Genomic DNA, 56,145 nt, shown 5'->3' on the forward strand with positions numbered 1-56,145 from the left:
GTCACCGCCACATAGGCGAGCCGGCGCTCCTCGCGCTCGCCGTGCGCCTTCCACGCCGCGTCGAAGTCCCGGATCGTGCCGGTGAACGCCGGCAGCTCGGCCGCGTCGCCGCGCAACGGGAACGGCAGCACGCCCAGGCCCTGCAGCCACGCGTCGGCCTTGCCCGCCGGGTCGGGGAACAGCCCGTCGTTGAGCCCGGCGACGGCGACGACGTCCCATTCCAGACCCTTGGCACTGTGCACGGTCACCAGCTGCACCGCGTTGTCCGCGACCTGGGCCGGGCCCTGTTCGAGGCCGCGTTCCTCCCGGGCCGCCGCGTCCAGGTAGCTGAGGAACGCGCCCAGCCCGGTGCCCCTCGACTCGGCGGCGAACCGGGCCGCGACGTCGCCGAACTCGGCCAGGTGCACCATGCCGTCGGTGGCCGGGCGGGTGATCACCTCGACGTCGAGGCCGAGGGTGGTGATGACGTCGGCGACGAGGTCGGGGAGGGCGCGGTCGAGGTGGGAGCGGAGGGTGCGGAGTTCGAGGGCGAAGCGGGTGAGGCGGCGGTGGCCTTCCTGGGAGAAGGCGGGGACGCGGGGGTCTTCGGCGGCCTCGGCCTGGTCGGGCTCGGGCTCGGACCCCGGCCCCGACTCCGGATCAGACTCCGGTTCCGGTGTGTCCGCCAGGCTGTCCAACGCCTCGATGATCGACGAGTCCTCCCCCAGGTCCCGCGACCACCGGTACAACCGCATGACGTCGCGCGGCCCGATCCGCCACCGCGGCCCCGTCAGCAGCCGCAGCAGCGCCCCGCCGGCCGTCGGATCGGCCAACACCCGCAGCGTGCTGAGCACCTCCACGACCTCGGGGGTGTCGAGCAACCCGCCCAGCCCGACCACCTCGACCGGCAGCCCCCGGGCCCGCAGCGCCGCTTCGATCCGGGCCATCTGGGACCGCTTCCGCACCAGCACGGCGGCGGTCGGCTGCGCGTCGGCCTCCCAGTAGCTGCGCAGCGAACGGTCCAGGCGGTCGGCGATCCAGGCGGCCTCGTCGTCGGCGGTCAGGTGCAGGGCGCAGTGCACCGCCGGCCGGCCGTGGTCGGGGCGCCCGGCCCGGAGCACCGCCTTGCTCTCCAGCCCCGCCGACAGCGCGTTGGCCGCCGTCAGGATGCCCGGCTGGTTGCGCCAACTGACGCTCAACTCCCGACGGGTACCGCCGAAGCTGTCCAAGAATCTCTCCAGGCTCCCCGCGCTGGCCCCCCGCCAGCCGTAGATCGCCTGGGCCGGGTCCCCGACGGCCGTCACCGGGTACCCGTCGCCGAACAGCGCCTGGAGCAGCACGAACTGCCCGTGACTCGTGTCCTGGTACTCGTCGAGCAGCACCACCCGGTACCGGGCCCGCTCCGCCGCCCGCACCTCCGGATGGTCCCGCGCGATCAGCGCCGACCGGCTCAACTGGTCGCCGAACGCCATCACCTCGGCGGCCTCCAACCGGTCCTGGTACGCCCGGATCAGCGGCACCAGCTGGGCGCGCGCCCGCTGGGTCGCCTCGGCCGTCTTCCCCTTCAACGGGGCCAGCCCCGCCTGGAACTCCCCCAGGTCCTCGGGCGTGCGCAACTGCCCGGCCAGGTCCCCGGCGAGCTGGAGCACCGCCTCGGTCACCGCGCCCGGGCTCTTGTCGATCGCGGACATGTCCCCGTCGTACCCGCGGACCACCGCGTCGGCGAACCGCCAGCGCTCGGCCTCGGTGATCAGCCGGGTGCTCGGCTCGTAGCCGCCGCGCAGCCCGTGCTCGGCATGGATCCGCCCCGCGTACGCGTCGTAGGTGGAGATCGTCGGCTCGCCCGCGAACATGTCGCTCGGCCCGAGCCGGGTCTCCAACTGGCCCAGCCGGCGGCGGATCCGCACCCCCAGTTCGCCGGCCGCCTTCCGGGTGAAGGTCAGGCCGAGGACCTGCTCGGGGCGGACCAGCTCGTTCGCGATCAGCCACAGCACCCGGGCGGCCATCGTCTCCGTCTTGCCCGAGCCGGCCCCTGCGACCACGAGCATCGGCTCCAGCGGCGCGCTGATGATCGCGGCCTGCTGCTCGGTCGGGGGCGGCTGGCGGAGCAGGTCGGCCAGCGCCTGCGGGGTGAACCTCACTCCGTCACCCCCTTCACGTGCATCGGGCAGCACACCCGGACCGGACACTGTCGACACTTCTCGTTCACGATCGCGAGCACCGTCGCGCCGCCGACCACCCGGCCGGCCGCCGTGACCAGGTCCGCGCCCCAGCCGGGGTCGGCGGCCTCCGACAGCGGGGTCTGGCGCTGCTCCGGGTCGTTCTTCAACCGCAGCCGGACCAGGGCCGCGCCGCCCGACACCTCCCCCTCGGGGAACGCGCCGGCCTCCACCGCCGCCTGGTACGTCGCCAGCTGCTTGCTCGTCTCCGCGTCCTCGGAGGCAGACCCGGTCTTGAAGTCGTACACCACGAGCCGGCCGTCGTCGTCGCGCTCCAGCCGGTCGACCCGGCCGACCAGCTCCACGTCGTCGCCGAAGTCGATCCGGAACGCCTGCTCGACGCCGATCAGCCGGGGCGCGCGGCCCTCCGTCCAGCTCAGCAGCTTGTCGATCATGCCCTCGACGTCCTGCCACTGCCGGCGCGAGTACCACTTGGCGCCGGTGTCGATCTGGGCGAACCGCCGGCGTACCTCGTCGAAGATCTCCGCCCGGGTGATCCCGTCGCGCGCCGACAGTTCCGCCGCGTAGTGCACCAGGGTGCCGATCGAACCGGCCGCGCTCACCGCGTCGCCGCCGTGCCGGCTGAGCAGCCAGCGCAGCCCGCAGGTCAGGGCGGTCTCCACAGTAGAGGGTGACACCCGGACCCGCTCCCCGGGCAGCGCCATCGGCCGCGCGTCGGACAGGTCCCGCAGCCCCCACCAGTCGTCGGGGTGCGCGCCGGGCACGCCCGCGTCGGCCAGCGCGGCGAGCTGGCGGGCCGCGTCCTCCTCGGGCAGCCGGCGGCGCAGGTCCGCCACCAGACCGGGCAGCGTGAGGGCCCTCGGCACCGGCGTGTACTCGACCGGCACCTGCTCCGGCTGCTCCGACCGGACCCGCAGCTCGTCCAGGAACCGGCTCGGCTGCTCCTCCTTGCCCGCGACGGCCGTGGCGATCAGCAGCTTGCGGGCCCGGGTCGCCGCGACGTAGAACAGCCGGCGCTCCTCGTCCAGCAGGGCCACCACGCTCGGCTCCCGGTCGGCGACCACGTCCACCAGCAGTTCCGAGCCGAGCAGGGAACCACGGGGCTTCAGGTTGGGCCAGACGCCCTCCTGGACCCCGGCGACCGCGACCACGTCCCACTCCAGGCCCTTGGCCGAGTGCGCGGTGAGCACCCGCACGGCGGCGCCCCGGTCGGCGGTCGGCGCGAGGGAGTCGCCGGGCAGTTCCTGGCCGAGCACGTGGTCGACGAACAGGTGCGCCCCGGCACCCGGCAACCGGTCCACGAACCGGCCGGCGGCCTCGAACAGCGCGACCACGGCGTCGAGGTCCCGGTCGGCGGCCGCCCCGCGTTCACCCCCGCCGAGCGCGGCGCGTTCCCAGCGCTCGGCGAGCCCCGAGGCACTCCACACCGCCCACAGAGCTTCCTCCGCATTGGGTACGACGACCGGCGGCGCCGGGGACTCGCGCGCGTCGCCCGGTTCCGGATCACCAGGCCCGGCCGTATCGGATGCGGCACCGCGAGGGCCCGCCGGAGCGCGTTCGGCGGCCCGCGCTCCGGCGACAGCCGGTTCGACCGCTGCGGGCGGCGTGATCGCGGGGAGCGGGCCGCCCGCCTGGCGGGCCGCCGTGAGCAGCGCGTTGAGCCGGCGCGCGGGGGCGGCCCACGCGTCGTCGGGCGGGTCCTCGATCAGCTCGGCGAGCGACTGCGGCACGGGCATCGGCTCGGGCACCCGTCCGCCTTCGGCCCCGGACTCAGGGTCGGGCTCGGGCACGGATTCGGACTGGTCGGCCGGCTCCTCCTCGGGCCAGGGCTCGTCGCCGGGCCACGGCTCGTCTCCGGGCCAGGCGTCGGACGCCGGATCCGGTGCGGGCCGGGCACCTCGGCTGGTGTCCGGCCAGTGCCGGATGCCGGGGCGGACACCGTTCCCGACCACGGGGCCAACGCTCCCGGTCCCGGCCTCGGGCTCGCCCTGATCCGACCCGCTCCCGGGCCGCGACCCGTCCGGGTCAGCCCCGGGCCACGCGCCGTCCGGCTCGCCCCCGGGCCAGGCATCGTCCGGCTCGCCCCCGGGCCAGTCGTCGGACGGTTCCTCGGCGGGCCAGCTGTCCTCGTACCCGTCGACGGTTGTCGCCTGTGATCCGACCTCGCGCCGGGGGGCCGGGATGTGCGGGGCCGGTTCCGGGCGGCGGGCCGACAGCAGGGCCAGGCCCTGGCGGAGGCGCCGCTCGGCCAGCGGATCCGCCCCGCCCAGCGGCGAGTGCAGCAACGCCACCGCCGTGTCCTCGTCCAGCCGCTCCGGATTCGCGGCGCAGTCCAGCAGCGTCAGCAGCGCGCGCACCACCGGCTGCGCGGGCAGCGGCAGATCCGCGGCGGCGGTCTCGACGGGCACACCGGCCATCGTCATCGCCCGGCGCAGCGGCCCGAGCGCGGCGGCCGTCGAGCGCACGATGACCGCCATCCGCGACCACGGCACCTTGTCCAGCAGGTGCGCGGCCCGCAGCCGGTACGCGACGTAGCTGGCCTCCTCGCTCGCCGAGTGCAGCAGCGCCACCTCGTACCCGCCGACGCCCTTCGCGCTGACGAACCGGTGCCGCACCGCGCCCCGCAGCCGCCGACCGACCCGCTGCGTGGCGTCCAGCAGGGTGCCGCCGGTCCGCCAGTTGGTGCCGAGGGTGACCGTGTCGGGGGCGAACTCGCGCAACCCGGCCGGGTCGGCGCCCCGGAACGTGAACGTCACCGAGTCGGGGTCGGCGAACCCGACCGGCCGGTCGGTGACCAGGTGCAGGAGCTGGAGCTGGGCGGGGTCGAGGTCCTGGGCGTCGTCGACGTAGACGTGCCGGAGCCGGGCGCGCTCGGTCGCCAGCAGGTCGGGGTCCTCGCGCAGCTCGGCGATCGCGGACCGGATCAGCTCCGCCGGGTCGTACCCCCCGGGATCGCGCAACAGCCGCACGTCGATGTACTCGTCCAGGAACCGCGCCGCCGACACCCAGTCCGGCCGGCCGTGCGCGCGACCCCAGTCGGCCAACTGCCGCGAGGACACCCCGCGCTCGACGGCCCGGAGCAGCAGGTCCCGCAGTTCCGTCGCGAAGCCCCGGGTCAGCAGCGCCGGACGCAACCCGGCCGGCCAGTCGTCCCGGCCGTCCTCCAGCGCGCCGCGCAGCAGCTCCCGGATGATCAGGTCCTGCTCGGGGCCGGTGATCAGCTTCGGGGTCGGGTCGCCCCGGCGGGCGGCGGCGAGGCGGAGCAGGGAGAACGCGTACCCGTGCGGGGTGCGGACCAGGGGTTCGGTCACGCCGGGGCTGCGCGCCGCGACCCCGTCGCGCAGGCCGGTGGCGGCGTGCCGGTTGAACGCCCAGACGAGTACCCGATCGGGCTCGGCCCCCTCGGCGATCCGGGCCGCGACGGCCGCCAGCAACGTGGTGGTCTTCCCCGTGCCGGGCGCGCCCACGACCAGCAGCGGCCCCCGGTGCGCGACCACGGCGGCCTGCGCGGGGTCGAGGACCGGTGCGGTATGCGTTGCCGCAGGTCGCCGCACCAGTCGATAGGTCACGGGCTCAATTCCACCATGCCGGCCCCCGACCGGACGCAGGGGCGGCCACGCGGCCCGCCAACCCGTCGAGGCCAACTTTTTCCGACAAACCGACTACTCTCGCTCTGTGGAAGCCTCTCATCGAGCCGCTGTCGCCGCCGGTCATCCCGCCACCGCCGAGGTCGGCGCGCTGATCCTCGCGGCCGGCGGGAGCGCTGCCGACGCGGCGGTCGCCGCGGTCCTGGCCAGCTGCGTCGGCGAGACGATCCTCACCGGCCTGGGCGGCGGCGGCTTCGGCACCTACTACGACGCGGCCACCGGCGAGGTCACCTGCCTGGACTTCTTCGTCGCCGTCCCCGGCCTGGGCGCGCACGCCGAACCCGCCCCGATGAGCCCGATCAGCGTCAACTTCGGCGGCGTCCCCATCCCCTACTCGGCCGGCGCGTCCAGCGTCGCCGTCCCCGGGGTGCCGGCCGGCTGCGGCGAACTGCACCGCCGGTTCGGCCGCCTCGACTGGGCCGACGTGGTCGCCCCCGCCGTCGAGCTCGCCCGCACCGGCGTGCCGCTCCCGCACGCCCAGGCCCTGTCCCTGATCTCCATCGCCCCGGCCATGCTCCCCGGCGACGGCGCGGCCATCTACGCCCCCTCCGGCCGGCTCCTGACCGGCGGCGAGACCCTCTACCACCCCGGCCTATCCACGGCCCTGGCCCAGCTCGCCGAGGAGGGCCCGGCCCTGTTCTACACCGGGCAGATCGGCAAACTGATCGTGGACCTGGTCGCGGCCGGCGGCGGGGTGCTCACGGAACTCGACCTGGCCTCCTACCGGGTCCTGGAGGTCCCCGTCGCCTCCGCCACGTTCGCCGGCCGCACCGTCCGGGCCCGCGACGACCTGAACCGCACCATCGCCACCCTCGGCGCGCTGACCGGCACCGACCCGGTGAGCGTCGCCCGCGCCCTGGAGGAGCCCGGCCCGCCCACCAACGGCAACACCACCAACGTGTCCGTCGTGGACGCCGACGGCAACGCGTGCGTGGTCACCACCACCCTCGGGATCGGCTCGGGGGTGTGGCTGCCGGGGCTCGGCGTGCACCTCAACTCGATGCTCGGCGAGGGCGAACTCCTCACCCCCGGCCTGCCCGCCGGCGGCCGGATGGCGAGCATGATGTGCCCGCTGGTCGTCACCGACGCCGACGGTCTCGTGCTGGCGGCCGGCTCGGCGGGCGCCTCCCGGATCCGGACGGCCCTGGTGCACACCCTCATCGGGGTACTGGTGGACGGCATCGACCTCGCCGACGCCATCGCCCGGCCCCGGATCCACCCGGCGGCCGGCATCCTGCACGCCGAGGCCGGGGTGCCCGACGAGGCCCTGCGCGCCCTGACCGCCGCCGGATACCAGCTCCGGCTGTGGGACAGCATCGACCACTACTTCGGCGGGGTGAGCGCGGCCGGGCGGGGGGCGGCGGCGGGGGATCCGCGCCGGGGCGGCCGGGGAATGCTCCTCTAGCCGCCGAGCCTCCGGACACGCGGTGCGACGCGGGTCCGCCTGGTCGGCCGGCTCCCGGACATCGGCCGGGCTCGCCGGCACCAGGCTCGGTGTCCCCACGCTGCCCGGGCAGGTGGGTCAGCCCCCGCTCTCCGGATACCACGCGTACCGCGCCATGTTCACCTTGTCCGTGCGGAACAGCACGCCCTCGGCCATCAGCCGCTGCATCTGCTTCTGCTCGTGGTGCGGCACCAGGCGACCGTTGGCGGCCACCACCCGGTGCCACGCGACGGGCGCGCCGTGCACGGCCATCACCTGTCCGACGATCCGCGCGGAGCCGAGCCCGAGATAGTCGGCGATCGCCCCGTAGGACATCACCTTGCCCTCGGGAATCGTCTCCACCACAGCCAGAACCGCCTCGACAACATCCACACCCACAAGCCTAATCGGGGTACTACGAACGTTGCGCGCCAAGGTGTTCCAGGAACGCCTCGGCGGAGTCGAGGATCAGCCCCCGCTCCCCGCGCCCCCGACCCACCTCGATGGCCCGCTCGCCGGCCTGCCACTCAGCAGCCCAGAACCACTCCTGGTCCGTCGGCACGGCATCGGCGGGGCCGGGTCCGGTCGTCATTCCAGCAGTGTGCCCGACCGGCTGCGGCTCAGAGGAGCGCGATGTCGTCGCGGTGGATCAGGGCTCGGTCGTAGCCCGGGTCGAGGTCGCGGGTCGAGCGGCCCAGCAGCGGCGGCAACTCGATCGAGTCGTAGTTGACGAGGCCCCGGGCCACGGCCCGCCCCGCCGGATCGAGCAGGTCCACCGGCTCGCCGGCCGTGAACGTCCCGTCCACCGCCGTCACCCCCGCCGCCAGCAGCGAGGCCCGGCGGTCCACGACGGCGGCGACCGCGCCCGCGTCCAGGTGCAGGCGGCCGTGCGGGGTGGTGGCGTGCGCGAGCCAGAACAGCCGGGACGTGGGGCGGCGGCCGAGGCGGTGGAACAGGGTGCCGACCTCCTCGCCGGCGAGCGCGGCCCCGGCGTGCGGCGCGCCGGTCAGGACGACGGGGATGCCCGAGGTGGTCGCGATCCGGGCCGCCTCGATCTTGGTGACCATGCCGCCGGTGCCCAGCCCGGCGGTGCCGGCGCCGCCGATGGAGATGTCCGCGAGATCCTCGGGGCCCCGGACGTCGGAGATCCGGGCGGACCCGGGCCGTCCGGGCGGGCCGGTGTACAGGGCGTCCACGTCGGACAGGAGCACCAGCAGGTCGGCGTGTACGAGCGACGCGACCAGGGCCGCCAGCCGGTCGTTGTCCCCGAACCGGATCTCGTCGGTGGCGACCGTGTCGTTCTCGTTGACGACGGGCAGCGCGCCGAGGCCGAGCAGGGTGGTCAGCGTCTGGTGCGCGTTGCGGTAGTGCACGCGGCGGACCAAGTCGTCGACGGTGAGGAGTACCTGGCCGACCCGGATGCCGTACCGGGCGAAGGACTGGGTGTAGCGGTTGACCAGCAGGCCCTGTCCGACGCTGGCGGCGGCCTGCTGGCTGGCGAGGTCGCGTGGCCGGCGGGCGAAGCCGAGCGGGGCCAGGCCGGCGGCGATGGCACCCGAGGAGACGAGGACGACCTCGACCCCGGCGGCCTGCCGCGCGGCGAGCACGTCGACGAGCGCGTCCACCCGGGCCGGGTCGAGTCCACCGGCTGCCGTGGTGAGCGAGGACGATCCGATCTTGACGACGACGCGTCGGGCTCCGGTCACGGTTTCACGCACGACACCCATTCTTGTGGATCGGCAGGTGACGACCCGCACTGGGCCGGTCACGCCACGCGGACGCGCAAGCCACTTCCCGTCACGGGCCTCCGCACCGACGCCCATCAGGCCCTGCCGCCCCGCCGGCCACTTCCAGGCCGCGCCTCCCCGCCGACACGTCGGGCGTGCGGTCGGGCCGGCGAACCCTGGACCGGGACACCTCCCGACCGGTACCCGTCGGATCTGGTCCTGATCTGTGGACCCGGTGCGCGCCCGGCCTGGCCCCCGGCCCCCACCTACTAGGCTCGGAGCATGGCAAAAGACGTGCGTACCGCCGCCCTCGACGCCCGTGGGGCGGCCGACACCCTGGCGGTCACGACCCGGGCCGCCAAGGACGCCGCGCTGGTGGCGATGGCCGACGCGCTGGTGGCCCGTACCCCCGAGATCCTGAAAGCCAATGACGAGGACGTGGCCCGGGGCCGCGCGGCCGGGTTCTCCGAGGCGCTGATCGACCGGCTGGCGCTCACCGACGCGCGGGTCGAGGCGATCGCCGCCGGCCTGCGCCAGGTCGCGGGCCTGCCCGACCCGGTGGGCGAGGTGGTCCGGGGCTCGACCCTGCCGAACGGGCTGGAACTCCGCCAGGTCCGGGTGCCGTTCGGCGTCGTCGGCATCATCTACGAGGCCCGGCCGAACGTGACCGTGGACGCGGCCGGCCTGTGCCTGAAGTCGGGCAACGCGGCCCTGCTGCGCGGTTCGTCCTCGGCCCGGTCGTCGAACGCCGCCCTGGTCGAGGTGCTGCGCGACGCCCTGACCGCGCGCAACCTGCCGGCGGACGCGATCCAGCTGCTGGACGCGGAGTCCCGGGAGTCGGTGCACGAGCTGATGCGCGCCCGGGGCCTGGTGGACGTGCTGATCCCGCGCGGCGGGGCGGACCTGATCCGCACGGTCGTGGAGGGTTCCACGGTGCCGGTGATCGAGACCGGGGTGGGCAACTGCCACATCTACGTGGACGCCGACGCGGACCTGGACATGGCGCTGCGGATCCTGCTGAACGCGAAGACCCAGCGGCCGAGCGTGTGCAACGCGGCGGAGTCGCTGCTGGTGCACGCGGCGGTGGCGGAGGAGTTCCTGGCGAAGGCGCTGCCGGCACTCCGGGAGGCGGGGGTGACCGTGCACGCGGATCCGGCCGTGTTCGCCGGGGCGGTGCCGGCGACGGAGGAGGACTTCGGGGCGGAGTACCTGTCGCTGGATCTGTCCGCCGCCGTGGTGGGGTCGCTGGACGAGGCCGTGCGGCACATCCGCAGGTACGGCACCGGCCACTCCGAGGCCATCGTCACCGGGTCCCAGGCGGCGGCCCGGGCGTTCACTGCGCGGGTGGACGCCGCCGCGGTGCTGGTGAACGCGTCGACCCGGTTCACGGACGGCGAGGAGTTCGGATTCGGGGCGGAGATCGGGATCTCGACGCAGAAGCTGCACGCCCGGGGGCCGATGGGGCTGCCGGAGCTGACGTCGACGAAGTACGTGGTGACGGGCGAGGGGCACGTGCGCTAGACGCGCCCCCGGGCCCCGCGTGGGCTCACACCGAGCTCACACCGAGCGGAACGGCCCCGCTGGGCTGGAAAGGGGAGGCCGCCCGGACGCGGCCTCCCCCACCCGCTAGAACTGCAACGACCAGATATCGATCTTCCCGACATCGGAACTGGCGATGTCCTGCACCCGGAGCTTCCACACCCCGTTCGCGGTGGCCGGCACCGTCGCCGAGTACGACTTCAGCACGTTGTCCGCACTGTCGCTGTTCGGGAAGTCCTCCAGCACGACGACCGTCCCGTCGGGCTTGACCAGGCTGACGACGAGGTCGCCCCGGTAGGTGTGCTTGATGTCCACGTTGACCGTGACCGTGGTCTTGCCTGTCACCCCGGTCACCGTGATCGGGCTCTCGACGGTGGCGTTGTCGACGATGGTGACGTCGGTGCCGTTCTCGAACTTCGGGCCGGGCGGGTTGGTGGTGCCGCAGTACTGCTGCTCCTTGCCGATGGCGCGCTGCGGGCAGTCGGCGTACTCGACGAGCTTCAGCACGGCCTCCTTGTTCCGGGAGGTCTGCGCGGCGATCACCTCGTCGGGCGGGTAGAAGCCGTAGCTGCCGCCGTACATCTCGAAGGTGTAGGCGAAGATCTTCTGGTTGCCCCACAGCCAGTCGAGGATGTCGCCGTCGGTGATGTAGTCCTCGGCGGACTGTTCGGGCAGGTAGTTGTTGGTGGAGGCCATCTGCTGGCCCATGGTCTTGAAGGTGTTGAAGTCGTCGGCGGTCATCCCGGTCGGCGTGTCGGCCGTGGTGTACCCGAACGGCCACAGCACCAGCTCGCCGTACGTGTGGAAGTCGATGCCGACCTTGATCTGCTGCTTGCCGCCGACCCGGCGACTGAGCACCCAGTCGGACACCTTCTTGGTCTCCGGCGAGGAGAACGGCGCGGTGCCCCGGTAGGTCTCGCTGGACGTGCTGGTCGACGAGCCGTTGCAGCAGCCCCAGTTGTAGGACCAGTTCCGGTTCATGTCGGTGCCGACGTTGGAGGAGCCGGAGTTGGGCTGCCGGTTCTTCCGCCAGGACCGGTAGGAGCCGGACGCGACGTCGTACTCGCCGCCGTCGGGGTTCATGTCCGGGATGACCCAGATCTCGCGGCTGTTGACGAGGTTCGTGATCCGCGCGTCGGTGCCGTAGTTGTCGATGAACAGGTGCAGCAGGTACACCGACATCTCGACGGTCAGGTGCTCGCGGGCGTGCTGGTGCGCGTCGAACAGCACCTCGGGCTCGTCCTCGTCGGTGGCGACGTTGTCGGAGATCTTGATGAGCATCAGGTCCCGGCCCTCGTAGGAGGTCCCCAGGCTGAGCTTCTTGGCGATCGCCGGCTTGGAGGCGACGAGGTTGTTCACCTCGGTCGTGAGCTCGGCGTAGTTGTGGTATCCCGAGTCGGCCGGCGGGAAGTCGCGCAGGGCCGCCGCGCCCCGGTCGGTCGGCGGGGTCACCTTCTGGGCCGTGTAGCCCAGCTTGAGGATCTGCCGGAGCTCGGTGGGGGTGGCGGTGACGTTGACCCGGCCGTTCTCGACGTTGTCGATCGAGGCGCCGGTGGCGGCCACGGCGTTCACGCTGGCCCGGGACGCGGGGCCGGTCAGGACGTACTCGGCGGAGGACTCGGTCGGGTCGTGGCGGGGGTCTGCGGTCGCGGGACCGGACAGGGCCAGCCCGAGTAACGCGACGACGCCGACGGTCAACCACCGCCGGCGTCCGAAGCGAACTGTCATGGATCCTCCAGGAGGGGTGGAGCCCCTCGAAAGGGGCTCTGGTGGTGACAGCCACTCAAACAACCCCGGAAGATCACATCAATATAATGTTATCTATGTGTAATTCACGGGTCAGTAGGTCGGCAGGGACGGGTCGACGGTGTTGATCCAGGCGAGCACGCCGCCCTGGACGTGCACCGAGTCCTTGAACCCGGCCGCCTTCAACGCCGCGAGCGCCTCCGCCGAGCGCACCCCCGACTTACAGTGCAGGATGATCTGCCGGTCCTGCGGGAGGCTCGCCAGCGCGGAGCCGTTGAGGATCTCGCCCTTCGGGATGAGGACGCTGCCGGGGATGCTGACGATCTCGTACTCCGCCGGCTCGCGCACGTCCACCAGCAGGAAGTCCTTGCCCGCGTCCCGCAGTTCCTTGAGCTCCAGGGCCGTGATCGTGGAGCCGTCGGCGGCCTCGGCGGCCTCGGCGGACACCGCGCCGCAGAAGTCGTCGTAGTCGATCAGGCCGGTGACCGTCGGGTTCTCGCCGCACAGCGCGCAGTTGGGGTCCTTGCGGACCTTCACCTGGCGGTAGCTCATCTCCAGCGCGTCGTAGACCATCAGGCGGCCGACCAGCGGCTCGCCGATGCCCGTGAGCAGCTTGATCGCCTCGGTGACCTGGATCGAGCCGATGCTGGCGCACAGCACGCCGAGCACGCCGCCCTCGGCGCAGGACGGGACCATGCCGGGCGGCGGGGGCTCCGGGTACAGGCAGCGGTAGCAGGGGCCGTGCTCGGCCCAGAAGACGCTGGCCTGGCCGTCGAAGCGGTAGATCGAGCCCCACACGTACGGCTTGCCGAGCAGGACGGCGGCGTCGTTGACCAGGTAGCGGGTCGCGAAGTTGTCCGTGCCGTCGACGATCAGGTCGTACTGGCCGAAGATCTCGAACACGTTGTCGTTGTCGAGGGCCACGTTGTGGATGACCACGTTCACGAGCGGGTTGATCTCGCGGATGCTGTTCGCCGCGGACTCCGCCTTCGGCCGGCCGATGTCGGACTGGCCGTGGATGATCTGCCGCTGGAGGTTGGACTCGTCGACGGTGTCGAACTCGACGATGCCGAGGGTGCCGACGCCGGCCGCCGCCAGGTACATCAGCGCGGGCGAGCCGAGGCCACCGGCCCCGACGCACAGGACCTTGGCGTTCTTGAGGCGCTTCTGGCCGTCCATCGCCACGTCGGGGATGATCAGGTGCCGGCTGTACCGACGGACCTCGTCGACGGTGAGCTCCGCCGCGGGTTCGACGAGTGGGGGCAGTGACACAGCGGTGCCTTTCGGTCGCGGTTCGCGAGGATCAGGGGCCGGGGCGGGCGGCCAACTGCCATTGTGCCCCGCCACGCGACCCTTCTGCGGTGACCCGACCCACAACCCCTAGTTTTCGGGTACGTACGACCCGGCCGGCCCCGTCAGCCGCTTCCCGTCGACGTACGGCCAGGCGTTGGCGGTGCAGCCGTACAGCCCCAGGTTCTGCTGGACCATGACCGGCGCGGCACCCCCCGGGGCCGGACAGCGCTCGTGTCCGTTTCCGAACTGGTGGCCGACCTCGTGGTTCACGGCGAACTCCCGGTACGCGCCGAGCGGGGCGCCGTAGTCGGGCACCCCGGTCAGCCAGCGACTCAGGTTGATGATCACCCTGTTGCTCTTCAGCCGGCAGGAGAGGAACTGCTTGGCCTGGATGCCGTCCTCACGGCAGAGGGTGTCGGTGGTGGCCTCCGTGGCCAGGTACACCGTGAACTCCCCGCCGGTCGGCACCCGTTGCAGCCGCAGGTCGCCGGAGCCGGTCCAGCCGCGCGGGTCGCCGAGCACCCGGTCGACCTCGGCCGCGAACGCCTCGACGTCCTGGCCGGAGCCGTTCTCGACCCCCACCCGGTACTGCCGGATCTGGCCGGCCCGGCCGAGCACCGCCCCGGGGCTGGCGGCGAAGGAGAACACCCCGGTGGCGGACCGGGGGAACGGTGAGGGGGTGGGGACGGGGGTGGCTGCCACGGTGGCGGTGGGCGCGGCGGCCGGCGGCGCGGACGTGGCCGGCGCGCGCGGCTCCATCACCGGCTCCGGTCGCGGCACCGGCGCGGCCCGGGTCTCGGCGGGCACCCCGGCGGGCAGGCTCAGCCCCCGGACGAAATCGACGGTGACCAGCAGCCCGGCGAGCAGCAACAGGCAGATCAGGGCCGTGCGCTGCCGGCGGCGCAGCATCTCCCGGCGCGGGTCGGGACGGTCCCCGGCGGGCTCCGTGTCCGTGCTCAGGCTGGCCCTCGGCATGGCCTCACCATGACATTCGGGGCAACCCGACCATCGATGACACGCCGAACGGCCCGGCGAACCGGGCCGTTCGGGGCAAAACCTATCCGGCGGTGAACCCGACCGTGCGGGTCACAATCTCGGCGATCTCCACATAGGCGAGCTTGTCGACCGGGACGATCACCAGGCGGCCCTTCTCGTCGACCAGGCTCAGGATCTTGGACTCGGAGTTCAGAGCCTCGATCACGGCCGCCTCGACCTCGGCCGGCGACTGGGCACTCTCCACGACGAGCTCGCGCGGGGCGAACTGCACGCCGATCTTGACCTCCACGTACCCTCCTCTATGAACTTTCGCTGCCTGCGAGCGGGAAGTGCGAGATACCGCGCCAGGCCAGGGTCGCCATCAGAGCGACGGCCTCCTCCTTGGGCACCTGCTGGCCGCTCGCCAGCCAGTACCGCGCGGCGATCTCCGCGGCACCCGTCAGGCCGACCGCGAGCAGTTCGGCCCGCTCCCGGCTGATCGAGGTGTCCTTGGTGATCGTCTGGGTGATGGCGGCGATGCTGCCCTGCTCGACCCGGTCGACCCGCTCGCGCACGGCGGGGTCGTTGCGCAGGTCGGACTCGAACACCAGGCGGTACGCCTCGCCGTTGCCGTCCACGAAGTCGAAGTAGGCCTGCATCGCGGCCTCGACCCGGAGCTTGTTGTCGGACAGCTCGCCCATGGCGTCCTGGAGCTTGCGCACGAGCGCGTCGCAGTGCACGTCGAGCAGCGCGAGGTAGAGCTCCAGTTTGCCGGGAAAGTGTTGGTACAGCACTGGTTTCGACACGCCGGCGCGCTCAGCGATGTCATCCATCGCGGCCGCGTGGTAACCCTGAGCTACGAAGACCTCCTGGGCCGCGGCGAGGAGCTGCTTGCGCCGCGCGGACCTGGGCAGTCGTACCGGGCGCCCGGTGGTCTGCGCGCCGCTGGTGGGAGCCGCAGCCATTGGTCACCTCCGTCAAGCCGGCGTCATTGGTACCGGCACCCGTTGAGCGTATCCCGTGATCAGCCATGGATCTGAGGCACACTCTCCGTGTGAAGCGCGCACGGATGGTCCCCGAGCAGAGTCTGTCCCCCGAAACCGGCCCCTGGCCAGCGTGGCCCGGCCGCGAGGTGACCCTCGACGGCACGGTCACCCACGTCCGCGACACGCCGGGGACCAGCGCGGACACGGAGCCCGCGCTCTACGTCCACGGCCTCGGCGGTTCCGGACAGAACTGGACGGACCTGGCCGGACTGCTCTCCGGACGGCTCGACGGCCAGGCGATCGACCTGCCCGGTTTCGGCCTCAGCGAGCCCGCCAAGCGGTACGGCGTGTCGGCCTTCGCCGCCCGGGTGATCCGCTGGATCGAGGACTCCGACCGGGGCCCGGTGCACCTGTTCGGCAACTCCCTCGGCGGTGCCGTGTCGGTCCGGGTGGCCGCGAACCGGCCCGACCTGGTCCGCACCCTGACCCTGATCTCCCCGGCCATGCCGTTCATGGACCCGCGCTGGTCGGCGCACTCGAAGCTGCTCCCGATGCTGCTGCTCCCGAACGTCGAGCGGATCGCGACGAAGCGGATCCAGGCCATGGCCCCGGCCGACATCACCCGCGCCGCGCTCGAACTCTGCTACGCCGACCCGACCCGGATCACCGACGACGTGTTCCAGCGCTACACCGACGAGGCCGCCATCCGGGTCGCCCAGCCCTGGTACGCGGAGGCCTGGGTCCGCACCTTCCGCGACCTGGTCGGCAACTTCGTCCGCGCGTACCTGCCCGGCAGCGGCTCGCTGTGGAACATGGCCGCGCACGTCAAGGCCCCGACCCTGGTGATCGCGGGCAACCAGGACCGGCTGGTGGACGTGCGGGTCGCGCCCAAGGTGGCGACCACGATCCCCGACAGCCGGCTGCTGATCCTCGACCAGGTCGGGCACGTCGCACAGCTCGAGGCGCCCCGCAGCGTGGCCCGGGCGGTGCTCGGCCTGCTGGAGGAATTATCGTGACCGGGTGAAGCTTCTGCACTCGGGCAAGGTCCGCGACGTCTACGAGGACGGCGACGAGATCATCCTGGTCGCCACCGACCGGATCTCGATCTACGACGTCATCCTCCCCACCCCCATCCCGGACAAGGGCGCGCTGCTCACGGCGCTGAGCCTGTGGTGGTTCGACGAGCTGGCCGACGTGCTGCCGAACCACGTCGTGTCCTCGACCGACGTGCCGGCCGAGTTCGCCGGGCGGGCCATCCGGTGCCGCAAGCTGAAGATGGTGCCCGTCGAGTGCATCGCCCGCGGGTACCTGGTCGGGATGGGCCTGGAGGAGTACCGCAAATCGGGCACGGTGTCCGGCATCGCGCTCCCCGAGGGGCTCGTCGAGGGCTCGAAGCTGCCCGAGCCGATCTTCACCCCGACGACGAAGGCCGCGATCGGCGAGCACGACGAGTTCATGACCTTCGACGAGGTGGTGCGGGAGGTCGGTTCGGCGACGGCCCAGGAGCTGCGCAGAATCACCCTCGACGTGTACCGGCGGGGCGCCGACCTCGCGGCCGAGCGCGGCATCCTGATCGCCGACACCAAGATCGAGCTCGGCTGGGCCCCGGACGGCACCCTGGTGCTCGCCGACGAGGTGCTCACCTCCGACTCGTCCCGGTACTGGCCCGCCGACTCCTGGCAGCCGGGCGGCCCGCAGAAGTCGTTCGACAAGCAGTACCTGCGCGAGTGGTCCGGCTCGCTGGACTGGGACCGCACGGCCCCCGGCCCGGAGATCCCGGCCGACGTGGTCGAGGGCATCCGCAGCCGCTACATCGAGGTCTACGAGCGCCTCACCGGCAAGACCTGGGGGTAGGCCCGCCGAGAGCGGCGATGCGCGCGTTGTCGGGGCCCCGCATACAACACCGGTATGCGGAACCCCCGCCGCCTTCGCCTCCCCACTCTCAGTGGGCCTCGGGCGTCAGAGCAAAACTGATCAAGATCGAATTGGCGACGGGGCGACACGGGCATCCGGGCCGGGCGACGCGCCCGGCGTACCCATCGAAATGATCTAGGTGTTGAGGCCGACCACGGCCATCCGCGCCGTGTGCGCCGCCGTCAGCCGCTTGAACAGGGCGTTGACGGCGGCGAGGTCCCCGGAGCCCTGCACGACCAGCTCGGTCAGCGCGTCCTGCTCCGACGCCACCCGCTGGGCCTGCGACAACGCCTCGCCGACGAGCCGCCGGGCCCACAGCGCCAGCCGGCTGGCCACCTTCGGGTCGGCGTCGACGGCGGCGCGGATCTCGCCCGCGATGAAGTCCGCGTGCCGGGTGTCGTGCAGCACGTCCAGGATCAGCTCCCGGTCCGGACTGCCCAGGAAACCGGCGATCTCCCGGTAGAAATCGTCGGCGATCGAGTCCCCGACATAGGCCTTGACCAGGCCTTCCAGCCAGTCGCGCGGCTCGGTCTGGTCATGGTAGTCATCGATGGCCGCCACGAACGGCGCCATCGCGGCCACCGGGTCGACCCCGAGGGCGGTCAGCCGGTCGACGAGCCGGCGGTAGTTGGCGATCTCCGCGCCGGCCATCTCCGACAGCGCGGCGCGCCGGGCGTGGTCCGGGGCGAGCCGGGCGTCCTCGGCCATCCGGTCGAAGGCGCTCAACTCCCCGTACGCGAGAACGGCGAGCAGGTCGGTCACGGCAAGGGAGGACTCAGACACGACCGCAGGCTACCTTTTTCGCGCCGGAAATCCCGTGTTTCGGTGAGATGAGCCACAGGTGAGCCTGTCGGAAACGTCACGCAGTGAATTGGTCACGGCGCGTCGAGCGATAAACAGTTACCATGGCTGTTAATAGCAGGAGCGCTCTGGCCACTCGAGGCCCCGCACCTGCACCGATCCGCCACTGGCGCCGCGGCGCGCAGGCCGACGACCCGCTCTGCTGAGGTCGCACGAAGCCCGCGTCACGTCGCGACACGCTCTCCGCGCCCGTGGCCACCTGAGAGGGACACCACACTGCTTCCCGCACAGCACGACCCCAGTGAAGAAATCACCGTAGAACCACTGATTCCGATCGCCGTCGACACGCAGGCCCCGACGTTCGCCGAGCTCGGCGTCCGCGCCGAGACCGTCGAGTCGCTCGCCGCTGTCGGCATCACGCGCGCCTTCGCGATCCAGGAGTACGCGCTCCCGATCGCCATGCGCGGCGGCGACGTGATCGGCCAGGCCCCCACCGGCACCGGTAAGACCCTCGGCTTCGGGATCCCGATCCTGGAACGCACGCTCTCCGAGAGCGAGGGTGCCGACGGCGCGCCGCAGGCCCTGATCGTCGTCCCCACCCGTGAGCTCAACGTCCAGGTCGCCCGTGACCTGGCCGCCGCCGGCAAGGTGCGCGGCATCCGCGTCCTCGCCGTCTACGGCGGCGTGGCGTACGAGCCGCAGGTCGACGCGCTGACCAAGGGTGTCGACATCGTCGTCGGCACGCCCGGCCGGCTCATGGACCTCGCCAAGCAGAAGAAGCTCAACCTGGGCAAGGTCCGCACGCTCGTCCTCGACGAGGCGGACCGGATGCTCGACCTGGGCTTCCTGGAGGACGTCACCAAGATCCTGGCCATGTTGCCGGAGCAGCGGCAGACCATGCTGTTCTCCGCCACCATGCCGGACCCGATCGTGGCCCTGTCCCGCCGGTTCCTCAAGAACCCCGTGACCATCCACGCCGGGCACAACGACAACAGTGCGCCGAACCCGCTGACCAAGCAGTTCGTCTACCGCACGCACCCGATGAACAAGGCCGAGGTCGTCGCCCGCATCCTGCAGGCGAAGGACCGGGGCCTGACGATGATCTTCTGCCGGACCAAGCGGGCCACCCAGAACCTCTCCGAGGACCTGGACTTCCGCGGCTTCGCGGCCGGCGCCGTGCACGGCGACCTGGGCCAGGGCGCCCGGGAGCGTGCCCTGCGCGCGTTCCGGGCCGGCAAGGTCGACGTGCTGGTCGCCACCGACGTCGCCGCCCGCGGCATCGACGTCACGGCGGTCACCCATGTGATCAACTACGACTGCCCCGAGGACCAGGAAACGTACGTGCACCGGATCGGCCGCACCGGCCGCGCCGGGGCGACCGGTGTCGCCGTCACGTTCGTCGACTGGGAGGACGCTCCGCGCTGGAGCCTCATCGACAAGAACCTGCACCTCGACCAGCCGAACCCGCCGGAGACGTACCACACGTCCCCGCACCTGTTCACCGACCTCGACATCCCGGAGGGCGTCACCGGCACCCTCCCGTCCGCGCAGCGCACCCGTTCCGGGCTGAGCTCCGAGGCGATCGAGGACATCGAGGGCGCCCCGCGCAAGGGCGGCCGCGACCGGGACCGAGGCGACCGCAAGAGCGGTGGCCGTGGACGGTCCGAACGTCCGGCCGGTTCCTCCTCGGGTTCCGGGGCGGCTCCCGCCCAGGGCTCGGTGGAGGTCGCGGTCGACAAGCCGCCGCGTCAGCGTCGCCGGTCGCGGCGGGTCGCCGATGGTGAGTCGCCGGTCGTCGGGGTCGAGTCCGGCGCCGTCTCCGTCGGGGCCGCGGCTTCGGGCGACGTCGCCGCCGCCCGGGGCGGGGTGGCCTCCGCGGGGGCCGCGCTGACCGGGTCGGGGACCTCCGGTTCCGGGTCGGGCTCGACCGCTCCGCGGTCGCGGTCGGCACGGTCCTCCTCCGCTCCGGCTCCGGCCGTGGCGTTGGGGACGCCGTTCGCGTCGGGGGTCATCGCCCCCGTGTTCGCGGCGCCGGTCGTCGAAGGGGACTCCGGGGCTGACGAGGGGTCGTTCGACGGTGGCGAGGAGGCGCGCAAGCCGCGTCGTCGGCGGCGGAAGCCGGCTGGCAGCGCCGCCGAGTAAGACTCAGAGGTAACGCAGGGGGCTCCATCCGGTCGGGTGGGGCCCTCTTCGTGTGTGGCCTGGGGTGGGCGGTGCGGAGCGCCGCCCACCCCAGGCCGGGCGCCGGATCGCCGCCGGGCCGGGTGCCGTGTCGCGCCCGTCGGCACAGGAGGTGCCCCGTCCCGTGCGCCCGACCGTTACGGTGGGCGGGTGACGGATGATTACTGGCGCCGCCCCGCTTCCGGTCAGCCGGAGCCCCCGGCACCGCCCGCGCGCCCGACGCCCCCGGCGTACACGGGACCGCCGCCGTCGACCCCGCCCCCGCCCGGCTGGCGCCCGCCCACGATCGTGGAGATCCCGCCGGCCCGGCAACTGCCCGCGCAGGAGCACCGGGTCCTCGACGCGGAGGAGCGCGCCGCCCGGACGATCACGTACGGGGTCGGCATGATGGCCGGGGCGGTCGCCCTGGTGCTGGTCCTGATCCTGTGCGGCCGGACCCTCTTCGTCTGACCGACCCGTGGCCCCGGGCCCACTCTGCGGCCTCGCCCGTCCGAGGACGCGAACCCACCGTGCGGCTACAGCCCACGTCGCTGCCCCGGACGCCCCTCCGGCTCGGCCCACCTGCGGCCTTGGACCGCACCCTGAGCCCGAGCACCCTCCGACCCAGCCCACCCTGGGACCCCGGACCCGCCCCTGAGCGGTTCGTCCCGCAAGCTCGGATCACCCCGCGAACCCGGCCGCCCTGCGGACCTGGACCCGCCCGGCAGACCCGGCCCATCCGTGGCCCCAGCCCCACCGCGCGGCCCAGCCCCACTCCGTGGGCCCCAACCTTCACATCCCGGGCCGGCTCCCACCGTAACCAGAAAATGCCCTTGATCTGGGTCTAGTAGCCGCTCCAGGCGATCCGGGCGCCCGCGTCCCCGGTCTTGTACACGTACCACCCGGAGAACCCGGCCAGGACCAGCACCGCGAGGCCGAACACGATCATCATGATCATGCGCCCGCGGGCGGCCGGGGGTGCCGCGACCTCGCCACCGGCGGGTGCGGGCCCGACGTTGGCGTTGGCCCGGCGGCGCCCGGCGTCGAGTGCCATGAAGAGCAGCGACACGACGGCGAGGCCGCAGACGAACCAGAGCATCTTCTCGCCGTGGTCCTGGTGGACGTTGATGTCGGCGGCGAGCTCGGGGGGCATCATGCCCTTGGCCTGCATCCGCCGCTCGAAGCGTTCGCCGCTCTCCTTGGCGACCCAGGAGACGACGGGGGCGATGACGGCCAGCAGGAGGAACACCCAGGTGAACCGGGCCCGCAGCGGCGGCACCAGGACGTAGACCACGCCCATGAGGGCGAGGAGCGGCACGAAGACGACGGCGGCGTGGACGAGCAACGGGTGCGCCGGCAGACCCATGATCTCATCGAACATCGCGTCAGTGTGGGCGTACCGCGACGGCCGGGGCAATGCCCCACACCGCCATCGGCTCTTATTTGACTGATTCCAGAAAACGTGGTTACCTTCTGGTCATGCCAAGTGACCAGCAGCTCCGAGCGCATGGCCTCCGGGTCACGAAACCGCGGCTCGCGGTGCTCGACGTGCTGGCCGGCGGGGGCCACCTGGACGTGGACGAGATCACCCGCCAGGTGCGCGACCGGCTCGACAGTGTCTCCACCCAGGCCGTCTACGACGTGTTGGGTGCCCTCACCCGCTCCGGCCTCGCCCGCAGGATCGAGCCGGCCGGCCACCCCGCCCGGTTCGAGGCCCGCACGGGCGACAACCACCACCACGTGGTGTGCCGGAGCTGCGGAGCCATCGACGATGTTGACTGTGCCGTGCACTACACGCCATGCTTGACCCCGTCGAAAAGTCATGGCTTCATCCTCGATGAGGCGGAAGTCACGTATTGGGGCCTATGCCCCAAGTGTCAGGAGATCACCGAAGACTGAGATCCGGGAGTCCGGGTCTCGCCCCTAAGTTGGAGGAGAGACGTTGACCGAGCACTCCACGACCGAGACCGGCTCCCCGGCCCCCAGCGACGCGTTCTCGCTGACCGCCGGCGCCGACGGCCCGATCCTGCTGCACGACCATCACTTCATCGCCCAGATGGCGCACTTCAACCGTGAGCGGATGCCGGAGCGCAACGTGCACGCGAAGGGCGGCGGCGCGTTCGGGCACTTCACGGTCACGGCCGACGTCAGCGCCTTCACGAAGGCCGCGGTGTTCCAGCCCGGCACGACCACCGAGACGCTGCTGCGGTTCTCCACGGTCGCCGGCGAGCAGGGCAGCGCGGACACGGCGCGCGACCCGCGCGGGTTCGCCCTGAAGTTCTACACGACCGAGGGCAACTACGACCTGGTCGGCAACAACACCCCGGTCTTCTTCATCCGGGACCCCATCAAGTTCCCGCACTTCATCCGCTCGCAGAAGCGGCTGCCGGACACCGGGCTGCGCGACAACGACATGCAGTGGGACTTCTGGACGCTGAACCCGGAGTCCGCGCACCAGGTGACGACGCTGTTCACGGACCGGGGCACGCCGGCGACGTGGCGCGAGCAGCACGGCTTCGGCTCGCACACCTACAGCTGGTCCAACGCGGGCGGCGAGCGGTTCTGGGTGAAGTACCACTTCGTCACCGAGCAGGGCATCCGCAACCTGAGCGCGTCGGAGGCGGCGGCGATCTCGGCCGAGGACCCGGACTTCCACCGCCGCGACCTGATCACACACATCAAGCGGGGCGACCATCCGTCGTGGACGCTGAAGGTGCAGATCATGCCGTACGCGGACGCGCCCGGCTACCGGTTCAACCCGTTCGACCTGACGAAGGTGTGGCCGCACGGCGACTACCCGCTGATCGAGGTCGGCCGGCTCACCCTGGACCGCAACCCGGAGAACTTCTTCGCCCAGATCGAGCAGGCCGCGTTCGAGCCGTCGGCGCTGGTCCCGGGCATCGGGGTGTCCCCGGACAAGATGCTCCTGGGCCGGATGTTCGCCTACGCGGACACCCACCGGCACCGGATCGGCACCAACTACACCCAGCTGCCGGTGAACCAGCCGAAGGTGCCGGTGAACACGTACACGTTCGACGGCGCGATGCGGTTCGACCACAGCGGCAACTCCCCGGTGTACTCGCCCAACTCCTACGGCGGCCCGGTCGCCGACGAGGCGAGGGGCGCGGAGATCGGCTGGGAGGTCGACGGCGAGATGGTCCGGTCGGCCGCGACCCTGCACGCCGAGGACGACGACTTCGGCCAGCCGGGCACACTGGTCCGCGAGGTGCTCAACGACGACGAGCGGGCCGCGCTGGCCAGCAACGTGGTCGGCCACCTCAAGGGCGGGGTGTCGGCGCCGATCCTGGCGAAGGCGCTGGCGTACTGGCGCGCGGTCGACAAGGGTCTCGGCGACACCATCGCCAACGGAGTGAATGGTCACTGACCTGGCGATGATCTCCAGGTATCGATAGACTCGGCCTCCCTCGTCCGTTCGAGGGAGGCCGAGTTTGCACGGGTTTGTGCGATAATCGGGCCAACGGCAGGGGGTGTTCCGGTGACCACAGGATGGACCGACGCGCTGGCCGCCGACGCCCGGGACGCCCAGACCCTCCGCCGGATCCTCGCCGATCCGACGAATCCCGAGGTCTATCCGGACTCCATCCCGCACGAGCTCGTCAACGGAGCGATCATCGTGACGCCACCGGCAGGACCCACGCACGGCTCCCTGCTCGTCATCCTCGGCACGTCCCTCCGCCGCCAGCTCCCCCGGGACCTGTGGCTGGGCATCGACACCTGGCTCTACCTCGACCGGCAGAACCACCCGGCCCCCGACCTGATGCTCTGCCCCCGCCCGGACAGCGAGATGAAGCGGCCCGCCGAGGCGCTCCTCGTGCTGGAGATCCTGTCCCCGGCGACGGCCGACCGCGACCGGGGCGAGAAGCGCGCCGTCTACGCCCGGCACGCCATCCCGTCCTACCTGATCGTGGACCCGGACCCGCTGACCATCACGGAGCTGCGGCTCGACGGCGAGACCTATGTGGAACGCCAGACGGTCACCGCCCCGGGCATCTTCACCACCGAGGCGCCCTGCCCGCTGACGGTCAACCTGGGCTCCCTGGCCCGCGAGCTCGCCGCCTGGTAAAGATCAAGACCATTATTTGGTTACGAGTGGGCGCCCGGCCCCGCGCGTGAAGGTTGGGCGGAACGCGCCCGCGAACGGGATGATCGCCAGGACGAGGACCAGCGGGATCACGAAGCCCAGCCGGAGGTTCCCGACGAGCCCGACCAGCGGGGCCCCCAGCACGAACCCGGCGTAGTTGAAGAGGTTCACCCGGGCGATCGCCACCCCGGTGTCGTCGGGGTCGAGCCGCGCCGCCGCCGTGAACGACTGGGGCACGATCGCGCACAGCCCGAGGCCCAGCACCCCGAACCCGGCGATCCCCCACCACGGGCTCTGCGCGGCCACCACCAGCGCGAGTCCCACGGTGCCGACCAGCGCCCCGACCGCCACGGTCCGCACCGGGCCGAACCGCTCGCCCAGCCGGTCCGCGCCGGAGCGGCCGATCACCTGGAAGCCCTGGTAGAAGAAGTACGCCCACGGGGCCACCGATTCCGTGCTCCCCAGCTCCTTGAGCAGGTACGGGCCGTGCCAGTTCGAGGTGGACGAGTCTGCGATGTACATGAACATCATCGCGATCCCGATCATGAGCACGGGCTTCCACGGCACCTTGGCGGCGAGCCCGACCGGGCCCGTGGCGGCACCGACACCCGGCTCCGTGGCCCCGACCGTGGCCCCGATCGCGCCGGTGGCCGTTCCCGCACCGACCGCGCCGGTGGCCGGGCCCGCGCCGCCCGTCCCACCGGAAGTGCCCGCGCCGCCGGTCGTACCCGCCGCGCCGGCCGCCCCCTCGGCGACCGGCACGGCGGAGTCTGTGGTGCCCGCGACGGAGGCGGCCGTCGCCTCGCCCGTCCGCCGGCCCCGGAGTTCGGCGCGCTTCAGCAGCCCGGGCCCGACGAGCAGCGCGAGCGCCACCCCGACGGCGCCGACGACGCCCAGGTGGACGGCGAGCGGGATCCGGCCGGCGACGGCGACGCTGGCGAGCGCGCCGAGGATGCCGGCGACGCTCCACACGGCGTGCATCGACGCGAGGATGCTCCGCCCGTACCGGGCCTGCACCGCCACGCCCTGCATGTTCATGGTCGCGTCCACCGCGCCGACGCCGAGCCCGAAGACGACGAGGACCGCGAACAGCACCGCGCGGTTGGGGGCCGCGCCGGTCGCCGCGATCGTCGCGCACACCAGCGGCCCGGAGACCCGGAGCAGCGCCGCGCTACCGAACCGGGCGGCGAGCCAGCCGGACAGCGCGCTGCCGATCCCGGCGAACACGGGCACGGCGAGCAGGACGAGGGAGAGTTCCTCGTCGGTGAAGCGGTGCTCCGCCTGGATCGCCGGTACCCGCGTGACCAGCGCCGCGAAGCACAGGCCCTGCACGAAGTACGCGCCCGCGACGGCGATCCGTGCGCGGCGATCCCGATCGAGGCTCATAACTGAGGGATTCTCGCGTTCCCCGGCACCCAGCGCAATCCCCCGCCGGCCCAGCTTCCGGACCGGCCTGGCCCGTCAGTACCCGTCAGGTGGTCTGCCCTGGCCCACTGACCCCCGCTGAGTCATCGGACGGGGCCTGTTCGGGCTCGCGCGGCCCGGGAACCGTGTAGCCCTCCACGGCCGTCCACGGGTCCCGTTTCGGGGCCTCCCGCCCGGCGGGGCACGACGTCCGGAAGTCGCAGAAGGAGCACAGCGCGCTCGGCCGCATCGCGAACTCACGATCCGCCTGGATGTCGGCGACCGTGGCCTCGGCCCGCGCCACGTGCCGCGCCAGACTCTCGACGGTGTGCTCGTGCGCCGCGACCGTACCCGTCGGGAGGTGGTGCAGTTCGACCTTCCGGCACGGCTTGTGGAACATCCGCTCGGCCGCGTACGCGTACAGCGCGAGCGCCCGGGAGCCCCGCGCGTCGTCGGCGTCCAGCCCGGTCCGCCCCGTCTTGTAGTCCACGATCACCAGCTCGCCGTCGCGCGCGTCGAGCCGGTCGACCCGCCCCGACAGGGCCAGCGTCTCCGTCTTCGCCGCCACCGTGCGCTCGACGCCGACCGGGTCGCCCTCGGGCAGCTCCGCGACGTACCGCTCCAGCCAGGCGACCGCCGTCCGGTACACCGCCTTGATCTGGGCCGCGTCCCGGTAGCCGTCGGTCACCCAGGCGCCGGTGAGGAGCCGGGGGACAACTTCCGCAGTACGCTGGGTGGTCGGTAGGTCGTACCACCTCTTGAGGGCGTTGTGCACGCTCGCACCGAGGGAGTTGTGCGCCCACGCGGGGCCTCTGGGCGGCGCTGGGCGGTCCAGGTACGCGTACCGGTACCTCCGGGGGCAGTCCTCGTAGGTGGTGATCCTGCTCGGCGTACAACTGAAGAGCTTCACTGGTGCGGAGAAAAGTGCAAGCTGGTTGTCTTCGTCCGGTTTCGCGCTCGGCATATTCCCATGCTCTCACCGGGGTGCGACACTGGACCATCTAGCAGGGGAGGCACGGCCATGGGTTTACTGCGCTGGATGCGGGGCGGCGACGAGGACAACGCCTCGGCCGGTTCGTTGTCTGCCGGCATGGCCGAGCTCGGCGGTTTCTTCTCCCCCGGGCAGCGCAAGCAGACCGAGCACGTGGAGCAGCAGAAGCGGCTCCGCAGGGACGTGACCTCCGCCGACGGCGGTAACCGGATCGACCTGGAGAGCGGCGTGGCCGTCATCCGCCGCGCGGCCCCCGCCGAGGGCTAGACCGCCCGGCTCCGGCCGCCGTCGTACCCGGCTAGAAGTGGGTCTTGACGTATTCCACGACCGCGTCCGCGATCAACTGCACCGCGATGGCCGCCAGCAGCAGGCCCGCGATCCTGGTCAGCACCTCGATGCCACTCGGCTTGAGCAGCCGCACGATGATCGTCGAGTAGCGCAACACCAGGAAGATGATGATGTGTACGGCCACGATCGCCCCCGCGATCGCCAGATAGCCGCCGACCTCGTCGGTCCCGCGCACCGCGAGCATCGTCGCCACGATCGCGCCCGGCCCGGCCAGTAGCGGGGTGCCCAGCGGCACGAGGGCCACGTTCGAGGTGACCTCCCGGGACGGGTCGTCAGCCTTGCCGGTCAGCAGCTCCAGGGCCACCAGGAGCAGCAGAATGCCGCCCGCCGCGCGCAGGGCGAACAGCTCGATGTGCAGGTACTTGAAGATCTGCTCCCCGACCACCGCGAACGTCACGATCACGCCGAACGACAGCAGCACCGACTGGAGCGCGGCGCGCCGCCGGTTGCGGACATCCATGGTGGAGGTGAGCGCCAGGAAGATCGGCACCAGCCCCGGGGGGTCGGTGATCACGATCAGGGTCAGGAAGGTCGCCCCGAGCAGCTTGAGATCCACGAGCCCACTCTAGGGTCGCGGGCCCCGGGCAGGTCAGGAAACCCGGGGCGGCGTGCCGTGGCTCTCGGCGACGATCCGTTCGTACACCTCGGGGGCCGTCGTCCGGGCGCCGAGCCGGACCGTCTTGTTGGTGCCGTGGTAGTCGCTGGAGCCGGTGACGAACAGGCCCAGGTCGTGGGCGAGGGCGACCAGTTCGTCGCGTTCGGCGTCGGTGTGGTCGGTGTGCTCCGCCTCCAGCCCGAACAGGCCGTGCGCCGCGAGTTCGACGATCATCGAGTCGGGTACCACCCGGCCGCGCTTGGAGGCCCTGGGGTGCGCGAACACCGGCACCCCGCCGGCCGCGCGGACCAGGTCGACGGCCTCGAACACGTCCACGGCGGCCTTCGGCAGTTGCCACCGGGTGCCGAGGTACTCCGCCCCGAACGCCTCGTCGACCGTCCTGACCACGCCGAGTTCGACGAGGGCCCGGGCCAGGTGCGGGCGGCCCACGGAGCCGCCGGCCGCGTAGCCGAGGACCTGTTCCCAGGTGATGTCGACCCCGTCGGCGCGGATCAGGTCGACCATCCGCTCGCCGCGGTGCGCCCGGTCCTCGACCAGGCCGGCCATGGTGCCGGCCAGTTCGGCGTGCTCCGGGTCGAAGAGGTAGGCCAGCAGGTGCAGTTCCATGCCCTCGCGTTCGGCGGCGGGCCGGGCCGCCTCGCGGGCCCTCCACACGGATGCCCCGTGGTCGTCCCACTGCCGGTTCGCGGCGCCGCCGTCCCACACGCAGGAGATCTCCGCGCCGGGGATCAACGTCAGGCCCGCCGGCAGCGCCTCGGTGGCCGCGTCCCAGCCTGCGGTCGTGTCGTGGTCGGTGAGGGCGACGACATCCAGGCCGGCGGCGCGCGCCTCGGCCATCAACGGGCCGGGCGGCACCGTGCCGTCGCTCGCCGTGGAGTGGACGTGAAGATCGATCCGCATCGGGCCGACGCTACGCGTCCTCGCCGCCGCCGTCCTCCTCGCCCCGGCCGAGCCGTGCCTCGACGGCCTCCGGCTCGTACATCTCCTCACAGACCCGCAGGTAGAGCTCGTTCGGGTTCGGCAGGTGCTTGACCTCGCGGAGCGCCTGCTCCTGGCCCGCGGACTCCAGCACGAAGGTGCCGTAGTTGAGCATCCGGCCGACCGGGGACTGCTCGTACTTCATGTCGGTGACGCGGGCGAGCGGCATCATGGCGACCTTGCGGGTGACGATGCCGGAGACGACCATGACCCGCTTGTTGGTGAGGATGAAACGGTCGAAGTACCAGTCGAGGTGCTTCCAGCCGACCCACACCAGGACCGCGATCCACAGGGCCACGACGACCCCGGTGACCCCGCCCTGCTGGTGCTTGGCGAGCAGACCCGACGCGTACCCCATCACGAAGGTGGCCCCGACGCCGATGCCCAGCTCGGGGACCAGGTGGATCCAGTGCCTGCGCCACTCGCCCCGGTACCGCTCCGTGGGGAACAGGTAGCGCGAGACGAGCGGGCTCGGTTCTGGCTCGAGCGGCAGGACCCTGCGGGGACCGACCGGCAGGCCGGCGGCGTCGAACCGCAGACCCTCGAGCTCCTCCTCCGAGAGAACGGGAGGAGGAGCAAGGTTGTCCACAGACGTGGAGGCAGTCAGATCCTCCACCGATGGCTCCGGGCGTGCCCGGGGAATCGGCTCGGTATCCCGGTTCGGTGTCTCGTCCGGGCCGTTACGTCCGTCGTCGGCCATATCAGCGATCAGCCAACCACACCAGCGAGGAAGTCGCCCATTCCACTCAGCACTTCTCCGATCGTGTCGCCGATCTTCCCAGCCACACCGGCTGCGGAATCAGGCCGATACGCGATGAAGAAGACCAGGAACGCGAGGCCACCCCACGTGAGAATCTTTTTGACCATGGCGAGAATTCCCCTCCCCACTTGCATTGCCGCGGCGTTACCCAGAGTATCAGTTACGGCTCGTACGGTGAATGTCTCAGTAGAACTTCAGCCCTCCCCATGAAGATACGGGGACAGAGCCCCGAACACGAGTGCACTGGGGAGCGATTCCACGAGGTCGTGGAGGACCACTTCGTCCACCAGTACGTCACCCGCTGTAGTCGGTCGTGCCACCGCGTACCTCCGGAAGCCCGGGTCCGTCCACTTCTGCGCTGTGGTCCGACGGCGTACCGGCGGGCCACAGTGGAGCGCGGCGGGGACGGCGGTGGTACTTCTCCGCCGTGCTGCGGACAACGGACCGCGACGCTCACAAAGTCAGGCTACTCCGCATTGGAGAAGAAAATCCCTGCCGAAATTTTCATTCACGCGGACTGTCGGATACCTGGAGGCAGCCCCGCCGACACCGTGCATTCAGGCGTACGGGCGGTCGCACGCGTGGCGGTCAGGCGTGCTGGCGGATCCACGCGTGCATCGCGATGCCCCCGGCGACCCCGGCGTTGATCGACCGGGTGGACCCGAACTGGGCGATCGAACACACCAGGCTCGCCGCCGCGCGGGCCGGTTCGGAGAGCCCCGGCCCCTCCTGCCCGAACAGCAGTACGCACCGGCGGGGCAGTTCCACGGACTCCAGGGGCACCGCCCCGGGCAGGTTGTCGATCCCGACGATCGGCAGGTCCTCGGACTTCGCCCAGGTCAGCAGGTCCTCGACGGTCTCGTGGTGGAAGACGTGCTGGTAGCGGTCGGTCACCATGGCCCCGCGCCGGTTCCAGCGCCGGCGGCCCACGATGTGCACAGCCCGGGCCAGGAACGCGTTGGCGGTCCGCACGACGGTGCCGATGTTCATGTCGTGCTGCCAGTTCTCGATGGCCACGTGGAAGTCGTGCCGGCGGAGGTCGAGGTCGGCGACCACCGCCTCGCGGGTCCAGTACCGGTACCGGTCCACGACGTTGCGGCGGTCGCCGAGTTCGAGCAGCTCCGGGTCGTACCGGGCGTCGTCCGGCCACGGGCCCACCCAGGGGCCCACGCCGACCTCGACCTCGTCCTCCGTCACCCGGTCAGGCTAGCGCCTCGGCCAGATCGTCCATGAACCGCTGCTCGGCGGCCGTGACCCGGTCCCCGCCGAGGCCGAGGAAACCGCCCGACTGGGCCGCCTCCGCGACGGAACCGGCGATCCGGTGCAGCCAGACCCGGTACGCGGCGGCGTCGGCGGGCTCGGCCTTCTCGGCGAGCACCCGGGCGGCGCGGCGCGCGCCGTCGAGCACCTCCGCGAGGCCGGCGGCCCGGTTGTTGAACTCCTCGGCGGCCGGCAGCTCGTCGGCGTCGGGGTCGGCCTCGTTGAGGAAGAGGTCCGCGTACACCGCGCGGACCAGGGCACTGTCGTCCACCTCGCCGGCCTGGATGCCCGCGTGTCCCGCGAGGCCTTCGTTGACGGTGCGCCGGGCGCCGTCCGCCTCCGCCGAGGTCGCCGCGATCACCACCGCCCGGGGCAGTTCCACGAGCAGATCCCACTCGGTGCCGGTGTACTGGTCCCGCATGCCGACCTCCCTGTAGTCACCTGGTGACTCCCAGGATATGGCTATTGGGGAGCTTTCGGGACCATGACGCGGCGGCGGAAAATGCACACCATCGTGCCGTCCTGGTTGTACCCACGGGTCTCCACGTAGACGATGCCGCGGTCCGGCTTGGAGTTGGACTCCTTGACCTCGAGCACGGTCGTCTCGCCGTAGAGGGTGTCGCCGTGGAAGGTCGGCGCGACGTGCTTGAGCGACTCGACCTCGAGGTTCGCGATGGCCTTACCGGACACGTCGGCGACCGACATCCCGAGGAGCAGCGAGTAAATGTAGTTGCCGACCACCACGTTCTTGCCGAATTCTGTCGACGTCGCCGCGTAGTGCGCGTCGATGTGCAGCGGGTGGTGGTTCATGGTGAGCAGGCAGAAGAGGTGATCGTCGTACTCGGTGATGGTCTTTCCGGGCCAGTGCTTGTAGATCGCACCGACCTCGAATTCCTCGAAATACCGACCGAACTGCATCTGCGGGCTCCTCACGCGATGGGTTACCGGTCAGTAGCATAGTCGGATCCCCACAAACAGCAACGAGCGGCGAGGCCTATAGACGCCCGCCGCCCGCGCTTTTTGTTGTGCTGCCGATCCTGCTCTGTAAATCTTTGGTTTGCTGTGACCTGCGCCATAGTTACGCAAACGTAAGCACCCATCGACCGAAAGGACTACGTCCGCCCTGGCCGGGCGAAGGATCCGGCCGATCCTAGAATCTCCGATATGCGACTCCGAGTGACGATCACCACACTCGTCGCGGTGGCTCTGCTCCTCGGGACCCTGTTCGGCTCCGATGACGATTTTCCCGTCGGCCCCTTCCGGATGTACGCGACCACCGACGCCCTCGACGCGCCCGTCCGCGACACCCGGGTCGCCGCCCTCGACGACACCGGGGCGGCCCTCGACCTGACCGAGACCGACACCGGGCTCCGGCGCGCGGAGGTCGAGGGGCAACTCGACCGGCCGGACCTGCCCCGCCTGCTCGCCGTGGCCTATGAGCGCCGCAACCCGGACGCCACCCCGCTCCGCCGGGTCACCATCGTGGTCACCTGGCACGAACTGCGCGACGGCCGGCCGACCGGACGGACCACCGAGGAGACGGTCGCCGCATGGGAACGGTGACCGCGACCCCGGTCCCGACCCAGGTCCCCGGCTGGCTGTGCGCGCCCGTCCCCCTCGGCCGGGTCGCGCTGTTCCGGGTGCTCGCGTACCTGTTCGTCGCCGCCGACCTGGTGGTCTTCACGCCGTGGGTCCGGGGTCACGCCACGGTGCCCGTCGAGCTGTACCGCCCGGTGCTCGTCGCCCGGATTCTGCACCTGCCCGCCCCGACCCCGGCGCTCGTGCACGGGGTGTTCTGGGCGCTGCTCGCGGTGGCGCTCGTCGCCGCGTCCGGCCGGTGGCCCCGCGTCCTCGGCGGGGCCGTCTTCCTGTTGTACGCCGAGTGGATGGTCGTCGCCATGAGCTACGGCAAGGTCGACCACGACCGGTTCGGGCTGCTCGTCGCGCTCGCCGCCCTGCCCACGGTCGGCCGGGCCCGGTTCGGGTCCGCGGAACCGTCGGCCGCCGGGGGTTGGGCGCTGCGGGTCACCCAGCTGGCGGTGGTCGCCACGTACTTCCTCGCCGGCTGGGCGAAGCTGCGGTTCGGCGGGATCGAGTGGCTCACCGGGGCCACCATGACCCGGGCCGTGCTCCGCCGGGGCACCTGGCTCGGTCAGCTGGTCCTCGGCGTGCCCGGGCTGCTCGTCCTGAGCCAGTTCGGCATCATGGCGTTCGAGCTCGCCAGCCCGGTGGTGCTGTTCGTCCGCGAGCGGGCCCGGTACCTCCTCGTCGGCGGGTTCTACCTGTTCCACGCGGTCGTGTTCGCCACGGTCACCATCACGTTCCTGCCGCACCAGGTGGCCATGGCCAGCTTCCTCCCCCTGGAGAGGGCGGTGAGTAGGCTGCTCGGGTGCCCTACGGACTCGCGAAGGTGATCGCCGGCCCCCTCTTCCGGGTGTACTGCCGCGCCGCCGTCACCGGCCTGCACCACCTGCCGGCCACCGGCCCCGTCCTGCTCGCCTCGAACCACCTCGGCACCCTCGACCCGCTGATCCTGCCCGCGCTGCTGCCGCGCCGGGTCACGTTCGTGGCCAAGTCCGAGTACTTCGCCGAGGGGCGGCTCACGGGGAAACTGCTCCGGGCGTTCGGCCAGCTGCCCGTCGAGCGCCGGGCCGGGGCGGCGGCGACCGAGGCCCTGGAGACGGCCCTGGCGGTACTGCGGTCCGGCGAGGTGTTCGGCATCTACCCCGAGGGCACCCGCTCCCCCGACGGCCGGCTGTACCGGGGCCGGGTCGGGGTCGGCTGGCTCGCGCTCGCGTCCGGGGCGACCGTCGTGCCGGTGGGGATGGTCGGGACCGACCGGGTGCTGCCGCGCGGGGCGGCGCTGCCCCGGCCCGCGAAGGTGGAGATCCGGCTCGGCGCGCCCGTGGCGGTGGGCGGGTCGGAGACCAGCGCGCGGGACCGGCGGGCGGCGACGGACACGATCATGGCCGCGATCGGGGAACTGACCGGGCAGGACCACGCCGGGGTGTACGCGCCGCTGCCGGCGTAGCGGTCACGCCCGGGGCGGTCGCCCCCGACGTCCGGTCGGCCATGCGCGACAGCCCCGGCGCGGGCACGGTCTCGCCACGGACCCGGCGCTGGCGCTGGCCTGGTCACGGCCCACCGTAACCATCGAAAGATCTTTGGTTTCAGCGCTGGGCGTCGCGCTGGGCCTGGGGCAGCGAGCAGGCCGGGGTGCCGCCGGGCATCCGGTGCCGGTTGCGGGCGATCAGGCGGTAGAGCGGCCAGGCCAGCCACAGCACCGGGGGCAGGCCCAGCAGCCAGCCCAGCGGGCGCCAGGGGCCACCCGCGTCGCGCAGCAGTCGGGCGATGCCGACCGGGCCCGCGGAGACCACCCCGTGGCCGTCGATCCACTGCACGGCGCTCTCCGCCTGCTCGCGGGTCACGCCGAGCGCGGCCAGGTCGGTGAACTGCCAGGGCACGATCCGGGCCCGGGTCGGGATCCGGCGCTGGACGAACTGTGCGCAGGTGGTGCAGAAGGCGCAGTCGCCGTCGTACACGAAGGTGGCGCTCATGGCCCCATCATCCTCCCGCGTCGGGCCGGAAAAACGGTGAGTCGCGCCACGCGGTGAACATGGACAGTCCTTCGAACATGTGTTCTAGTATTGAGCATGCGCTGGAGTCACATGCAAGCCACCGAGCCGACCGCCACCGACGGCGAGCTGCCCCTGCGCCTCCCCGACGCCACGGTGCGGACCTTCGACACCCCCGGCTTCGCGGGCATGACCTTCTACGAGATCAACGCGAAATCGATCATCAACAAGGTCAGTGGGGACGGCGCGATGTTCCAGTGGACGGTGAACCCCTACCGTGGCTGCTCGCACGCCTGCGTCTACTGCCTGACCGGCGACACCCCGATCCTGATGGCCGACGGCCGCACCCGCCCGCTGGCCGAGGTCCAGGTCGGCGACGAGATCTACGGCACGGAACGCCAGGGCAACTACCGCCGGTATGTGACGACGACCGTCCTCGACCACTGGTCCACCGTCAAGCCGGCGTACCGGATCACCCTCGCCGACGGCACCTCCCTCGTGGCCAGCGGCGACCACCGGTTCCTCACCGAGCGCGGCTGGAAGCACGTCACGGGCGCCGAGCGCGGCTTCGGCAAGCGCCCCTACCTGACCACCAGCAACAAGCTGATGGGTACGGGGCGGTTCGCCACCCCGCCCGAGGAGACCGACGAGTACCAGCTCGGCTATCTCTCCGGCATCATCCGGGGCGACGAGGGCCTGAGCAGCTTCCCCCGCTCGCCGTACCGGTTCCGGCTCACCGTCGCCGAGGTCGAGGCGCTCGACCGCACCCGGGCGTACCTGGCCCACTTCGACGTCGCCACCGAACGGCTCACCGGCTCCAGCCGGCCCGGCCGCCCGCCGACGCTGCGCACCTCGCAGCGCGAGTCCGTCGAGGCCATCGGCCGGCTGGTGTCCTGGCCCGGTTCGCCCTCCGACGACTGGTGCAAGGGCCTGCTCGCCGGCATGTTCGACTCCGCCGGCAGCTACTCGCGCGGCATCCTGCGGATCCCCAGCGCCGACAAGGACATCGTCGACGCGCTGGAGGCCGCCCTCACCGCCCTCGACTTCGACTACGTCATCGAGGACCGGGGCTTCGCGTGCTTCCGGCTGCTCGGCGGCCTGCGCGAACACCTGCGGTTCTTCCACACCGTCGACCCGGCCATCACCGCCAAGTGGACGATCACGAACACCGCGCTGAAGAGCAACGCGCCGCTCGGCATCACCGCCATCGAGGACCTGGGCGTGCAGCTGCCGATGTTCGACATCACCACCGGTACCGGGGACTTCATCGCCGACGGGGTGGTCAGCCACAACTGCTTCGCCCGCAACACCCACACGTACCTCGATCTGGACGCCGGCACCGACTTCGACTCCCAGGTCGTCGTCAAGGTGAACTCCCCCGCACTCCTCCGCCGCGAACTGGCCGCCCCGAAGTGGCGCGGCGCGCACATCGCCATGGGCACCAACGTCGACTGCTACCAGCGCGCCGAGGGCCGCTACGCGCTGATGCCCGGCATCATCTCCGCCCTCACCGACTTCCGGAACCCATTCTCCATCCTCACCAAGGGCACCCTGATCCTCCGCGACCTCGACCTGCTCCGGGCCGCCGCCGAGGTGACCACGGTCGGGATCGCCGTCTCCGTCGGGTTCACCGACACCGCCCTGTGGCGGGCCGTCGAACCCGGCGCGCCCAGCCCCAACCGGCGGCTCGACGTGGTCCGCCGGCTCACCGACGCCGGGCTGGCCGTGAGCGTCCTAATGGCCCCCGTGCTGCCCGGCCTCACCGACACCGCCGAGGAGATCGAGCACACCGTCGCCGCGATCGCCGCCGCCGGGGCCGTGAGCGTCACGCCGCTCGGGCTGCACCTGCGCCCCGGCGCCCGCGAGTGGTACATGGCCTGGCTGGCCCGGGAGCACCCGCACCTGGTCCAGGTGTACGAACGGCTCTACGGCACCGGCGCCTACCTGCCGAAGGGGTACCAGCGGGAGCTGACCGCCCGGGTGCGCGCGGCCGGCCGGCGGCACGGGATCGGGGAACCGGGGGCCGGCGGCGCGCGGAGTACGCCGGCGTCACCCTCCCAGGCGCGGATCGCGGAACTGGTGGTCACGCCGGAGAACGCTACGCAGCTGACGTTGCTGTAGGGGCCGAGCTGAGGCCGTAGAACTCGCCGAAGCTGAAGATGAGCGGGCTCCACGTGTCACCGTCGACGTACTGGTGCTGGCCCGGCACCAGAATGGACTCCTCGATGTGCGCGCGCACGATCCGGGCCTCGATGCCGACCAGCTGCTCGTCCGCCCTCCCGAACGGGTGCACCGCCTCGATCACGGCCTCCAACTGGACCGGGCACTCGGCCACCCGGGGCGGCCCGACCAGCTCCGAGGCCACGGGCGTCAGCTGGGCGGCACCGAACTTGTCCGGCTCGTACCGGTAACCGCGCGCCGCCTTGTCCTCCGGGACCGGGTTCAGCCCCGTGGTGTCCTGCAGCCGGTCGACGGCTCCGCCGAGGTCCCACGAGGGGAGGTTGAGCACGCACTGCCGCTCGCGGCGCAGGTTCTGGACAGTCTTGCCCTTGGCGCTCAGGCCGAGCATGCACGACCAGCGCATCCACCAGGCCGAGGACATCGGCGCCAGATTCGCCGAGCCGTCCTCGTTCAGCGTGCTGATGAGGACGACCGGGGTGCCGAAGAAGAAACTCCGTGGTTCGACGACGAGATGTGTCACCTTGGTCCGCCACCTTCCTAGCGCGATTCAGCAGCGAAGCTACCCACGGCCGGCGGCGGTGATCAACTTATTCGGAACATCTGACTTCAGTTCCCCGGACCGGGGTCAGCCCTGTCCGAGATAACCCCGGATGCTCTCCATCACGACCGTGATCCGCCCGGGCGCCAGGCTGTAGAGCACGTAGTAGCCGGCCCGCCGGGTGGTCAGCACGCCCGCCTCCGCCAGGAGCCGCAGATGCTTGGACAGCGCGGCCTCGCTGAGCCCCACCAGAGGAGCCAGCTCCTGGGTACTCCGGGGACGTTCCGCGATCAGCCGGAGCGCCCGCAGCCGGGTCTCGTCGGCCAGGGCGCGCAACACCCGGGGCAGGTCGGTGGGCGGCAGCGGCGGGTGCGCCGTCCGCGCCAGGTGCGCGACGGGGAAGACGAGCGTGGGCGCCCACGGCCGGTCACAGTTGACCCGGACGTGCGGCCACACGTACACGCTCGGGACCAGGACGAACTGCTCGTCCGGGCCGATCACGACGTCGTGCTCGTGGCGCCGGTCCAGCCAGAAGCGCTCACTCGCCGCGTCGGTCCGGATCTCCGGCCACAGGCTCCGCAGGAACCCGTAGAGCCCGTGCCCGGCGAGGCTGGCCCCCGCCTCGGCGACGCTGGCCGCCAGGAGGTCCTCCACCCGGGGCCACTCCGTGCGGAACGCCGCGTCCCAGTAGTCGGCCAGCATCGCCAGGAACCGGTCGAGCACGGCCGCCGGGTCCTCCAGCGCCAGCCGGACGAGGCTCAGGCTCTTCGGCTCCCGACGGGCCGCCTCGCCCAGGATCCGGTCGCGGGCCGCCGGATCCTCGACCCGGGACAGCTCGCCCCGGGTCGCGGTGAAGGTCTCGGTGAACTCGAAACTGAGGACCTGCGGCGGGTGGACGAGCGGGCGGGTCAGCTCGTCGGCGAAGGTGGCGAACGTGCCCGTGGCAGGCGGGAACAGGAACGCCGGGAAGTAGGTCCGGTAGGCGAACCCGAACGCGGCGATCTCCCGCCGGAGCGCGGGGGGCAGCCGGCGCATCCGCCGGACCCAGTCGTGCTGGAGCGGGTGGTGCTTGGGCTCGATCAGCACGTGCAGGCTCAGAACCGCTTCGAGCACCGGCGAGTACGCGAACGCCAGGCGCTCGACGGCCGCGCCGGGCAGGTGAAAGGTGATCATCCCGTCCTCCCCCGCCCGACCGCAGACGCGAAACCTACCACCGCCGCGGGGGCGTGCCGATCCGCCGAGGCGTCGGGACGGCACCGCGATCGGTGGGTGGGGCGGCCCGGGTGGGTGGTTCGCTCCGGCGGGCGGGGTGACCTGGGTAGTCGGTCAGCCCGGTGGGGTGGATCAGCCCGCGGCCAGGGCGACCCGGCCCGGTCAACCCGGGTGGTGGGGTCACCCCCGGCGAGTGGTCGGGCCGGGTGGTCAGCCCGGGTAGTGGGGTCACCCCGGCGAGTGGTCGGGCCGGGCGGTCAGCCCGGGTAGGTGGCGACGATGGTGGCCAGGTCCGGGGTCACCCGCACCTCGGCCGCGCGCAGCAGCGGATGGGTCAGCCAGTGCACCCGGGGCCCGTCGACCTCGCCCAGGAAGGTGGGCGGCCAGCCCGTGGACGGGGTGAAGTCGTCGATCACGAGCAGCCCGCCCGGTCGGAGCCACTTCGCCGGGTCGATCGGCGGCTCGTCCTTCTTGCCCTGGCCGCCGCCGTCGAGAACGAGCAGGTCGAACGGGCCGTGCTCCTCCAGGAGGTGCCAGTCGCCCTCGACGACCTCGACGCCGGGCCGGTCGGCGAACAGGTCCGTCGCGACGGCGGCGCGGGCCGGGTCGCGTTCGACGCTGACGAGGCGGGCGTCCGGGTGCGCGGCGCTGGCCAGCCAGGCGAGGCCCACGCCGCAGCCGGTGCCGGTCTCGCCGATCAGTCCGGGGCCGACGCCCCGGGCGAGCACCCGGAGGAGTTCGCCGTGTTCGGGGACGCAGGACAGCGGGAAGTCGGCCTTCTCCGCCGCCTCGACGGCCGAACGGACCAGGACTGGCAGGTCGGCGAGTCCACTGTATGCGGCAGTTCCACCATGAGACATGCGCCCATTACTACCGCGCGTCGCGCGCCGGAGACAAGGCGTGCAGGTCCGGGGCGGGCGGGCGCTGGCGGGGCCGGGCGGGCGGGCGCGAAACCGTCGGGCGCGAGCGGACCCGTTAGGCGCGGGCGGGGCCGTCGGGCACGAGCGGACCCGTAAGGCGCGGGCGGGGCCGTCGGGCGCGGGTGAGGCCGGCGGGTGGGGACTGGGCACGTGGTTGGGGGCTGGCCCGGCGGTGGGGACTGGGCGCGTCAGGTGAGGTGCGCGCGGAGCTGGTCGCGGAGCCAGTGGTGCGCGCCGTCCGCGTCGTGCCTCGGATGCCACGCCATCCCCAGGGTGAACGGCGGCAGCTCCAGCGGCAGGGGCACCGAGGTCAACCCGAGGCCGGCGAGCAGGTTCCGGGCGAGCCCGGTCGGGCCGAGGCCGACCAGGTCGGTGTCGCGGAGCATCAGCAGCGCGGCCGTGAAGCTCGGTACCACGGCGGCCACGGTCCGGGTGAGCCCGAGACCGGCGAGCACCGCGTCGACGGGTCCGGTCGCGCGGCCCCGGCGGGAGACGTTGACGTGCTCGGCGGCGGCGTACCGGGCCGGGGTCAGGGTGCCGGCCGTCAACGGGTGGCCGGGACGGACGATGGCCATGAGTTCGCTGGTGACGAGCTGTTCCACCCGGGTCTCGGGGTCGGTGTGCTCGATGACCCCGACCTCCAGGTCGACCCGGCCGTCCCGGAGCGCCGAGGTGCCCTCCAGGGTCTCGGGCAGGAACCGGAACGTGACCCCGGGCGCGTCCCGCCGGGCCGCCGCGAGCAGGGCGGGGCCGAGGCCGGGCAGCAGTCCGTCGCCGGCCTGCACGGCGAACGACCGGGTGAGGGCGGCCAGGTCCGGCGCGCCCCGGTTGAGCAGCGCCTGGGCCCGGCCGATCACGTCGCGGGCCTCGTCGCGCAGTTCGAGGGCGCGGACGGTGGGCACCAGGCCCCGTCCGGCGCGGACGAGCAGCGGGTCGCCGAAGACGCGGCGGAGCCGGCCGAGGGTGCGGCTCATCGCGGGCGGGGAGGTGTGCAGGCGGGCGGCGGCGCCGGTGACGCTGCCCTCGGCGAGCAGGGCGTCGAGGGCCACGAGCAGGTTCATGTCGACGGATTCCACTGTGGATAACAGTACATTGCCTAGATTGCACTAGGTGGAAACCGTGGGGCGGCCTAGCGTGGCGGCATGAGTCTTCTCGACCTGTTCCTGATGAGCGGGACCGTCGAGTCCGTGCGGACCGTGGGCCGGCGGTTCCGGCGGATCCGGCTGCGGGTGCCCCGGATGTTCGGCGTGCCGTGGAAACCCGGCCAGCAGGTCCGGGTGAACGTGGCCACGTCCGGCCTGACCCTGCGCACCTACTCGGTCTGGGACCTCGCCGACAGCATGGTCGACCTGTGCGCGCTCGACCACGGCGAGGGCCCGGGTGCCGCGTGGGCGCGGTCGGCGGCGCCCGGCCAGCTCGTGCGGTTCACGAAACCCCAGGGTGACCTGGTACTGCGCCCCGCACCCTTCCACCTGTTCGTCGGCGACGAGACCGCCTCGGTGGCGTTCGGCCCGATGCTGCGCGCCCTGCCGGCGGACGCCGCCGCGTTCGGGGCCATCGAGGTGGACCGCCCGGAGGACGCGCTGCCGCTGGGCTCGTCGATCACCTGGTCCTACCGGGAGGGCCGGCCGGCGGCGTCCTCGGCGGGGCTGGTGGCGGCCGTCGCGGCACTGGACCTGCCGCCCGGCCCGGGGGTGGCGTACGTCGCGGGCGAGGCGCGGACCGTGCAGGCGGTGCGGAGCCATCTGGTGCGCGAGCGCGGCTGGGCACGGCGGGCAGTGGTCACGAAACCGTTCTGGACACCCGGCAAGAAGGGGATGGACTGACAGGACCGCGCGACGGCCCCCGACTCACCGGCCGACACCGGGGAGGCTGACGCCCTTGGGCGCGGAGGGCTGCCGACCCGGGCCGGGAGAGCAAGCGCCCGAGGCGGGGAGGGCCATCGGCCCGGGCTCCCGGAGCGACGCCCAAGGGCGGGGCCGGGTGACGCCGAGAGCGGCCCGGGTGGCGCCGAGGAGCGGGGCCGAGGTGGTTCCGGGGCCGGGGTGGCAGGTGCCGGGCAGTGCCTCCGGGAACCGGGTCGGTCCCCCACTCGTAACCAGAAAATGGGGTTGATCTGCGGGGTTTCGCGGCCCGGGTCGGGTGCCCCGGGCCGCGATCGGGTGTCTAGGCGCGGTAGTCGCGCAGCAGGCCCCGGGAGATGATCGTCTTCTGGATCTCCGAGGTGCCCTCGCCGATCAGCAGGAACGGGGCCTCGCGCATCAGGCGCTCGATCTCGTACTCCTTGGCGTAGCCGTAGCCGCCGTGGATCCGGAAGGACTCGGTGACGATCTCGGCGCAGTACTCCGACGCGAGCAGTTTCGCCATGCCGGCCTCGACGTCGTTGCGCTGGCCGGCGTCCTTGAGCCGCGCGGCGTTGACCATCAGGGCGTGCGCCGCCTCGATCTTGGTGCCCATCTCGGCGAGCTTGAACGCGATGGCCTGGTGCTTGTACAGCGGCTGGCCGAACGTCTGGCGCTGCTGGGCGTAGGCGATGCCGAGCTCGAAGGCGCGGATCGAGATGCCGCAGGCCCGGGCGGCGACGTTGACCCGGCCGACCTCGACGCCGTCCATCATCTGGTAGAAGCCCTTGCCGGTCTCGCCGCCGAGCAGCGCGGTCTCGGGCACCACGTGGCCGTCGAGGAGCATCTCGGTCGTCTCGACGCCCTTGTAGCCCATCTTCTCGATCTTGCCCGGGATGGTGAGGCCGGGGGCGGTCTCGCCGAAGCCGGGCTCCTTCTCCAGGAGGAAGGTCGACATGTTGCCGTAGGGCGTGTCGGCGCCCAGCTCGGTGCGGACCAGGGTGGCGACGATCGAGGAGTAGCCGCCGTTGGTCAGCCACATCTTCTGGCCGTCGAGCTGCCAACCCCCTTCGACGGGTACCGCCTTGGAGCGGATCGCGGCCACGTCGGAGCCACAACCGGGCTCGGACATGGAGAACGCGCCGCGCGCCTCGCCGGTGGCCATCCGGGGCAGCAGCCGGGCCTTCTGCTCGGGGGTGCCGTGCTGCTGGAGCAGGTACGCGACGATGAAGTGCGTGTTCACGATGCCGGAGACGCTCATCCAGCCCCGGGACAGCTCCTCGACCACGAGGGCGTAGGTCAGCAGGGACTCGCCGAGCCCGCCGTACTCCTCGGAGATCGTGAGACCGAACAGGCCCAGCTCCTGCATCCCGGCGACGATCTTCTCGGGGTAGATGTCGCCGTGCTCCAGCGTCTGAGCGTGCGGGATGACCTCTTTGTCGACGAACTCCCGGACAGTCGACAGGATGTCGCGCTGCACTTCGGTGAGGTCGCGGGTCTGCGCGAGGCGGGGCATGGCACCTCCAGGCCAATCCAATATTACTGGTGAGTATGAACGATCGTTCAGGCGAGCGGGACGTGCCGCCATTGTGACCCTGGCCACCTGCTCCCCGTACTCGGGGCCCGGGCTCACGTCGCGTTCCCGACCCTCGCCCGCGACCCACTGCCCTCAGGCTATGCGCGGGTGGCGCGGTACAGGTACCGTCTGGCGGGTAGAGGGAGGAAAGTCAATGACGTACCCGCAAGATCCATATAACCCCCAGGGTCAGCAGCCGCCCCAGCCGGGCTACGGCCAGCCGAGCGGGTATGACCAGAGCGGCTACCCGCAGTACGAGCAGCCGTACAGCGCGCCCCCGAGCACCGGCGCCCCGTACGACCCGTACGCGCAGCAGCAGCCCTACGGTCAGCCGGGCTACCAGCAGCCGTTCGCCCAGCAGCCCTACGGGTACGTCCAGCCCCGGGGCACCAACACCATGGCGATCCTGGCCCTCGTGTTCGCCTTCGTGTTCGCCCCGGTCGCGATCGTGCTCGGCCACATGGCCAAGAAGCAGATCAAGGAGACCGGCGAGGACGGCGACGGCCTGGCGACGGCCGGCCTGGTGATCGGCTACATCTTCACCGGCTTCTTCGTGCTGTACTGCTGCGGCATCTTCGGCATCGGCTTCTTCGGGGCCATGGCCGACTCCAGCAACTACTAGACCTCCCGACACCACGGCGCGGACCCCACACGGGGCCCGCGCCGTCGTCGTATAGCCGACACCCGGGGCCGGGCTGGGCCGCCCTGGTTCGAGCTGGGCCACCCGGGGCCGGGCATGGGCCGCTGGGCCGTCTGAGGCCTGGGCCATCCGGGGCCTGGGCCATCCGGGCCCGGCCTGAGTGGCCGGGTCCGGACAGCTTCCCGCCTAGCGGTAGTTCGACTCCCGGACGCTGTTGCCGCCGTCGACCACCAGCACCTGTCCGGTCACGTACGACGCGGCCGGCGTGCAGAAGAACGTGATCGCCGCCGCCACCTCCTCCGGCAGCCCCGGCCGGGCCATCGGGGTGTCCAGGCCGTGCCGCAGCTCCGCGACCGTGGACGAGCCGGTGCGGATCGTGCCCGGGGCCACCGCGTTGACCGTGATGCCGTCGGCGACGACCTCCATGGCCAGCGCGCGGGTCAGGCCGATGACGCCGGCCTTCGCGGCCGCGTACGCCGCCTCGGCGGGCATCGCGTTCAGGTACCCGGCGGTGGCGGCCACGTTGACGATCCGCCCCCAGCCGCGCTCGGTCATGCCACCGACGAAGGCCCGGCTGACCAGGAACGCCGTACTCAGGTTCCGGTCGATCTCGGCCTTCCACTCCTCGTAGCTGAGCTGCGAGACGGGGCGGAACACCTCGGGGCTGCTCTTGCTGGCCAGGCCGGCGTTGTTGACGATGATGTCGACCTCGCCGAGCTGCTCGATCACGGCGTCGGCGAGACCGGCGACCTCCGCGTCGTCGGTCAGGTCGACGACGAATCCGAGCGCGTCGATCTCCTTGCTGCGTTCGTGGATGCGCTTGGTGGTCGACACGATGGCGACCTCCGCGCCGAGCGCGCGCAACCGCAGGGCGGTGGCGAACCCGATGCCGTCCGGGCTGCCGGCACCCGTCACCAGGGCTACCTTGCCGTCGAGTCGGTCAGTGGGGGCCATTGTGGGTGCTGGGGCGGCGAGTACCGCGGGCTGTGCTGCCATGCCGTGATCCTGCCCCTTAGACACGTTTGCCGGCAACCACCCCTCGGGCGAGTCGCCTTCGCCACGCCCCCGGGGCTGCGGATGCCGGGCTGAGGTACCACCATGGGTGCCATGACCTATCCGCACCCCCAGAATGACCCCTACCAGCAGGGCACGCCGCAGAACCCCCAGTATCCGCAGCAGGACCCGCAGTACCAGCAGCAGCCGGACCCGCTGAACTTCCAGGTCCCGACGCCGTACCCGGATCCGTACGGGTACCAGCAGCCGCAGCAGCCGCCGGCCGGGTACGACCCGAACGGTTACCCGGTGTACAACCAGCCTTACAGCGCGCCGCCGGTCACCGGGGGCCCGTACAACCCGTACGGCCAGCAGCAGTACGGCCCGCCGAAGCAGAACGGCCTGGCCCTGGCCTCGATGATCACGTCGATCGCCGGGCTCGCCCTGGTGCTGTGCTGCTCGGTGGCTGGTCTGGCCGGCGCCGTCGGCGCGATCCTCGGCCACGTGGCGCGCAAGCAGATCCGCGAGCGCGGCGAGGGCGGCGCGGGCAAGGCGCTCGCCGGAATTATCTGTGGTTGGATCGCATTCGCGCTGTTCTTCGTGATGATTGCGGTAGCGCTGCTGCTGCCCGGCAATGACTGGTATCGCGAACTGACCACCAACAGATAACTTGCGGGCACCAGCACAATGGGGAACATGAGCTACCCCCCGCAGGACCCGAACCAGTGGGACCCGAACCAGCACTGGGACCCGAACCAGCCGGTCACCGGCGCGCCGTACCCGCCGCAGTACGCGTACGCCCCGCAGTACGTGGGCAGCCGGCCGACCAACGGAATGGCCATCGCCTCGATGGTCACGTCGATCGTCGCGCTGGTGCTGTGCACGGGCCTCTTCGGCTTCGTCGGCGCGATCCTCGGCCACATCTCCCGCAAGCAGATCAAGGAGCGGGGCGAGGAGGGCGACGGCATGGCGCTCGCCGGCATCATCATCGGCTGGATCGGCACCGCGATCGGCGTGCTGGTGGTCGGGTTCTATGTCGTGTTCGTCGTCTGGGCGATCAACGAGGCGAACACGAACACGTACGACTACTGAGCGGGTGCCCCCTGGTCGGGGGCACCCCTCGTCGGGCCGGGCACCGTGGCCCGGCCGCCAGCCGTTACGCCGGGGGCGTGAAGCTCGTCGTGCGGGTCATCCCCGCCGCGCGCCCCTTGCCCGCGATCACCAGCGCCATCTTCCGGGAAGCCTCGTCGATCATCTCGTCGCCGAGCATGACCGCGCCGACCCGACCGCCGGCCTCGGACGTGTAGTAGTCGTACGCGTCGAGGATCAGTTCGGCGTGGTCGTAGTCGCCCTGGTCGGGCGAGAACAGCTCGTTGGCGGCGTCGATCTGGCCGGGGTGCAGCACCCACTTGCCGTCGTAGCCGAGCGCGGCGGACCGGCCGGCGACCCGGCGGAAGCCGTCCACGTCGCGGATCTGCAGGTACGGCCCGTCGATGACCTGCAGGTCGTGCGCGCGGGCGGCCATCAGGAGCCGGGACAGGATGTAGTGGTAGGCGTCGCCGACGTCGTAGCCGGGCGGCTGCTCGCCCACGACCAGGGACTTCATGTTGATCGAGGCCATGAAGTCGGCCGGGCCGAAGATGATCGTCTCGACCCGGGGCGAGGCGCCCGCGATGTCGTCGACGTTGACCAGGCCGCGCGCGTTCTCGATCTGGGCCTCGATCCCGATCCCGCCGACCGGCAGGCCGAGGGTCTTCTCGACCTGGGTGAGCAGCAGGTCCAGCCACTGGACGTGCGCGACGGTCTGCACCTTCGGGAGCATGATCGCGTCGAGGTGGGTACCGGCGCCCTCGACGATGTCGATCACGTCCCGGTACGTCCACTGGGTGGTCAGGTCGTTGACCCGGACGACCCGGGTCTTGCCCGCCCAGTCGCCCTCGGTGAGCGCCGCGACGATGTTCTTCCGCGCGTCGGCCTTCGCCAGCGGTGCGACCGAGTCCTCCAGGTCGAGGAACACCTGGTCGGCGGGCAGTCCCTGGGCCTTGCCGAGCATCTTCACGCTCGAGCCGGGCACGGCGAGGCAGGACCGGCGGGGACGTCCGTGTGCACCCATTGTTCGATCTCCCTGGTTGTCGCGCGGGCGGGTCGGCGCTCTGCCGGGGCGTCGAGCGCGGAGTTACCCGTAGGTAGTCGGGAGCGTAACTTCAGCGCGGGACCGGGCAGAACAACCCTGTGGGATATAGCACACCGCGTATCGCCGCAGTGACAGAAAACCCCACTTCGACGGGTACGAGGCCCCGCGCGCCGGATCGCCGCCCGCCGGCTCCGAGCCCCGGGGACACCGCACAGCGCCCGGAATGCCGCCGGTCGGGACCGGGGCCGCCCGGCCCGGGATGCCCGCCGGCCCAGCACCTAGCATCGGCCCGTGACCACCCCCCGCGCCCACTGGCCCACCTACGCCGCGCTCGCCGTCGGCATCGTCGCCGTGTCGGCCTCCGGCCCGATGATCGCGGCGACGGCGGCCCCGGCGCTGGCCATCGCCTTCTGGCGGAACGCGATGGCGGTCGGGGCGCTCAGTCCGGTGGTCGCGGTCCGGCGGCGGGAGGAGCTGGGCGCGCTGACCCGGCGGCAGATCGCGCTGTGCGTGCTGGCCGGGGTGGCGCTGGCCGCGCACTTCGGCACCTGGGTACCCAGCGCGACCCTGACCAGCGTCGCGACGGCCACCGCCCTGGCCACCACCCAGCCGATCTGGACGGGCGTGTTCGCGTTCTTCCGGGGCGAGAAGCTGGGCCGGACGATGTGGCTGGGCATCTGGCTGGCGTTCGCCGGCGCGGTGGTGGCCACGGGCGCGGACCTCAACGGCAGCCCCGAGGCGCTGCTGGGGGACGGGTTGGCGCTGCTCGGCGGCCTGTTCGCGGCGGTGTACGTGAGCTTCGGCGAGAAGGTGCGCGCGGACGTGACCACGACGACCTACACCTGGCTGTGCTACGGGGTGTGCGCGTTCGTGCTGCTCGCGGTGTGCGTGCTGTGGGACGTGCCGCTCATCGGGTACCCGTCGGGGGCCTGGTTGCTGCTCGTCGCCCTCACCATCGGGCCGCAGCTGCTCGGGCACTCCCTGTTCAACTTCTCGCTGCGGCGGGTACCCGCGCACGTCCTGTCGGTGTTGATCCTGCTCGAGGTTCCGGGGGCGGCGCTGCTCGGCTGGCTGATTCTGGACCAGGTGCCGGCCGCCAGCTCCCTGCCGGGCCTCGCGCTGCTGGTCACCGGCGTGGCCGTGGTCGTACTCAGCCCCAGACTGACCGCACGGCGGTCGTCCAGGGGATAACGCTGCGTTCATCCGATCGCTACCCTTTCGCCATGACCCTCGATCTTGGCGCCCCCGCGTCCGGTCCCGTCCGTGCCGTCCTCTTCGACTTCTTCGGAACCCTCACCCACGCCGTCGCCCGTGGCGCCGCGCACGAGCGGGTCGCCGACCTGCTCGGGGTCACGTCCGTCGCACTCGGCGACGCCCTGAGCGAGACGTTCTACTCCCGGGCGACCGGGGCGTGGGGCGACCTGCCGGCCACGATCAGGATGCTGTGCGCCCGGCTCGGGGTCACCCTCTCCGAGCAGCGGGTCCGCGACGTGTGCACCGCCCGGCTGGAGGTGCTGCGGCACGACGCCCGGCTCCGGGCGGACGCGGTGGCCACCCTGGCGGCGCTGCGGTCCCGGGACATCCGGGTCGGCCTGGTCAGCGACTGTACGAACGAACTGCCCCTGCTGTGGTCCACCCTGGCGGTCGCGCCGTACGTGCAGGCGACCGTCTTCTCCTTCGAGACCGGCTACTGCAAGCCCGACCCGGCGATGTACGCCGCCGCCTACAAGGCCCTCGACGTGCTCCCCGACGAGTGCCTGTACGTCGGCGACGGCGGCAGCAACGAGCTCACCGGTGCCCTGCGCGCCGGCCTGCACCCGATCCGGCTGCTGGCCCCGGACAGCGCCGGGCACCTGACGTACAACGCGGAGCCCGACTGGCGGGGCCCGACGATCGCCAGCCTGTCGGAGGTGCTGGCACACTGTGGGGCATGACCGACCCGCAGACCGGCGCCCCGGCTGACGCCGCCCCCCGACTCGATCCGCTGATCGAGGAGGCCGCCAAGAAGGCCGCCATCGCCTGGCTCACCCCGGGCGGGGCGGTCTGGTGCCTGTGGATCGACGGCGCGTTGTTCGTGGTCAGCGGCCCCGACGAGCAGGCCGCGCCGGGGCTGTCCGGGGCGGCCACCGCGACCGTGACGCTGCGCGGGGACCACGGCGGCCGGATCGTGGACTGGACCGCCGACGTGTCCGCGGTGACGCCCGGTACCGAGGAGTGGGACGCCGTGGCCCCGCAGCTCGCCGCGAAACGGCTGAACCTGTCGGCCGCCGAGGACACCGTCGCCCGGTGGGCATCGACGTGCGTGGTGCACAAGTTGGCGCCCACCGGCGCGCTGGTCGCGCTGACCGACGGGTCGGGCGCCGCCGAGGCCCCGGCCACCCCCGCCGCACGCAGGACGAAGAGTCCGTTCAGGCTGCACCGGGTCAAACGCCCCCGCTAGGCTGGGGCCGTGACCACGGCGACTCGGGTATATGTCGCCCGGCTCGCCGGCATCGCTGTCTTCGACCCCAACGGCGACCAGGTCGGTCGGGTCCGGGACGTGCTGGCGCGCGCCCGCACCGACGGCCAGCCCTGCCGGGTGATCGGCATCATCGCGGAGATCCCGGCCGTGCGGCGGATCTTCATCCCGATGGGCCGGGTGATCGCGATGGACGCCGACGCGGTCGCGCTGTCCACGGGCACGATCAGCCTGCGCCGGTTCGGCAAGCGCCCCGGCGAGCTGCTGGTCCTCGAGGAGCTGCTCGACCGGCGGGTGGACCTGCCCGACGGCAAGCACGGCACCGTGGTGGACATCGCGATGGAACGCGAACGGGCCGGCGACTGGATGCTGTCGAAGGTCGCGGTCCGCGAGCACACCGGCCGGCTGACCCGCCGGGGGCACCTCCAGCAGCTGAACTGGACCGACGTCCCGAACCTGGTCGGCGTCCCCGAGGAGCAGGGCACCGCCTCGCTGCTGGCCACGATGGACGGCATGCGCGCCGCCGACGTGGCCAACGTCCTCCAGGACCTCGACGGCAAGCGCCGGTTCGCGGTCGCGGAGGCGTTCAACGACGAGCGGCTCGCCGACGTGCTCCAGGAGCTGCCCGAACACGACCAGGTGGAGATCCTCACCGCCCTGGACAAGGAGCGCGCCGCCGACGTCCTGGAGGAGATGGACCCCGACGACGCGGCCGACCTGCTGCACGAGCTGCCCCGGTCCGACCGGGCGGAGCTGCTCAGCCTGATGGAGCCGGACGAGGCGCACCCGGTCCGCCAGCTGCTGGAGTACCTGCCGGGGACCGCCGGGTCGCTGATGACCAGCGAACCGATCGTGCTCACCCCCGACGCCACGGTCGCCGAGGCGCTGGCCCGGATCCGCGAGCCCCAACTGCCGCCGGCCGTCGCCGCCCAGGTGTTCGTGTGCCGGTCGCCGATGCAGACCCCGACGGGGAAGTACCTCGGGGTCGCGCACTTCCAGTCCCTGCTCCGCGAACCGCCGGCCGAGCTGGTGGGCGGGATCGTCGACAACGACATCGACCCGCTGTCCCCGGACATCACGACCCCGGAGATCACCCGGCGGATGGCGACGTACAACCTGGTGGCGATGCCGGTGGTGGACGACGCGGGCCGCCTCGTCGGCGCGGTGACCGTCGACGACCTGCTCGACCACCTGCTGCCGCGCGACTGGCGGGACCGCGGGCATGACTGAGGCGCGCGGCCGCCGGCTCGACCAGCCGGCCGAACGGGGCATGCGGCTCCCCCGGCTCGACGCGGACGTGTTCGGGAAGTTCGCCGAGACGTTCGCGCGGTTCATGGGGACGGCCCGGTTCATCCTCTACATGACGGTCTTCGTGATCGTGTGGATCCTGCTCAACGTGGTCGGGATCTGGGGACTGCACTGGGACCCGTACCCGTTCATCCTGCTCAACCTGTTCTTCTCCACCCAGGCCTCGTATGCCGCGCCGCTGATCCTGCTCGCCCAGAACCGGCAGGCCGACCGGGACAAGCTGTCCCTGGACGAGGACCGGCGGCGGGCCACGGCGCAGAAGGCCGACACGGAGTACCTGGCCCGGGAGATCGCCTCGCTCCGGATCGCCCTCGGCGAGGTGGCCACCCGCGACTTCATCCGCTCGGAGCTGGCGAAGCTGCTGGAAGAGCAACGTAAGTAAGCTTGTTCACAATCAACCCCATTTTCCGGGTACTCCAGGGCACGGTTGTCCGATGGCGTCTCCCAAACTGGAACTGAATCTCGTCCAGGTTGCCGCCGGTACCCTCGCGGCGGTCTCCGCCGCGTTCGCCCTGTCGAAGCTCGGGATCGGCGGCACCCTCACCGGGGCGGCCGTGGCCAGCGTGGTGGCCGGCATCGGAAGCTCGATCTACACCCACTCGCTGACGAGGGCGAAGGACAAGCTCAAAGAGGTCAGCGGGCTCGCCGTGACCGAGTTGGCGGAGCAGCACCCGGAGAGCTTCCCGACGGACGACGACGGCCCGCACACGGAACAGCGCGACCCGGCGGACCCGGCGACCACGGCCGGCGCGACCCCGGGCGGCTCAGCCGGCTCCGGCGCTACCCCGGGCGGCTCCGGCGCTACCCCGGGCGGCTCCAGCGCGGCTCCCGACAGCTCAGCCGGCTCCACCGCCCCCCTGAACGGCGTCGCTCGGCTGTCCGGCTCCGGCGCGGCCCCGTCGACCCGGCCCTCCGACGGCCCCGAGACCCGGGTGATCCGGCCGGCGGCGGTCGGCATGGCCCGGGTCCCCACCGGCACCCTCTACGCCCCCGCGCCCCCGAAGAAGCCGGCCCTGCCCACCTGGGTGAGCGTCACGATCGCGATCGTGGCCACGTTCCTGCTGGCCCTGGGCACGATCGAGGTGGTCGAACGGTTCGTGCTCGGCGAGTCGATGTCCAGCCTGTTCAACAAGGACCAGCACCGGGGGTCGACGCTGTTCGGCGGGGGTGCCCGGCAGGATCCGCCCGCCGCGCCGTCCCCGACGCCGTCGGAGTCCCCGCACGAACGGGAGTCCCCGGCGCCCTCGGAGTCGCCCAGCCCGACGCCGTCGACCGGTTCGCCGTCGCCGCCGTCGCCGAGCCCGTCGGCGTCCCCGAGCCCGTCATCGCCGTCCCCGACGCCGACACCGAGCGGCGGCACAGCCCGGACACCGTAGGACCACGTCGCGGGCCCAGACGCGCGCGGGTCGGCCGGCGGCCGGGGCGACGGCTGACCCGCCAGGTCGTCCGGAGCTGATCCGGTGGTGTTGGTCACGTCCGGCGTCGGGTGTCCGGAGGCCCCGGGAGGGGGCCCGGGAAGCGACGTAGCATGAGAATCATGTCTGCCCCAGCAATTGCGCTCGAAGACGCGATCCGCGCCGCCCTCGCCACCGTCAACGACCCGGAGATCCGGCGGCCGATCACCGACCTCGGCATGGTCCGCGAGGTCATCGTGGGCGCGGACGGCCTGGTCACCGTGGGCGTCGACCTGACGATCGCGGGCTGTCCGCTCAAGGACAAGCTCACCTCCGACGTCACCGCCGCCGTGTCCGCCGTGTCCGGCGTGACGGGCGTCAAGGTCGAGTTCGGGGTCATGACGGACACCCAGCGCAAGGACCTCCAGTCCTCGCTGCGCGGCGGCGCGACGGCCGAACCGGTCATCCCGTTCGCCCAGCCGAACTCCCGCACCCGGGTCTACGCCATCGCGTCCGGCAAGGGCGGCGTCGGCAAGTCCAGCGTCACGGTCAACCTGGCCGCCGCGCTGGCCGCCAAGGGTCTCGCGGTCGGCATCGTCGACGCGGACATCTACGGCCACTCGGTGCCCCGGATGCTCGGCACGGACGCCCGGCCCACCCAGGTCGAGGACATGATCATGCCGCCGCAGGCGCACGGCGTGAAGGTCATCTCGATCGGCATGTTCACCCAGGGCAACGCGGCCGTCGTCTGGCGCGGCCCGATGCTGCACCGCGCGCTCCAGCAGTTCCTCGCCGACGTCTACTGGGGCGACCTGGACGTCCTGCTCCTCGACCTGCCCCCGGGCACCGGCGACATCGCGATCTCCGTCGCGCAGCTGCTGCCCAACGCGGAGATCGTCGTCGTGACCACCCCGCAGGCCGCCGCCGCCGAGGTGGCGGAGCGGGCCGGGGCGATCGCCCTGCAGACCCACCAGCGGATCGTGGGCGTCATCGAGAACATGTCGTGGCTGGACCTGCCGGACGGCAGCCGGATGGAGCTGTTCGGCTCCGGCGGCGGCCAGCAGGTCTCCGACGCCCTGACCCAGATCATCGGCGCGCCCGTGCCGGTCCTCGGCCAGATCCCGATCGACACCCTGGTCCGCGAGGGCGGGGACGTGGGCCTGCCGGTCACGCTGAACCCGGACTCCCCGGCCGGCGCGGCCCTGCGCAAGGTGGCCGACAAGCTGGCGGTCCGGCGCGAGAGCCTGGTCGGCAAGCCCCTGGGCCTGTCCCCCTCGTCCCGCTGATCCACGGACACACGACGTCAGACGGGTACTCCGACCGGAGTACCCGTCTGACGTTGTGTCTGCTCTTGATCTGACGCCCTGGCCCGCTGCGGGCCCGCCCACCTACGTGGCGTCGAGGTCGAACTTGCGGACCCGGGGCTCCGACGACGGCTTGCTCTCCGCGATCACCGGCACGTACTCGTCCATCCGGACGTCCTTGCGCGGGTCCTTCAGCGCGTCGTTCAGCTCGCGGCGCAGGTCCTCGGCGTGGTTGCGGAACAGCGACTGGTCCTCGTCGCTGAGCACGTGCTTGCGGATGAACGTCTTCGGGTTCAGGTCCTCGAGCTTGATGTCCGTGCCGATCTCCTTGCTCAGATCGGACGTCGCGTTGCTGGCCATCGCGCGGACGTTGCGCACGAACTTGAGGCCGTCGCTGATCGCCTTCGGGAGCTTCTCCGGGCCGTAGATGAACAGGCCGACGAGGATCAGGACGACGATCTCCATCCAGCCGAGATTCTCGAACACCGCCGCTCCCTTCCCTGTGCGCGCCAGCGGCCACGCCACGGGTGCGTGCCAGCAGCCACGCTACCCGCCTCCGGCGCGACCGCGCCAGCCACCGGAAGGTGACTATTTGCTGTCGGCGGCGAGGGTGAGCTGTGCGGTCCGCTTCGCGCCGTCGCGCTGGAACTCGATCGCGACGACCGCGCCCGGTCCGGCCTTGGCGATCTGGGCGATCAGGTCGGGACCGTCCTGGACGAGCCGGCCGGCGAACACGGTCAGCACGTCGCCGGCCTTGAGCCCCGCACGGGCCGCAGGGCCGCCCTCCGTGGCCGCCAGGAGCTTCGCGCCCCCGGTGGCCCCCTGGTAGGCCGGATCGATCGACGCGCCGATCACGGTCCTCCTGGCGGCCCCCGTGGACATGATCTCGGTGGCGACCCGGCGGGCCTGGTTGATCGGGACGGCGAACCCGATGCCGATGTTGCCGGAGCTGGCCGCCTTGTCGTCCTTGCCGCCGGTGATGATCTGCTGGTTGACGCCGATCACCCGGCCGGCGGCGTCCACGAGCGGGCCGCCGGAGTTGCCGTGGTTGATCGCGGCGTCGGTCTGGATGGCCGCGAAGAAGGCGGAGACGCCGTTGACGTCGTTGGCGGGGGCGGGGCGGGCCCGGTTCAGCGCGCTGATGATGCCGAAGGTGACCGAGCGTTCCTGGCCGAGCGGGGTGCCCAGGGCCAGGACCGGGTCGCCGGCCGCGAGCTTGTCGGAGTCGCCGAACGTGATCGGGGTCAACCCGGTCCGGTCGATCTTGAGCACGGCGATGTCGGAGACGCCGTCGGTGCCGACCAGGGTGGCCGACACCTCCTCGCCGCTGTCGAGCTGCACGGAGAACCTGCCCCGCGGGGTCTCGGACACCACGTGCTGGTTGGTGACGATGTACCCGTCCGGGGAGACGATGAAGCCCGAGCCCGTACTCAGCGCGCGGGAGTCCTGCGCGTGCACCGTCACGAGGCTGGGCAGCACCTTCTTCACGGCCCCGGCCAGGGACTCCGGCGCCCGGTTCGTCACCGGGGCGGGCTTGCCGTCCGACTGGCCGACCAGGGTCCCGCCACCGCCGACCCCGTTGCGGGCCGCGAACACGTAGCCCAGGGTGCCGCCGAGGGCACCGGCGAGCAGGGCCGAGACCAGGGCCACCGTCAGGATCAGGCCGAGGCCGGCCCGCGCGGTGCCCGGGCGGGCGGGGGCGGGCGGCTCCAGGGCCGGCGCCGTGGCGGGCGGATGCGCGATCAACACCGCGGACGTACCGGCACTGCGCCACGGGTCGTGCTGCCCGTCGGACCACCAGGGTGATTCCGGGCCGTACACACGGGGCGATTCGGTGCCATTCGGTGTATTCTGCGGCGCAGTTCCGGAAAGGTGCGGCACCCCAGCTCCTCCCCTCAACGCGTTCCTTTCCAGCATCGCACGTGGAGTCCAGTCCAGGGCCGCTGGTTACCGCGAACCATCTAGGCTGGGTCCGACCAACAGGAGGTGTGCCATCGACAGGACCGTGCTCGCTCGCGAGGCGCGCGAGTTCGCGGAGTCGTACGTTGTCGAGGATGCCGTGTTGGCCGCCGCCCGGGCGAGGGGCACGGAACTGGGCCTCACCCCCATCCTGCCCGGTGGCGGGGCCGCCCTGCGGGCACTGGCCGCCGCCGCGCACGCGAAGGCGGTCGTCGAGATCGGCACCGGGACCGGCGTGAGCGGCGTGTGGCTGCTGCGCGGGATGCGCCCCGACGGCGTGCTCACCACGATGGACGCTGAGGCCGAGCACCAGCGGTACGCGCGCCAGGCCTTCCTGGAGGCCGGTTTCGCGTCCGGCCGGACCCGGCTGATCACCGGCCGGGCGCTGGACGTGCTGCCCCGGCTGGCCGACGCGGCGTACGACCTGGTGTTCGTGGACGGCGAGAAGAGCGAGTACCCGCAGTACGCGGACGAGGCGGCCCGGCTGCTGCGGCCCGGCGGCGTGCTGGCCCTGGACAACGCGCTGTGGGGCGGCCGGGTGCTGGATCCGGCGGCCCGGGACGTCGAGACGGTCGCGGTGCGCGAGACGGTGAAGTGGCTGCGGGAGTCCAACGAGTGGATCTCCGCGTTGCTGCCGGTGGGCGACGGGCTGCTGGTGGCCGTCAAGGCCCTGTAGTACGAACAAGGCCCTCCGGGAACTCCCGGAGGGCCTCACACGTCGGATTCAGACCGCTTCGGCCTCGAGCCACCTCAGCAGGGTACGGACGCCCCAGCCCGTCGCGCCCTTGGACAGGTCCTTGTCGATCCCGTCCGACCACGCCACCGAGGACATGTCCAGGTGTGCCCACCGGGGCCGCAGCGCCCCGGTGAACTCCCGCAGGTACAGCGCCGCCATCACCGAGCCGCCACCGACCTCTGTGGAGTTCACCCAGTCCGCGACGTCGCTGACGAGTTCCTCCACATAGTCCCCGGGCAGCGGCAGCCGCCACATCCGCTCGCCGGCCTCCGCGCCGGCGACGGTCAGCGCCTCGGCGAGGTCGTCGCTGTCGGCGTACAGGGCGGCGGTGCGCTTGCCCAGGGCCACGTTCTGGGCCCCGGTCAGGGTGGCCAGGTCCACGAGGACGTCGGGCCTGAGCTTGCGCACCGCGTACGCGAGGGCGTCGGCGAGCACGACCCGGCCCTCGGCGTCGGTGTTCAGGATCTCGGAGGTGGCCCCGCCGTAGTGCCGGACGACGTCACCGGGCCGGAACGCGCCGCCGCTGACGGCGTTCTCGGCCAGGGGC

58 protein-coding genes (2 of these 58 cut by a window edge) are annotated in these 56,145 nt (G+C 72.0%); 26 read left to right on the forward strand and 32 right to left on the reverse strand.

Going from position 1 to position 56,145, the window contains the following annotated elements; genetic code table 11:
• Positions 1-2,177, reverse strand: the 5' portion of a protein-coding gene (locus AB0M43_RS33100; RefSeq protein ID WP_363730146.1) for a UvrD-helicase domain-containing protein. It extends 946 nt beyond the left edge of the window; 2,177 of the gene's 3,123 nt are visible here — the first part of the coding sequence; the start codon lies at positions 2,175-2,177; its stop codon lies off the left edge, out of view.
• On the reverse strand, positions 2,117-5,728 hold the full coding sequence (locus tag AB0M43_RS33105; protein ID WP_363730148.1) for a PD-(D/E)XK nuclease family protein: 3,612 nt from the start codon (positions 5,726-5,728) through the stop codon (positions 2,117-2,119). The genes AB0M43_RS33100 and AB0M43_RS33105 overlap by 61 nt, the downstream gene beginning before the upstream one ends.
• Positions 5,729-5,834: 106 nt before the next feature.
• Between AB0M43_RS33105 and AB0M43_RS33110 the strand changes: the two genes are divergently transcribed.
• Entirely contained in the window at positions 5,835-7,211 is a 1,377-nt protein-coding gene (locus tag AB0M43_RS33110; protein ID WP_363730151.1) for a gamma-glutamyltransferase, read from the forward strand.
• A 117-nt stretch (positions 7,212-7,328) separates the two neighbouring features.
• Here the strand turns inward: AB0M43_RS33110 and AB0M43_RS33115 are convergent, their stop codons facing one another.
• The 3 genes from AB0M43_RS33115 to proB are packed head-to-tail and all read right to left on the reverse strand — an operon-like array spanning position 7,329 to position 8,947.
• On the reverse strand, positions 7,329-7,622 hold the full coding sequence (locus AB0M43_RS33115) for an MGMT family protein (RefSeq protein WP_363730154.1): 294 nt from the start codon (positions 7,620-7,622) through the stop codon (positions 7,329-7,331).
• A gap of 22 nt (positions 7,623-7,644) precedes the next feature.
• Complete coding sequence (locus AB0M43_RS33120) at positions 7,645-7,821, reverse strand: hypothetical protein (protein ID WP_363730157.1); 177 nt, start codon at positions 7,819-7,821, stop codon at positions 7,645-7,647.
• A gap of 28 nt (positions 7,822-7,849) precedes the next feature.
• Entirely contained in the window at positions 7,850-8,947 is a 1,098-nt protein-coding gene (proB, locus tag AB0M43_RS33125; protein ID WP_363730158.1) for a glutamate 5-kinase, read from the reverse strand.
• Between the two features lie 291 nt (positions 8,948-9,238).
• Between proB and AB0M43_RS33130 the strand changes: the two genes are divergently transcribed.
• Complete coding sequence (locus AB0M43_RS33130) at positions 9,239-10,477, forward strand: glutamate-5-semialdehyde dehydrogenase (RefSeq protein WP_363730161.1); 1,239 nt, start codon at positions 9,239-9,241, stop codon at positions 10,475-10,477.
• A 105-nt stretch (positions 10,478-10,582) separates the two neighbouring features.
• Here the strand turns inward: AB0M43_RS33130 and AB0M43_RS33135 are convergent, their stop codons facing one another.
• The 5 genes from AB0M43_RS33135 to AB0M43_RS33155 form a co-directional block, all read right to left on the reverse strand.
• On the reverse strand, positions 10,583-12,223 hold the full coding sequence (locus tag AB0M43_RS33135) for a M14 family zinc carboxypeptidase (RefSeq protein ID WP_363730163.1): 1,641 nt from the start codon (positions 12,221-12,223) through the stop codon (positions 10,583-10,585).
• Positions 12,224-12,334: 111 nt separating this feature from the next.
• Positions 12,335-13,513 carry an adenylyltransferase/sulfurtransferase MoeZ gene (gene moeZ / locus AB0M43_RS33140; RefSeq protein WP_363730165.1) on the reverse strand — a complete coding sequence of 393 codons (1,179 nt, stop codon included), beginning with the start codon at positions 13,511-13,513 and terminating at the stop codon, positions 12,335-12,337.
• 108 nt (positions 13,514-13,621) lie between these two features.
• Entirely contained in the window at positions 13,622-14,509 is an 888-nt protein-coding gene (locus tag AB0M43_RS33145) for a DUF3152 domain-containing protein (RefSeq protein WP_363730168.1), read from the reverse strand.
• An 82-nt stretch (positions 14,510-14,591) separates the two neighbouring features.
• Positions 14,592-14,819 carry a DUF3107 domain-containing protein gene (locus AB0M43_RS33150; protein ID WP_363730171.1) on the reverse strand — a complete coding sequence of 76 codons (228 nt, stop codon included), beginning with the start codon at positions 14,817-14,819 and terminating at the stop codon, positions 14,592-14,594.
• Positions 14,820-14,829: 10 nt separating this feature from the next.
• Positions 14,830-15,474 (reverse strand): TetR/AcrR family transcriptional regulator, encoded by a 645-nt coding sequence (locus AB0M43_RS33155; RefSeq protein ID WP_363730174.1) that lies wholly within the window; start codon positions 15,472-15,474, stop codon positions 14,830-14,832.
• Between the two features lie 89 nt (positions 15,475-15,563).
• Here AB0M43_RS33155 and AB0M43_RS33160 point away from each other — a divergent pair, with 89 nt between their 5' ends.
• Together AB0M43_RS33160 and AB0M43_RS33165 are read left to right on the forward strand one after the other, a co-directional pair.
• Entirely contained in the window at positions 15,564-16,511 is a 948-nt protein-coding gene (locus AB0M43_RS33160) for an alpha/beta hydrolase (protein ID WP_363730176.1), read from the forward strand.
• A 4-nt stretch (positions 16,512-16,515) separates the two neighbouring features.
• Positions 16,516-17,349: a phosphoribosylaminoimidazolesuccinocarboxamide synthase gene (locus AB0M43_RS33165; protein WP_363730179.1), complete on the forward strand. Its 834-nt coding sequence runs from the start codon at positions 16,516-16,518 to the stop codon at positions 17,347-17,349.
• Between the two features lie 195 nt (positions 17,350-17,544).
• On the opposite strand, the gene AB0M43_RS33170 is transcribed toward AB0M43_RS33165, so the two are convergent.
• On the reverse strand, positions 17,545-18,192 hold the full coding sequence (locus AB0M43_RS33170; RefSeq protein ID WP_363730182.1) for a ferritin-like fold-containing protein: 648 nt from the start codon (positions 18,190-18,192) through the stop codon (positions 17,545-17,547).
• Positions 18,193-18,519: 327 nt separating this feature from the next.
• On the opposite strand from AB0M43_RS33170, the gene AB0M43_RS33175 reads away from it, so the two are divergent.
• A complete protein-coding gene (locus AB0M43_RS33175; protein WP_363730590.1) occupies positions 18,520-20,352 on the forward strand; it encodes a DEAD/DEAH box helicase in 1,833 nt (610 codons plus the stop codon).
• 189 nt (positions 20,353-20,541) lie between these two features.
• The gene (locus tag AB0M43_RS33180) at positions 20,542-20,841 is read left to right on the forward strand and encodes a translation initiation factor 2 (RefSeq protein WP_363730183.1); all 300 of its coding nucleotides are present in this window, start codon (positions 20,542-20,544) and stop codon (positions 20,839-20,841) included.
• A gap of 373 nt (positions 20,842-21,214) precedes the next feature.
• Here AB0M43_RS33180 and AB0M43_RS33185 read toward each other — a convergent pair whose 3' ends face one another.
• On the reverse strand, positions 21,215-21,751 hold the full coding sequence (locus AB0M43_RS33185; RefSeq protein ID WP_363730186.1) for a DUF2231 domain-containing protein: 537 nt from the start codon (positions 21,749-21,751) through the stop codon (positions 21,215-21,217).
• Positions 21,752-21,849: 98 nt separating this feature from the next.
• Between AB0M43_RS33185 and AB0M43_RS33190 the strand changes: the two genes are divergently transcribed.
• From AB0M43_RS33190 to AB0M43_RS33200, 3 genes are all read left to right on the forward strand, one after another.
• Entirely contained in the window at positions 21,850-22,269 is a 420-nt protein-coding gene (locus AB0M43_RS33190; protein ID WP_363730189.1) for a Fur family transcriptional regulator, read from the forward strand.
• A 43-nt stretch (positions 22,270-22,312) separates the two neighbouring features.
• Positions 22,313-23,755 carry a catalase gene (locus tag AB0M43_RS33195; protein ID WP_363730192.1) on the forward strand — a complete coding sequence of 481 codons (1,443 nt, stop codon included), beginning with the start codon at positions 22,313-22,315 and terminating at the stop codon, positions 23,753-23,755.
• Positions 23,756-23,866: 111 nt separating this feature from the next.
• Positions 23,867-24,454 (forward strand): Uma2 family endonuclease, encoded by a 588-nt coding sequence (locus tag AB0M43_RS33200; RefSeq protein ID WP_363730195.1) that lies wholly within the window; start codon positions 23,867-23,869, stop codon positions 24,452-24,454.
• Positions 24,455-24,466: 12 nt separating this feature from the next.
• Here the strand turns inward: AB0M43_RS33200 and AB0M43_RS33205 are convergent, their stop codons facing one another.
• Entirely contained in the window at positions 24,467-25,858 is a 1,392-nt protein-coding gene (locus AB0M43_RS33205) for an MFS transporter (protein ID WP_363730197.1), read from the reverse strand.
• Between the two features lie 85 nt (positions 25,859-25,943).
• Positions 25,944-26,840, reverse strand: coding sequence for a PD-(D/E)XK nuclease family protein (locus AB0M43_RS33210; RefSeq protein WP_363730199.1), 897 nt, complete (start codon positions 26,838-26,840; stop codon positions 25,944-25,946).
• Between the two features lie 57 nt (positions 26,841-26,897).
• Between AB0M43_RS33210 and AB0M43_RS33215 the strand changes: the two genes are divergently transcribed.
• Positions 26,898-27,134 (forward strand): DUF6191 domain-containing protein, encoded by a 237-nt coding sequence (locus tag AB0M43_RS33215; protein ID WP_363730201.1) that lies wholly within the window; start codon positions 26,898-26,900, stop codon positions 27,132-27,134.
• Between the two features lie 31 nt (positions 27,135-27,165).
• Here AB0M43_RS33215 and AB0M43_RS33220 read toward each other — a convergent pair whose 3' ends face one another.
• From AB0M43_RS33220 to AB0M43_RS33250, 7 genes are all read right to left on the reverse strand, one after another.
• Entirely contained in the window at positions 27,166-27,771 is a 606-nt protein-coding gene (locus AB0M43_RS33220; protein ID WP_363730203.1) for a MarC family protein, read from the reverse strand.
• Between the two features lie 33 nt (positions 27,772-27,804).
• Positions 27,805-28,731, reverse strand: coding sequence for a PHP domain-containing protein (locus tag AB0M43_RS33225; protein WP_363730206.1), 927 nt, complete (start codon positions 28,729-28,731; stop codon positions 27,805-27,807).
• 10 nt (positions 28,732-28,741) lie between these two features.
• Entirely contained in the window at positions 28,742-29,509 is a 768-nt protein-coding gene (locus AB0M43_RS33230) for a PH domain-containing protein (RefSeq protein WP_363730209.1), read from the reverse strand.
• An 8-nt stretch (positions 29,510-29,517) separates the two neighbouring features.
• Positions 29,518-29,676 (reverse strand): hypothetical protein, encoded by a 159-nt coding sequence (locus tag AB0M43_RS33235; RefSeq protein ID WP_197005521.1) that lies wholly within the window; start codon positions 29,674-29,676, stop codon positions 29,518-29,520.
• A gap of 481 nt (positions 29,677-30,157) precedes the next feature.
• A complete protein-coding gene (locus tag AB0M43_RS33240) occupies positions 30,158-30,766 on the reverse strand; it encodes an RNA methyltransferase (RefSeq protein ID WP_363730211.1) in 609 nt (202 codons plus the stop codon).
• 4 nt (positions 30,767-30,770) lie between these two features.
• A complete protein-coding gene (locus AB0M43_RS33245) occupies positions 30,771-31,250 on the reverse strand; it encodes a hypothetical protein (RefSeq protein ID WP_363730213.1) in 480 nt (159 codons plus the stop codon).
• A 41-nt stretch (positions 31,251-31,291) separates the two neighbouring features.
• On the reverse strand, positions 31,292-31,747 hold the full coding sequence (locus AB0M43_RS33250) for a MaoC family dehydratase (RefSeq protein WP_363730215.1): 456 nt from the start codon (positions 31,745-31,747) through the stop codon (positions 31,292-31,294).
• A gap of 246 nt (positions 31,748-31,993) precedes the next feature.
• Between AB0M43_RS33250 and AB0M43_RS33255 the strand changes: the two genes are divergently transcribed.
• The 3 genes from AB0M43_RS33255 to AB0M43_RS33265 are packed head-to-tail and all read left to right on the forward strand — an operon-like array spanning position 31,994 to position 33,860.
• A complete protein-coding gene (locus AB0M43_RS33255; protein WP_363730217.1) occupies positions 31,994-32,392 on the forward strand; it encodes a hypothetical protein in 399 nt (132 codons plus the stop codon).
• Entirely contained in the window at positions 32,380-33,243 is an 864-nt protein-coding gene (locus tag AB0M43_RS33260) for an MFS transporter permease (protein WP_363730219.1), read from the forward strand. The genes AB0M43_RS33255 and AB0M43_RS33260 overlap by 13 nt, the downstream gene beginning before the upstream one ends.
• Complete coding sequence (locus AB0M43_RS33265) at positions 33,219-33,860, forward strand: lysophospholipid acyltransferase family protein (RefSeq protein ID WP_363730221.1); 642 nt, start codon at positions 33,219-33,221, stop codon at positions 33,858-33,860. The genes AB0M43_RS33260 and AB0M43_RS33265 overlap by 25 nt, the downstream gene beginning before the upstream one ends.
• Before the next feature lie 139 nt (positions 33,861-33,999).
• On the opposite strand, the gene AB0M43_RS33270 is transcribed toward AB0M43_RS33265, so the two are convergent.
• On the reverse strand, positions 34,000-34,386 hold the full coding sequence (locus tag AB0M43_RS33270; RefSeq protein ID WP_363730224.1) for a DUF393 domain-containing protein: 387 nt from the start codon (positions 34,384-34,386) through the stop codon (positions 34,000-34,002).
• Positions 34,387-34,482: 96 nt separating this feature from the next.
• Here AB0M43_RS33270 and AB0M43_RS33275 point away from each other — a divergent pair, with 96 nt between their 5' ends.
• Positions 34,483-36,525, forward strand: a complete 2,043-nt coding sequence (locus AB0M43_RS33275; RefSeq protein ID WP_363730227.1) for an intein-containing Rv2578c family radical SAM protein — start codon at positions 34,483-34,485, stop codon at positions 36,523-36,525.
• Here the strand turns inward: AB0M43_RS33275 and AB0M43_RS33280 are convergent.
• From AB0M43_RS33280 to AB0M43_RS33295, 4 genes are all read right to left on the reverse strand, one after another.
• On the reverse strand, positions 36,503-37,105 hold the full coding sequence (locus AB0M43_RS33280) for a flavin reductase family protein (RefSeq protein ID WP_363730230.1): 603 nt from the start codon (positions 37,103-37,105) through the stop codon (positions 36,503-36,505). The two genes, AB0M43_RS33275 and AB0M43_RS33280, sit on opposite strands and share 23 nt — an antisense overlap.
• Positions 37,106-37,210: 105 nt before the next feature.
• Complete coding sequence (locus tag AB0M43_RS33285; RefSeq protein WP_363730232.1) at positions 37,211-38,296, reverse strand: DUF5937 family protein; 1,086 nt, start codon at positions 38,294-38,296, stop codon at positions 37,211-37,213.
• A gap of 296 nt (positions 38,297-38,592) precedes the next feature.
• Positions 38,593-39,195: a class I SAM-dependent methyltransferase gene (locus tag AB0M43_RS33290; protein ID WP_363730234.1), complete on the reverse strand. Its 603-nt coding sequence runs from the start codon at positions 39,193-39,195 to the stop codon at positions 38,593-38,595.
• A gap of 248 nt (positions 39,196-39,443) precedes the next feature.
• A complete protein-coding gene (locus tag AB0M43_RS33295; protein ID WP_363730236.1) occupies positions 39,444-40,331 on the reverse strand; it encodes a LysR family transcriptional regulator in 888 nt (295 codons plus the stop codon).
• 66 nt (positions 40,332-40,397) lie between these two features.
• On the opposite strand from AB0M43_RS33295, the gene AB0M43_RS33300 reads away from it, so the two are divergent.
• Complete coding sequence (locus AB0M43_RS33300) at positions 40,398-41,081, forward strand: siderophore-interacting protein (protein WP_363730238.1); 684 nt, start codon at positions 40,398-40,400, stop codon at positions 41,079-41,081.
• A 340-nt stretch (positions 41,082-41,421) separates the two neighbouring features.
• Here the strand turns inward: AB0M43_RS33300 and AB0M43_RS33305 are convergent, their stop codons facing one another.
• Positions 41,422-42,612, reverse strand: a complete 1,191-nt coding sequence (locus tag AB0M43_RS33305; protein WP_363730240.1) for an acyl-CoA dehydrogenase family protein — start codon at positions 42,610-42,612, stop codon at positions 41,422-41,424.
• A gap of 214 nt (positions 42,613-42,826) precedes the next feature.
• Between AB0M43_RS33305 and AB0M43_RS33310 the strand changes: the two genes are divergently transcribed.
• Entirely contained in the window at positions 42,827-43,294 is a 468-nt protein-coding gene (locus AB0M43_RS33310) for a DUF4190 domain-containing protein (RefSeq protein ID WP_363730242.1), read from the forward strand.
• Between the two features lie 204 nt (positions 43,295-43,498).
• Here AB0M43_RS33310 and AB0M43_RS33315 read toward each other — a convergent pair whose 3' ends face one another.
• Entirely contained in the window at positions 43,499-44,308 is an 810-nt protein-coding gene (locus tag AB0M43_RS33315) for an SDR family NAD(P)-dependent oxidoreductase (RefSeq protein ID WP_363730243.1), read from the reverse strand.
• A 111-nt stretch (positions 44,309-44,419) separates the two neighbouring features.
• On the opposite strand from AB0M43_RS33315, the gene AB0M43_RS33320 reads away from it, so the two are divergent.
• Positions 44,420-44,974 carry a DUF4190 domain-containing protein gene (locus AB0M43_RS33320; RefSeq protein WP_363730245.1) on the forward strand — a complete coding sequence of 185 codons (555 nt, stop codon included), beginning with the start codon at positions 44,420-44,422 and terminating at the stop codon, positions 44,972-44,974.
• Between the two features lie 27 nt (positions 44,975-45,001).
• The gene (locus AB0M43_RS33325; protein WP_363730248.1) at positions 45,002-45,397 is read left to right on the forward strand and encodes a DUF4190 domain-containing protein; all 396 of its coding nucleotides are present in this window, start codon (positions 45,002-45,004) and stop codon (positions 45,395-45,397) included.
• Between the two features lie 64 nt (positions 45,398-45,461).
• Here the strand turns inward: AB0M43_RS33325 and AB0M43_RS33330 are convergent, their stop codons facing one another.
• Positions 45,462-46,418, reverse strand: coding sequence for a CoA ester lyase (locus AB0M43_RS33330; RefSeq protein ID WP_363730251.1), 957 nt, complete (start codon positions 46,416-46,418; stop codon positions 45,462-45,464).
• Between the two features lie 312 nt (positions 46,419-46,730).
• On the opposite strand from AB0M43_RS33330, the gene AB0M43_RS33335 reads away from it, so the two are divergent.
• The 7 genes from AB0M43_RS33335 to AB0M43_RS33365 all read left to right on the forward strand — a co-directional run bounded on the left by AB0M43_RS33335 (position 46,731) and on the right by AB0M43_RS33365 (position 52,885).
• On the forward strand, positions 46,731-47,630 hold the full coding sequence (locus AB0M43_RS33335) for a DMT family transporter (RefSeq protein ID WP_363730253.1): 900 nt from the start codon (positions 46,731-46,733) through the stop codon (positions 47,628-47,630).
• A 32-nt stretch (positions 47,631-47,662) separates the two neighbouring features.
• Positions 47,663-48,373 carry an HAD family hydrolase gene (locus tag AB0M43_RS33340; protein WP_363730256.1) on the forward strand — a complete coding sequence of 237 codons (711 nt, stop codon included), beginning with the start codon at positions 47,663-47,665 and terminating at the stop codon, positions 48,371-48,373.
• A complete protein-coding gene (locus AB0M43_RS33345; protein ID WP_363730259.1) occupies positions 48,370-48,879 on the forward strand; it encodes a hypothetical protein in 510 nt (169 codons plus the stop codon). Before AB0M43_RS33340 ends, AB0M43_RS33345 begins: the two co-directional genes overlap by 4 nt.
• A 9-nt stretch (positions 48,880-48,888) precedes the next feature.
• Positions 48,889-50,127 (forward strand): CBS domain-containing protein, encoded by a 1,239-nt coding sequence (locus AB0M43_RS33350; protein ID WP_363730262.1) that lies wholly within the window; start codon positions 48,889-48,891, stop codon positions 50,125-50,127.
• Complete coding sequence (locus AB0M43_RS33355; RefSeq protein ID WP_363730263.1) at positions 50,120-50,587, forward strand: DUF1003 domain-containing protein; 468 nt, start codon at positions 50,120-50,122, stop codon at positions 50,585-50,587. Before AB0M43_RS33350 ends, AB0M43_RS33355 begins: the two co-directional genes overlap by 8 nt.
• A 52-nt stretch (positions 50,588-50,639) precedes the next feature.
• Positions 50,640-51,581, forward strand: coding sequence for a hypothetical protein (locus AB0M43_RS33360; protein ID WP_363730265.1), 942 nt, complete (start codon positions 50,640-50,642; stop codon positions 51,579-51,581).
• A gap of 161 nt (positions 51,582-51,742) precedes the next feature.
• Positions 51,743-52,885, forward strand: coding sequence for a P-loop NTPase (locus AB0M43_RS33365; protein ID WP_363730268.1), 1,143 nt, complete (start codon positions 51,743-51,745; stop codon positions 52,883-52,885).
• A gap of 102 nt (positions 52,886-52,987) precedes the next feature.
• Here AB0M43_RS33365 and AB0M43_RS33370 read toward each other — a convergent pair whose 3' ends face one another.
• Together AB0M43_RS33370 and AB0M43_RS33375 are read right to left on the reverse strand one after the other, a co-directional pair.
• Complete coding sequence (locus AB0M43_RS33370; RefSeq protein ID WP_363730270.1) at positions 52,988-53,389, reverse strand: Sec-independent protein translocase subunit TatB; 402 nt, start codon at positions 53,387-53,389, stop codon at positions 52,988-52,990.
• 102 nt (positions 53,390-53,491) lie between these two features.
• Positions 53,492-54,652, reverse strand: coding sequence for a trypsin-like peptidase domain-containing protein (locus tag AB0M43_RS33375; RefSeq protein ID WP_363730272.1), 1,161 nt, complete (start codon positions 54,650-54,652; stop codon positions 53,492-53,494).
• A gap of 310 nt (positions 54,653-54,962) precedes the next feature.
• On the opposite strand from AB0M43_RS33375, the gene AB0M43_RS33380 reads away from it, so the two are divergent.
• The gene (locus AB0M43_RS33380; RefSeq protein WP_363730593.1) at positions 54,963-55,538 is read left to right on the forward strand and encodes an O-methyltransferase; all 576 of its coding nucleotides are present in this window, start codon (positions 54,963-54,965) and stop codon (positions 55,536-55,538) included.
• A 48-nt stretch (positions 55,539-55,586) separates the two neighbouring features.
• Here the strand turns inward: AB0M43_RS33380 and AB0M43_RS33385 are convergent, their stop codons facing one another.
• On the reverse strand, positions 55,587-56,145 hold the 3' end of the coding sequence (locus AB0M43_RS33385) for a leucyl aminopeptidase family protein (protein ID WP_363730273.1). It continues 866 nt past the right edge of the window; 559 of the gene's 1,425 nt are visible here — the last part of the coding sequence; its start codon lies beyond the right edge, outside the window; its stop codon occupies positions 55,587-55,589.

The organism is Longispora sp. NPDC051575 (assembly GCF_040681875.1).
GTDB lineage: Bacteria > Actinomycetota > Actinomycetes > Mycobacteriales > Micromonosporaceae > Longispora.

Coding starts and splice junctions, on each gene's coding strand:
- AB0M43_RS33155 (WP_363730174.1), bottom strand. CDS start 15,474: ATGGCTGCGGCTCCCACCAGCGGCGCGCAGACCACCGGGCGCCCGGTA.
- AB0M43_RS33185 (WP_363730186.1), bottom strand. CDS start 21,751: ATGTTCGATGAGATCATGGGTCTGCCGGCGCACCCGTTGCTCGTCCAC.
- AB0M43_RS33270 (WP_363730224.1), bottom strand. CDS start 34,386: ATGAGCGCCACCTTCGTGTACGACGGCGACTGCGCCTTCTGCACCACC.
- AB0M43_RS33310 (WP_363730242.1), top strand. CDS start 42,827: ATGACGTACCCGCAAGATCCATATAACCCCCAGGGTCAGCAGCCGCCC.
- AB0M43_RS33365 (WP_363730268.1), top strand. CDS start 51,743: ATGTCTGCCCCAGCAATTGCGCTCGAAGACGCGATCCGCGCCGCCCTC.
- AB0M43_RS33325 (WP_363730248.1), top strand. CDS start 45,002: ATGAGCTACCCCCCGCAGGACCCGAACCAGTGGGACCCGAACCAGCAC.
- AB0M43_RS33345 (WP_363730259.1), top strand. CDS start 48,370: ATGACCGACCCGCAGACCGGCGCCCCGGCTGACGCCGCCCCCCGACTC.
- AB0M43_RS33290 (WP_363730234.1), bottom strand. CDS start 39,195: ATGTCTCATGGTGGAACTGCCGCATACAGTGGACTCGCCGACCTGCCA.
- AB0M43_RS33145 (WP_363730168.1), bottom strand. CDS start 14,509: ATGCCGAGGGCCAGCCTGAGCACGGACACGGAGCCCGCCGGGGACCGT.
- AB0M43_RS33120 (WP_363730157.1), bottom strand. CDS start 7,821: ATGACGACCGGACCCGGCCCCGCCGATGCCGTGCCGACGGACCAGGAG.
- AB0M43_RS33275 (WP_363730227.1), top strand. CDS start 34,483: ATGCGCTGGAGTCACATGCAAGCCACCGAGCCGACCGCCACCGACGGC.
- AB0M43_RS33305 (WP_363730240.1), bottom strand. CDS start 42,612: ATGCCCCGCCTCGCGCAGACCCGCGACCTCACCGAAGTGCAGCGCGAC.
- AB0M43_RS33340 (WP_363730256.1), top strand. CDS start 47,663: ATGACCCTCGATCTTGGCGCCCCCGCGTCCGGTCCCGTCCGTGCCGTC.
- AB0M43_RS33235 (WP_197005521.1), bottom strand. CDS start 29,676: ATGGTCAAAAAGATTCTCACGTGGGGTGGCCTCGCGTTCCTGGTCTTC.
- AB0M43_RS33135 (WP_363730163.1), bottom strand. CDS start 12,223: ATGACAGTTCGCTTCGGACGCCGGCGGTGGTTGACCGTCGGCGTCGTC.
- AB0M43_RS33250 (WP_363730215.1), bottom strand. CDS start 31,747: ATGCAGTTCGGTCGGTATTTCGAGGAATTCGAGGTCGGTGCGATCTAC.
- AB0M43_RS33245 (WP_363730213.1), bottom strand. CDS start 31,250: ATGCGGGACCAGTACACCGGCACCGAGTGGGATCTGCTCGTGGAACTG.
- AB0M43_RS33360 (WP_363730265.1), top strand. CDS start 50,640: ATGGCGTCTCCCAAACTGGAACTGAATCTCGTCCAGGTTGCCGCCGGT.
- AB0M43_RS33330 (WP_363730251.1), bottom strand. CDS start 46,418: ATGGGTGCACACGGACGTCCCCGCCGGTCCTGCCTCGCCGTGCCCGGC.
- AB0M43_RS33300 (WP_363730238.1), top strand. CDS start 40,398: ATGAGTCTTCTCGACCTGTTCCTGATGAGCGGGACCGTCGAGTCCGTG.
- AB0M43_RS33285 (WP_363730232.1), bottom strand. CDS start 38,296: ATGATCACCTTTCACCTGCCCGGCGCGGCCGTCGAGCGCCTGGCGTTC.
- AB0M43_RS33215 (WP_363730201.1), top strand. CDS start 26,898: ATGGGTTTACTGCGCTGGATGCGGGGCGGCGACGAGGACAACGCCTCG.
- AB0M43_RS33230 (WP_363730209.1), bottom strand. CDS start 29,509: ATGGCCGACGACGGACGTAACGGCCCGGACGAGACACCGAACCGGGAT.
- AB0M43_RS33315 (WP_363730243.1), bottom strand. CDS start 44,308: ATGGCAGCACAGCCCGCGGTACTCGCCGCCCCAGCACCCACAATGGCC.
- AB0M43_RS33260 (WP_363730219.1), top strand. CDS start 32,380: ATGGGAACGGTGACCGCGACCCCGGTCCCGACCCAGGTCCCCGGCTGG.
- AB0M43_RS33355 (WP_363730263.1), top strand. CDS start 50,120: ATGACTGAGGCGCGCGGCCGCCGGCTCGACCAGCCGGCCGAACGGGGC.
- AB0M43_RS33225 (WP_363730206.1), bottom strand. CDS start 28,731: ATGCGGATCGATCTTCACGTCCACTCCACGGCGAGCGACGGCACGGTG.
- AB0M43_RS33210 (WP_363730199.1), bottom strand. CDS start 26,840: ATGCCGAGCGCGAAACCGGACGAAGACAACCAGCTTGCACTTTTCTCC.
- AB0M43_RS33205 (WP_363730197.1), bottom strand. CDS start 25,858: ATGAGCCTCGATCGGGATCGCCGCGCACGGATCGCCGTCGCGGGCGCG.
- AB0M43_RS33190 (WP_363730189.1), top strand. CDS start 21,850: ATGCCAAGTGACCAGCAGCTCCGAGCGCATGGCCTCCGGGTCACGAAA.
- AB0M43_RS33130 (WP_363730161.1), top strand. CDS start 9,239: ATGGCAAAAGACGTGCGTACCGCCGCCCTCGACGCCCGTGGGGCGGCC.
- AB0M43_RS33255 (WP_363730217.1), top strand. CDS start 31,994: ATGCGACTCCGAGTGACGATCACCACACTCGTCGCGGTGGCTCTGCTC.
- AB0M43_RS33320 (WP_363730245.1), top strand. CDS start 44,420: ATGACCTATCCGCACCCCCAGAATGACCCCTACCAGCAGGGCACGCCG.